This window comes from uncultured Piscinibacter sp. (assembly GCF_937952055.1).
GTDB lineage: Bacteria > Pseudomonadota > Gammaproteobacteria > Burkholderiales > Burkholderiaceae_C > Piscinibacter.
In genome coordinates, this window is sequence record NZ_CALFYO010000009.1 from 1 (window position 1) to 56,528 (window position 56,528).

At 68.8% G+C, this 56,528-nt stretch carries 50 protein-coding genes and 1 tRNA gene; 23 read left to right on the forward strand and 28 right to left on the reverse strand.

What is annotated here, in order from left to right:
* Positions 1-433: 433 nt before the first annotated feature.
* Genes Q0599_RS02450 through Q0599_RS02480 form a run of 7 tightly spaced genes read right to left on the reverse strand, consistent with a single transcriptional unit; the run spans position 434 to position 7,638 of the window.
* Positions 434-1,663 (reverse strand): pyridoxal-dependent decarboxylase, exosortase A system-associated, encoded by a 1,230-nt coding sequence (locus tag Q0599_RS02450; RefSeq protein WP_298825139.1) that lies wholly within the window; start codon positions 1,661-1,663, stop codon positions 434-436.
* Entirely contained in the window at positions 1,660-3,252 is a 1,593-nt protein-coding gene (locus tag Q0599_RS02455; protein ID WP_298825141.1) for an acyl-CoA ligase (AMP-forming), exosortase A system-associated, read from the reverse strand. The genes Q0599_RS02450 and Q0599_RS02455 overlap by 4 nt, the downstream gene beginning before the upstream one ends.
* Before the next feature lie 11 nt (positions 3,253-3,263).
* On the reverse strand, positions 3,264-4,355 hold the full coding sequence (locus Q0599_RS02460) for a GNAT family N-acetyltransferase (protein WP_298825143.1): 1,092 nt from the start codon (positions 4,353-4,355) through the stop codon (positions 3,264-3,266).
* Positions 4,352-5,662 (reverse strand): glycosyltransferase, encoded by a 1,311-nt coding sequence (locus Q0599_RS02465; RefSeq protein ID WP_298825145.1) that lies wholly within the window; start codon positions 5,660-5,662, stop codon positions 4,352-4,354. The genes Q0599_RS02460 and Q0599_RS02465 overlap by 4 nt, the downstream gene beginning before the upstream one ends.
* On the reverse strand, positions 5,650-6,549 hold the full coding sequence (locus tag Q0599_RS02470; RefSeq protein WP_298825148.1) for a hydrolase 1, exosortase A system-associated: 900 nt from the start codon (positions 6,547-6,549) through the stop codon (positions 5,650-5,652). The genes Q0599_RS02465 and Q0599_RS02470 overlap by 13 nt, the downstream gene beginning before the upstream one ends.
* On the reverse strand, positions 6,524-7,390 hold the full coding sequence (locus tag Q0599_RS02475) for a hydrolase 2, exosortase A system-associated (protein ID WP_298825150.1): 867 nt from the start codon (positions 7,388-7,390) through the stop codon (positions 6,524-6,526). The genes Q0599_RS02470 and Q0599_RS02475 overlap by 26 nt, the downstream gene beginning before the upstream one ends.
* Entirely contained in the window at positions 7,387-7,638 is a 252-nt protein-coding gene (locus tag Q0599_RS02480) for an acyl carrier protein (protein ID WP_298825152.1), read from the reverse strand. Before Q0599_RS02480 ends, Q0599_RS02475 begins: the two co-directional genes overlap by 4 nt.
* Positions 7,639-7,864: 226 nt before the next feature.
* Here Q0599_RS02480 and Q0599_RS02485 point away from each other — a divergent pair, with 226 nt between their 5' ends.
* The 3 genes from Q0599_RS02485 to Q0599_RS02495 all read left to right on the forward strand — a co-directional run bounded on the left by Q0599_RS02485 (position 7,865) and on the right by Q0599_RS02495 (position 11,174).
* A complete protein-coding gene (locus Q0599_RS02485; protein ID WP_298825154.1) occupies positions 7,865-8,521 on the forward strand; it encodes a hypothetical protein in 657 nt (218 codons plus the stop codon).
* Between the two features lie 107 nt (positions 8,522-8,628).
* Positions 8,629-9,945 (forward strand): nucleotide sugar dehydrogenase, encoded by a 1,317-nt coding sequence (locus Q0599_RS02490; protein ID WP_298825157.1) that lies wholly within the window; start codon positions 8,629-8,631, stop codon positions 9,943-9,945.
* Positions 9,942-11,174 (forward strand): glycosyltransferase, encoded by a 1,233-nt coding sequence (locus Q0599_RS02495; protein WP_298825159.1) that lies wholly within the window; start codon positions 9,942-9,944, stop codon positions 11,172-11,174. The genes Q0599_RS02490 and Q0599_RS02495 overlap by 4 nt, the downstream gene beginning before the upstream one ends.
* A gap of 12 nt (positions 11,175-11,186) precedes the next feature.
* On the opposite strand, the gene nadE is transcribed toward Q0599_RS02495, so the two are convergent.
* The 10 genes from nadE to Q0599_RS02545 all read right to left on the reverse strand — a co-directional run bounded on the left by nadE (position 11,187) and on the right by Q0599_RS02545 (position 20,325).
* Positions 11,187-12,176, reverse strand: coding sequence for an NAD(+) synthase (nadE, locus tag Q0599_RS02500; RefSeq protein WP_298825162.1), 990 nt, complete (start codon positions 12,174-12,176; stop codon positions 11,187-11,189).
* Positions 12,177-12,180: 4 nt separating this feature from the next.
* Positions 12,181-12,432, reverse strand: coding sequence for an acyl carrier protein (locus tag Q0599_RS02505; protein ID WP_298825164.1), 252 nt, complete (start codon positions 12,430-12,432; stop codon positions 12,181-12,183).
* Between the two features lie 33 nt (positions 12,433-12,465).
* Complete coding sequence (locus Q0599_RS02510) at positions 12,466-13,986, reverse strand: class I adenylate-forming enzyme family protein (protein ID WP_298825166.1); 1,521 nt, start codon at positions 13,984-13,986, stop codon at positions 12,466-12,468.
* Between the two features lie 3 nt (positions 13,987-13,989).
* Entirely contained in the window at positions 13,990-15,927 is a 1,938-nt protein-coding gene (gene asnB / locus Q0599_RS02515; RefSeq protein ID WP_298825168.1) for an asparagine synthase (glutamine-hydrolyzing), read from the reverse strand.
* Between the two features lies 1 nt (position 15,928).
* Complete coding sequence (locus Q0599_RS02520) at positions 15,929-16,990, reverse strand: 3-oxoacyl-ACP synthase III family protein (RefSeq protein ID WP_298825170.1); 1,062 nt, start codon at positions 16,988-16,990, stop codon at positions 15,929-15,931.
* A gap of 61 nt (positions 16,991-17,051) precedes the next feature.
* The gene (locus Q0599_RS02525) at positions 17,052-17,816 is read right to left on the reverse strand and encodes an SDR family oxidoreductase (protein WP_298825173.1); all 765 of its coding nucleotides are present in this window, start codon (positions 17,814-17,816) and stop codon (positions 17,052-17,054) included.
* Entirely contained in the window at positions 17,813-18,259 is a 447-nt protein-coding gene (locus tag Q0599_RS02530; RefSeq protein ID WP_298825175.1) for a 3-hydroxyacyl-ACP dehydratase FabZ family protein, read from the reverse strand. The genes Q0599_RS02525 and Q0599_RS02530 overlap by 4 nt, the downstream gene beginning before the upstream one ends.
* A gap of 17 nt (positions 18,260-18,276) precedes the next feature.
* Positions 18,277-18,528, reverse strand: coding sequence for an acyl carrier protein (locus tag Q0599_RS02535; RefSeq protein WP_298825177.1), 252 nt, complete (start codon positions 18,526-18,528; stop codon positions 18,277-18,279).
* A gap of 22 nt (positions 18,529-18,550) precedes the next feature.
* A complete protein-coding gene (locus Q0599_RS02540; protein WP_298825179.1) occupies positions 18,551-19,318 on the reverse strand; it encodes an SDR family NAD(P)-dependent oxidoreductase in 768 nt (255 codons plus the stop codon).
* A gap of 98 nt (positions 19,319-19,416) precedes the next feature.
* Positions 19,417-20,325 carry an AAC(3) family N-acetyltransferase gene (locus tag Q0599_RS02545; protein WP_298825181.1) on the reverse strand — a complete coding sequence of 303 codons (909 nt, stop codon included), beginning with the start codon at positions 20,323-20,325 and terminating at the stop codon, positions 19,417-19,419.
* Here Q0599_RS02545 and Q0599_RS02550 point away from each other — a divergent pair.
* Positions 20,318-21,661 (forward strand): prenyltransferase/squalene oxidase repeat-containing protein, encoded by a 1,344-nt coding sequence (locus Q0599_RS02550; protein ID WP_298825183.1) that lies wholly within the window; start codon positions 20,318-20,320, stop codon positions 21,659-21,661. The two genes, Q0599_RS02545 and Q0599_RS02550, sit on opposite strands and share 8 nt — an antisense overlap.
* A gap of 27 nt (positions 21,662-21,688) precedes the next feature.
* Here the strand turns inward: Q0599_RS02550 and Q0599_RS02555 are convergent, their stop codons facing one another.
* A complete protein-coding gene (locus Q0599_RS02555; protein WP_298825187.1) occupies positions 21,689-22,759 on the reverse strand; it encodes a substrate-binding domain-containing protein in 1,071 nt (356 codons plus the stop codon).
* 53 nt (positions 22,760-22,812) lie between these two features.
* Between Q0599_RS02555 and Q0599_RS02560 the strand changes: the two genes are divergently transcribed.
* The 3 genes from Q0599_RS02560 to Q0599_RS02570 are packed head-to-tail and all read left to right on the forward strand — an operon-like array spanning position 22,813 to position 29,585.
* Entirely contained in the window at positions 22,813-24,543 is a 1,731-nt protein-coding gene (locus tag Q0599_RS02560; protein WP_298825190.1) for an NADH-ubiquinone oxidoreductase-F iron-sulfur binding region domain-containing protein, read from the forward strand.
* Positions 24,540-27,356, forward strand: coding sequence for a formate dehydrogenase subunit alpha (gene fdhF, locus Q0599_RS02565; RefSeq protein WP_298825193.1), 2,817 nt, complete (start codon positions 24,540-24,542; stop codon positions 27,354-27,356). The genes Q0599_RS02560 and fdhF overlap by 4 nt, the downstream gene beginning before the upstream one ends.
* Positions 27,357-27,401: 45 nt before the next feature.
* Positions 27,402-29,585, forward strand: a complete 2,184-nt coding sequence (locus Q0599_RS02570) for a UDP-N-acetylglucosamine 2-epimerase (protein WP_298825198.1) — start codon at positions 27,402-27,404, stop codon at positions 29,583-29,585.
* Here Q0599_RS02570 and Q0599_RS02575 read toward each other — a convergent pair.
* From Q0599_RS02575 to Q0599_RS02585, 3 genes are read right to left on the reverse strand one after another with little or no spacing between them, the layout of a single operon-like run.
* Entirely contained in the window at positions 29,575-30,462 is an 888-nt protein-coding gene (locus Q0599_RS02575; RefSeq protein ID WP_298825201.1) for a DMT family transporter, read from the reverse strand. The two genes, Q0599_RS02570 and Q0599_RS02575, sit on opposite strands and share 11 nt — an antisense overlap.
* Positions 30,459-30,968 carry a methylated-DNA--[protein]-cysteine S-methyltransferase gene (locus Q0599_RS02580; protein ID WP_298825204.1) on the reverse strand — a complete coding sequence of 170 codons (510 nt, stop codon included), beginning with the start codon at positions 30,966-30,968 and terminating at the stop codon, positions 30,459-30,461. Before Q0599_RS02580 ends, Q0599_RS02575 begins: the two co-directional genes overlap by 4 nt.
* A complete protein-coding gene (locus Q0599_RS02585; protein WP_298825207.1) occupies positions 30,965-32,443 on the reverse strand; it encodes an Ada metal-binding domain-containing protein in 1,479 nt (492 codons plus the stop codon). Before Q0599_RS02585 ends, Q0599_RS02580 begins: the two co-directional genes overlap by 4 nt.
* Before the next feature lie 229 nt (positions 32,444-32,672).
* Here Q0599_RS02585 and Q0599_RS02590 point away from each other — a divergent pair, with 229 nt between their 5' ends.
* Genes Q0599_RS02590 through Q0599_RS02615 form a run of 6 tightly spaced genes read left to right on the forward strand, consistent with a single transcriptional unit; the run spans position 32,673 to position 39,254 of the window.
* Positions 32,673-33,548 (forward strand): branched-chain amino acid ABC transporter permease, encoded by an 876-nt coding sequence (locus Q0599_RS02590; protein WP_298825210.1) that lies wholly within the window; start codon positions 32,673-32,675, stop codon positions 33,546-33,548.
* Positions 33,549-33,554: 6 nt separating this feature from the next.
* Positions 33,555-34,631 (forward strand): branched-chain amino acid ABC transporter permease, encoded by a 1,077-nt coding sequence (locus Q0599_RS02595; protein WP_298825213.1) that lies wholly within the window; start codon positions 33,555-33,557, stop codon positions 34,629-34,631.
* A complete protein-coding gene (locus Q0599_RS02600) occupies positions 34,628-35,431 on the forward strand; it encodes an ABC transporter ATP-binding protein (protein ID WP_298825216.1) in 804 nt (267 codons plus the stop codon). The genes Q0599_RS02595 and Q0599_RS02600 overlap by 4 nt, the downstream gene beginning before the upstream one ends.
* Positions 35,428-36,198, forward strand: coding sequence for an ABC transporter ATP-binding protein (locus Q0599_RS02605; RefSeq protein WP_298825218.1), 771 nt, complete (start codon positions 35,428-35,430; stop codon positions 36,196-36,198). The genes Q0599_RS02600 and Q0599_RS02605 overlap by 4 nt, the downstream gene beginning before the upstream one ends.
* A gap of 4 nt (positions 36,199-36,202) precedes the next feature.
* Positions 36,203-38,059, forward strand: a complete 1,857-nt coding sequence (locus tag Q0599_RS02610) for a long-chain fatty acid--CoA ligase (RefSeq protein WP_298825220.1) — start codon at positions 36,203-36,205, stop codon at positions 38,057-38,059.
* Positions 38,060-38,084: 25 nt separating this feature from the next.
* Positions 38,085-39,254 (forward strand): ABC transporter substrate-binding protein, encoded by a 1,170-nt coding sequence (locus tag Q0599_RS02615; protein ID WP_298825222.1) that lies wholly within the window; start codon positions 38,085-38,087, stop codon positions 39,252-39,254.
* Between the two features lie 480 nt (positions 39,255-39,734).
* Here the strand turns inward: Q0599_RS02615 and Q0599_RS02620 are convergent, their stop codons facing one another.
* Entirely contained in the window at positions 39,735-40,205 is a 471-nt protein-coding gene (locus tag Q0599_RS02620) for a thioesterase family protein (RefSeq protein ID WP_298825224.1), read from the reverse strand.
* Between the two features lie 77 nt (positions 40,206-40,282).
* Between Q0599_RS02620 and Q0599_RS02625 the strand changes: the two genes are divergently transcribed.
* Both Q0599_RS02625 and Q0599_RS02630 read left to right on the forward strand, forming a co-directional pair.
* Positions 40,283-41,488 carry an acetyl-CoA C-acetyltransferase gene (locus tag Q0599_RS02625; RefSeq protein ID WP_298825227.1) on the forward strand — a complete coding sequence of 402 codons (1,206 nt, stop codon included), beginning with the start codon at positions 40,283-40,285 and terminating at the stop codon, positions 41,486-41,488.
* 2 nt (positions 41,489-41,490) lie between these two features.
* The gene (locus tag Q0599_RS02630) at positions 41,491-43,638 is read left to right on the forward strand and encodes a 3-hydroxyacyl-CoA dehydrogenase NAD-binding domain-containing protein (protein ID WP_298825230.1); all 2,148 of its coding nucleotides are present in this window, start codon (positions 41,491-41,493) and stop codon (positions 43,636-43,638) included.
* Positions 43,639-43,691: 53 nt separating this feature from the next.
* Here Q0599_RS02630 and Q0599_RS02635 read toward each other — a convergent pair whose 3' ends face one another.
* Positions 43,692-44,003, reverse strand: coding sequence for a c-type cytochrome (locus Q0599_RS02635; RefSeq protein ID WP_298825233.1), 312 nt, complete (start codon positions 44,001-44,003; stop codon positions 43,692-43,694).
* Positions 44,004-44,151: 148 nt separating this feature from the next.
* Between Q0599_RS02635 and Q0599_RS02640 the strand changes: the two genes are divergently transcribed.
* A complete protein-coding gene (locus tag Q0599_RS02640; RefSeq protein ID WP_298825236.1) occupies positions 44,152-44,433 on the forward strand; it encodes a TIGR04438 family Trp-rich protein in 282 nt (93 codons plus the stop codon).
* 21 nt (positions 44,434-44,454) lie between these two features.
* Here the strand turns inward: Q0599_RS02640 and ilvD are convergent, their stop codons facing one another.
* A complete protein-coding gene (gene ilvD / locus Q0599_RS02645; RefSeq protein ID WP_298825239.1) occupies positions 44,455-46,134 on the reverse strand; it encodes a dihydroxy-acid dehydratase in 1,680 nt (559 codons plus the stop codon).
* A gap of 90 nt (positions 46,135-46,224) precedes the next feature.
* Between ilvD and Q0599_RS02650 the strand changes: the two genes are divergently transcribed.
* The 5 genes from Q0599_RS02650 (at position 46,225) to Q0599_RS02670 (ending at position 49,993) form a co-directional block, all read left to right on the forward strand.
* Positions 46,225-47,139, forward strand: coding sequence for a LysR family transcriptional regulator (locus Q0599_RS02650; protein WP_298825242.1), 915 nt, complete (start codon positions 46,225-46,227; stop codon positions 47,137-47,139).
* 33 nt (positions 47,140-47,172) lie between these two features.
* On the forward strand, positions 47,173-47,970 hold the full coding sequence (gene lgt, locus Q0599_RS02655; protein ID WP_298825245.1) for a prolipoprotein diacylglyceryl transferase: 798 nt from the start codon (positions 47,173-47,175) through the stop codon (positions 47,968-47,970).
* A 5-nt stretch (positions 47,971-47,975) separates the two neighbouring features.
* Complete coding sequence (gene dnaQ / locus Q0599_RS02660) at positions 47,976-48,689, forward strand: DNA polymerase III subunit epsilon (protein ID WP_298825246.1); 714 nt, start codon at positions 47,976-47,978, stop codon at positions 48,687-48,689.
* Between the two features lie 22 nt (positions 48,690-48,711).
* A tRNA-Val gene (locus Q0599_RS02665) sits at positions 48,712-48,786 on the forward strand.
* A 76-nt stretch (positions 48,787-48,862) separates the two neighbouring features.
* Positions 48,863-49,993: an NAD(P)/FAD-dependent oxidoreductase gene (locus Q0599_RS02670; protein ID WP_298825249.1), complete on the forward strand. Its 1,131-nt coding sequence runs from the start codon at positions 48,863-48,865 to the stop codon at positions 49,991-49,993.
* On the opposite strand, the gene Q0599_RS02675 is transcribed toward Q0599_RS02670, so the two are convergent.
* Genes Q0599_RS02675 through Q0599_RS02685 form a run of 3 tightly spaced genes read right to left on the reverse strand, consistent with a single transcriptional unit; the run spans position 49,982 to position 52,681 of the window.
* A complete protein-coding gene (locus tag Q0599_RS02675; RefSeq protein WP_298825253.1) occupies positions 49,982-50,731 on the reverse strand; it encodes an arginyltransferase in 750 nt (249 codons plus the stop codon). The two genes, Q0599_RS02670 and Q0599_RS02675, sit on opposite strands and share 12 nt — an antisense overlap.
* Positions 50,728-51,492, reverse strand: a complete 765-nt coding sequence (gene aat / locus Q0599_RS02680; protein ID WP_298825256.1) for a leucyl/phenylalanyl-tRNA--protein transferase — start codon at positions 51,490-51,492, stop codon at positions 50,728-50,730. Before aat ends, Q0599_RS02675 begins: the two co-directional genes overlap by 4 nt.
* 1 nt (position 51,493) lies before the next feature.
* Positions 51,494-52,681, reverse strand: a complete 1,188-nt coding sequence (locus tag Q0599_RS02685) for an acyl-CoA dehydrogenase (RefSeq protein ID WP_298825259.1) — start codon at positions 52,679-52,681, stop codon at positions 51,494-51,496.
* A 94-nt stretch (positions 52,682-52,775) separates the two neighbouring features.
* Between Q0599_RS02685 and Q0599_RS02690 the strand changes: the two genes are divergently transcribed.
* Positions 52,776-54,320, forward strand: a complete 1,545-nt coding sequence (locus tag Q0599_RS02690) for a class I adenylate-forming enzyme family protein (protein ID WP_298825261.1) — start codon at positions 52,776-52,778, stop codon at positions 54,318-54,320.
* The gene (locus tag Q0599_RS02695; protein WP_298825263.1) at positions 54,317-55,645 is read left to right on the forward strand and encodes an NAD(P)/FAD-dependent oxidoreductase; all 1,329 of its coding nucleotides are present in this window, start codon (positions 54,317-54,319) and stop codon (positions 55,643-55,645) included. Before Q0599_RS02690 ends, Q0599_RS02695 begins: the two co-directional genes overlap by 4 nt.
* 88 nt (positions 55,646-55,733) lie before the next feature.
* Here the strand turns inward: Q0599_RS02695 and Q0599_RS02700 are convergent, their stop codons facing one another.
* A complete protein-coding gene (locus tag Q0599_RS02700; protein WP_298825266.1) occupies positions 55,734-56,423 on the reverse strand; it encodes a mobilization protein in 690 nt (229 codons plus the stop codon).
* Between the last annotated feature and the right edge of the window lie 105 nt (positions 56,424-56,528).

Here is a 56,528-nt window from a genome sequence, read left to right on the forward strand (position 1 = left end):
TGCGCCACGATCGAGGTGGATTGCTTCAGCTGAAAGTTCATTCCCAACGTTCCTTGTCAATGCTCTGGATGCCGCGCCTGAATGCGATCTCTCGTCACCGCGCGACGATCCAAATCGGTCGTGGTCGCCAAGGGGCATTCACGGAGCCAGCGAGCCGACTGTTCTCGATGAGGGAGAGCAGCCATCCACTCTTGTCCCCCTGATATGTCATTCGGACGATCAGGGTTGACGGTAAGGGGCGGCCTATGTCGCCGAGTAACGGAACAGCAACGCTGTAACGCGCCGGTTGGGAAGGCTGCGGGGCTCGGGAACGAGTTGCGCGCTGCGCGTGCGTGGCCCTACAGCCGCTCTGCCGAGGGCCGGGCCATGCAGCGAAACCTAGGGGCGTTCTTACAGATCATCACGATCCATAAGCGAGCGCCGATACTCGTGCTTACACGAGCATCTCGAGCGATCGGGGATGGCTGAGAAAGGCCGAAGGGCTTGCACTCGGTCCGTACGCGCCCGACTGAAAGACGGCGACGAGATCGCCCGCGTCGGCAGTGGCCAGCTCCGCTCGATCGGCCAGCAGGTCGAGCGGCGTGCACAGCGGGCCGACCACCGACGACCGCTGGCGAGGTGCATCCAGAGGGCGCGTCGCGATCTCGACGGGGTAGTTCTTGCGGATGACTTGGCCAAAGTTGCCAGAGGCAGCCAAGTGGTGGTGAAGCCCACCGTCCGTGACGAGAAAGACCTCGCCGCGTGAGATCTTCCGGTCGACGACGCGACAGACGTAGACGCCCGCTTCGCCGACGAGATAGCGCCCGAGTTCGATCACCAGTCGGGCGCCGGGCAGTCGCTCGGTCGCGTCTTGAACCACGCTGTGGAGGTGCGCGCCTACTGCCTGCACGTCCAGCGGCTTCTCGCCGGGGAAGTAGGGAATGCCGAATCCGCCGCCCAAGTTGAGAAGACGCACCGGCGCCGGCGCGTCACCGGCTAAGCGCACGGCAAGATCCAGCACCTTGCGCTGCGCTTCGCAGATTGAATCGGCACGCAGGTTCTGCGAGCCCGAGTAGATGTGGAAGCCCTCGAACGACAAGCCCAGTCGGCCGATGTCACGCAGCACCCTCGGCACCTGCTCGGCATCGATGCCGAATTGCTTCGGCCCGCCCCCCATCTTCATGCCAGAGGACTTCAACTCGAAGTCAGGGTTCACGCGCACGGCGACGCGCGCCGGCATCCCGAGCCGCTGCGAGCAATCCGCAAGCACGGCAATCTCGCGCGTTGACTCGGCGTTGACCAGCACCCCGCTGGCCACGGCCTGGGACAGCTCGCCATCGCTCTTGCCGGGGCCGGCAAAACTGATCTCGGCCGGCGCCAATCCTGTGTCCATGGCGACGCGCAGCTCGCCGCTGGAGGCGACGTCCAGACCGTCGACCAGGCGGGCCATGTGCTGTACGACGGCCGGCATCGGATTCGCCTTCATCGCGTAGTGCAGGCTGATGCCCTCTGGGAGCACGCGACGCAGTTCAGCCACCCGCGCCGAGAGCAACTGCCGGTCGTAGGCGTAGAACGGCGTGCCACCCACGCGAGCCGCCAGCACCGAGACGCGCACGCCGCCAATGGTCAATTCACCATCGACGACGGGGAAGCGCGCGGCCGCGCTGTGTCGTTCGGCGCTCATGCGGGCGCTCCCTGCAGGCGGGAAAGGTGCTCCTCGGCGATGCGCTTGCGATCGATCTTGCCATTCGCGTTGCGCGGAAGCGGACCCGGCCTCGGCAGGATCTCCGCCGGCACCATGTAGGCCGGCAGCCGAGTGCGGCACTCCGCCAGCAGCGCCGCGGGGTCAAGCGCGACACCGTTTCGCGCAGTCACCGCGAGGCAAACCGCCTCGCCGAGCGTGTCGCTCGGCACGCCGAAGGCGGCGCACTCACCAACCATCTGCGTCGCGTACACCACTTCTTCAATCTCGGTGGGGCTGATGCGGTAGCCCGACGACTTGATCATCTCGTCGCGCCGACCGATGAAGTACAGGAAGCCCTCGGCGTCGCGCCGAACCATGTCGCCGGAAAACACGGCGATCTCGGGCATCACCAGGCCGGCCTCGCGTCCGGGCAGCGGCTTGAAGCGCTCGGCAGTCTTCTCTGCATCGTTCCAGTAGCCCTGCGCCACCAGCGCGCCGCGCTGTACCAGTTCGCCCGGCTCCCCGGCTTCACATTGACTCCCGTCGGGGCGCAGAACGAGGATCTCGCTGTTGGGGATCGCCTTGCCGATCGAGTCTGGTCGACGGTCGACCTCCTCGGGGGGCAGGTAAGTGGCGCGGAACGCCTCGGTGAGGCCGTACATCAGGAAAGGCCTGGCCTGCGGCAGCGTCGCGCGCAGGCGGGCGAGTATGTCCTCCGGCATGCGTCCGCCGGTGTTCGCGAAGTAGCGCAGCGAACGGCCTGCGTCACCATCCCACGCCACCTGAGTGAGTTGGATCCACAGCGGCGGCACGGCGGTCATGCCGGTGACACTGTACCGCGCCACGCAGCGGACGACGTCCTTCGGCAGCAGGTAGTTCAGCAGCACCACCTGCGCACCAGCATGGAAAGCAGTCGTCAACTGGCTGAAGCCAGCATCGAAGGACAGCGGAAGCGCCGCGAGCAGTACATCGTCGCTGTGATTGCCAAGGTAGGACGCTACGCTCTTCGCACCGGCGACCATGTTGCGATGGGATAGCACGACGCCCTTGGGTTTGCCGGTGCTACCCGAGGTGTAGAGGATTCCGACCATGTCCTGGTCGACCACCCGCCAGCTTGGTCGCTCCGGCGATGCCAACAACTCGCGCCAGCCGATGGTTTGCAGACCGTCGATGCCGGTAGCCTGCTCGCCGGTCGTGACGACCGCACGTAGGTCGGGGCATTGCTGCAACACGGGCGCCAGCGCGCGCAACCGCTCCAAGGACGTGACGAGTACACGTACGTTGCAGTCACGCAGGATGTAGGCAACCTGTTCGGCTTTGAGCAGCGGATTGACGGGGACGAAGACGGCTCCGAGCGCCGGCGCGCCGAACGAGGCGACCACCGTCTCGAAACGCTTGTCCAGGTAGATGGCGATGCGCTCACCGCGCTGCACGCCCAGGCCGCTCAGGCCAGCGGCGAAGTTCCGCACCTGTGTGGCCAGATCGCCGTAGCTGATCGCGGCATCACCCTCGCGCAGCGCGACCGCCTGCGGCGCTCGCTCGGCGGACACGTAGAGAAGTTCGTGCAGCAGCGTCGACTCAGCGCTCATTTGGGTACCTTTCAACGTTGCGCCGTGGCCGTATTCGAAGGCCGTGCGAAGCGGCGAATGAACGTCGTCGCAGTCTCTCGTGCGGCGTGGGCCAGACCGCACGCCGAGCGCAAGTTGCAGGCGAGCAGCCCGATGCGCTCCCTCCGGTGCGACATCCACGACTTCTTATAGGGATCGTCGCCAGTGAGGTAGTCCACTTCGACGACGCGGTCCTCGTCGAGGGCCTGTCGCATCAGGTGCGCGGTCAACACGGTGCCGGCCGAGAACTTATTGAATGCCTCATCGTAGGCCAGCTTGAAGATGTAGGCGCGGCGGTCAATCGTGAACCAGAACTGGGCCGCGATTGGCACGTCACCGATCCAGGCCACGCCCAGCCGCAGCCAGCCTTCTTGCGCGCAGGCACGCGCCCAGCCGCGCACGAAGTCGGGGTAGGGTTCCGGCTTCTTCCAACTCTTCGCGTAGACGGTCTCGTAGGCATCCATTGCCGCGTCGACTTCGTCGGGCAGCGTGACGACCTGTAGGCGTGCCTCGCCAGTGCCATCCGCTTTGAACTTTTTTGACTTGCGTGTCCACGTGTTGTAGAGCTGCGAGTCGCGCCCCTTCATGTAGGTGTCGAAGCTCATGCCTTCGCAGGGCAAGTACCAATTGCCGAACACGAAGAACTGCTTGATATACCAGCCGCTGCGCGCGAGTGCGGCACGCACCAGTGCCGTGTCCCGGTCCTCGGCCGACAGCGGCGACAACTGCAACACCGCGCAGCCCGGGTGATCGTGCCTGAGCTGGCGCGCCAGCGCGTTGGCCGCATCGGCACGATCGCTGCGCATCGTGTACAAGAGGCTGTGCAGCGACGAGTAGTAGTTGCACAGGCCGCGCAGCAGCCAGGGCTTGGCGGGATCACGCGAGAGTGGCATCAGGGACAGTTCCGCGCCGCTGCCATGCTGCACCACGATGGCCTCCATCAGGCTGTCGTCGACGATCTGATCGGCAAAGTGACGCAGCCAGACCGAGCTGCCGAATGGGTTGTACGGATGCATGCCCGTGTCGAGCAGTTGGCAGTGTTCAGTCAGCAGCGAGAGGGTTCGTTCGCGCGAGGTCGCGGTCATCGGTGGTTGATCCGAGGTTGGCGTTCGGGACCTTGCGCCGACTCGGCGACGGTTCGATCGAGCAGATTGGCCAGGGAGCGAGCCCGCTCGGCACGCGACATTGCGCGAACGCGAGGGTTGGTGCGGTCGGCGAACGAACCCGGCAGAGTGTCGTCCAGGAACGCGGCCAGCGCGGCAGCCACGCTCGTCACGGACTCGAGCTTCGCGACATGCGTCACGCCCGCGTCCGCCATCACCTGGGCAGTGTCGCCCGCCGGATCGGCCAGGCCGAGTATGGGGCGCCCCGCGCGCAGGTACTCGTACAGCTTGGCCGGCACCTGCTCGTTGCAGTTGGTCCCCTGCATCACCAGCAGTCCATCGGCGCGCAGCATCTCGTGCAGAGCCTGCCGGTATGGCACAGCAGGCTGGATGTCAATCAGGTCGGCCACGCCGCGTTCGCCAGCCAGCCGGCGTAACAGATCATCATGCACAGCCGCTCGGAAGCGGATGCGCAGACTCTCCAGTCGGGGGTGACCGGCGTTCCTGAGCAGGCTCAGAGCGTCCATCAGTGCGGTCGGATCGCGCTCGCTCGGATAGACGATGCCGCTGTGCAGCAGGGTGAAGTGCCCCGAAATCAACGCACGGCGGTCGTCCAGTTCCTCCGCGGCAAGGAAGGACTCTTCGTCGTAGCCGTTCTCGATCAGTGCGAATCGCTCGGCTGGCAATTCGGCGAATCGTTCTCGGTACATGCGAAGCGCGCTGGGCGTGACGAAGACCATGCGTGCTGTGCTGGCAGCGATGTCTCGTTCAATGCGGGCAAACGAACGCCACACTTTCGGATCCTCAGGGTAGCCATGTTGGGCCATGGGGTCGCGGAAGTCGGCGATCCACGGCAGGCCGCTGAGCCGGTGCAGCGTGTGCCCGATGCGATGCGCGGTGGCGATCGGGTAGGTTGACCAGATCGCATCGGGTCGGTGCTGCCGGATCAGGCGGAGCCCGGCCGGCACGGCACCCCACCACCACGACATCCATCGGTCCGGGCGAGCGAGGAACCCGGGATAGCGGCCACCGAACGCCAGATGTCGGCTCGAATCGAGCGCAAACGCCGCTTGCACCGGCACGCTCGGGGGTACCTCGGCGAGCAGATCCGGCGAGGTCGTCGGGTAGACGCGCGGATGGGCGGTGAGCACGATCGGATCCCAGCCGTGCGCGGGCAGGTGCTGCACGAAGCGCAGCGTGCGCTGGATGCCGCTGGAGCCTGCAAGCGGCGGGAAGTGGTAGGCGATCATCAGCAGGCGCCGCCGCGGCGCCGTCGTCAGGCTGGACATAGCGCCTCGTGCAGCCAACGGCTGGTTTCGCGCTCGACCTGCGCCTTCCACTCTCGCCGCGAGAAGGTGTGGTCAGCGTCCGGCAGTTCCACACGACGCACGTCCGTTCGCGCGAGCAATTTCTGCCAACTCGGCTGGGCTGACGTGTACTCGGTGAATTCTCGCGCCGTGAGGTCGTCGCCACTGAGGATCAGCAGGCTCGGTCCACGTAGGCAACTCCAGCCGCGGGCCATGGTGTCTCGATAGTCGCCACCCGTTGCGGCGGGCGTCGAAATCGCGCCTCGCGTGGCGCGGAGGTTGGCACCAAACGAACGCAGCGATGCGCGCCAATCGAAGCGTCCGCTGACCATCTTGAGCCAAAACTCGCGTTGCATGAGGCGCCCGCGATAGTAGTGCTTGACGGTGGCCGCTGCCAGCGTCGCCTCACTGCGCACCCAAGGATTGACCAGCACGACACCAACGACGTCCGCGTGGTCCGTGCCGTGCATCAGCGCCGCCGACGCGGCGTCGCAGAGGCCCCAGAGCACCACCCTGCGAACGCTCGGTACGCTTCGGCGCAGCGCGTCGACGGCAGCGCGCACGTCTTCGCGTGCTGCGTCGAATGCTAGGACTTCGCCCGGCGCGTCGCCCATGCCCCGGTAGTCGAAGCGCAGCGTTGCGAAACCTTCCCTGGCCAAGTGTCGCGCCAGTTGCACGAACTGCCGGTGACTGCCGACGCGATACTGCGGGCCGCCGACGATTACGACCACGCCAAGGTCCTGTTCACTCTGCACCGGCAGGCTCACGATGGCCGGCAGCAGCGCGCCCTGGCAGCGCAGTTCGATCACCGACTCGCGCGGTTCGGGTCGCAGAATCGGCTCGTCAGGCTGCATGTCGAACCTGGACAAGCGCGGCCGTCCTTTCGCCGCGCAGGGCCGCGATGGATGCCTGCAGCAGCACCTCGTTCTCGACGGTCTCGGTGGACTGCCAAAACGCCGAGCCTGCCACCAGTTGCACGTCGACCTCGCGGCCGCTCTCGCGCAAGGCGTCAACCACGCGCTTGGTGGCCGGTGCGATGCCGCTTTCGGCCCGCGCAGCGAGCTCGAACCACGCCACCTTGCCGGTCCCGGCCGTGGGCAGCCGCAATAGCGATGACTGCAGTCCGCGCGCAATGTCAGCGGGAAGTTCGTATCCGGCCACTTCCACCACGTCGCCGCGCTCCCACGACTGCGCGGGCGAAGGCTCGTCTGCGGGGGCACTTGCACTGGCCAGCATGCGCGATGCCGTGCGCAGACGCAGAAACTGCTGCAGGAACAGGCCGCCGCTGAGTACCGGTTGCCACAGCAGAAGATGGGCCGAGAGGTGCTCGGAGAGCAACTCGTCGGCAAACAAGGATCCGCTTCGCACGGCCCATAGCCACAGCGGCCCTGGCTGCGCACGATGCAGCGCGAGTTCGCGGCGCAGGTCGTCCAGCCAGATCGTCCAGGTGGCATCACGCAGCTCGCCGGCGCTGTCGCCACAGCCAAACAAATCGAGGCGCACCACGCGCCAGCCGTCGCTCGCCAGCCCCCGCGCGAGCTGCGCGCACATGCGACGTGTCTTGTTCATTTCCTCTGCGAAGGGTGGCAATAGCATGACCGTGCCGCGTGGCTCGGACGCAATTGGCTCGCTGACGCAACGCAGCCGCGGCCCCCCGATGAAGCCTTCAGCCAGACACAGAGATTCGCGAATCTTCGTGGACAAAGTCACGCAGCCAGCTTGGCTCGCACGAATTCGACCAGACTATCGACGCTGGCAAAGGTCGCCCCCTCGACTTCGTCGTCCTGAATCGCGAAGCCGAACCGCTCCTCGATGGCGGTGAGGATTGCCACCACGGCCATCGAATCGAGCTCGGGCACGCTGCCGAGCAGCGCTACCCCAGGCCCGAGCGAGGCAGCGGCTGCAGGGCCCAGTACTTCACGCAGGACACCGATCACCTCGGTCTCGAGTTCAGTCATCGTGATGCGTTTCCGCGACGGGCGACGCCTCGGCGCCCGCGCTGGATTCAATGTGGATTGGCTTGGCATTCTAGGGAACTTGACCTGTCCGGTGCCCCCCTAAGCGGGCGGGCGTGTCGAGTCAATGCTGTGCATTTGGCACGCTGCCGAGCGGCACAATCGACATTCGCGCCGCGAGGCATGGCGGGTCTCCAAGACTTGCCACGGCACAACGGAGGCAGGTTCCATGAACGGGTTGTATCGACGTCTGGTGTTGAGCACCGCCTTGGCCTTGCTTGCCCTTGCCGGGCAAGCTCAGGAAATCCCAGGCTATCCGGCTATTGAGGCTTTCGATGCCCGGGAGGTTGCCATGCTCCCGCCATACTGCAAGTACACGATCTACTTCAGGGACAAGGTGCCCGGCGGTGCAGACCCCGATTCCAGGGCCCGCTGGCTGGGTACGCTGGGGCCGACCTTCGAGCACCTGCATCACTACTGCTTTGGTCTCATGAAGACCAATCGTGCCGTGCTGCTTTCGCGCGACTCGCAGACCACCCAGTTCTACCTGCGAGAGTCGCTTCGCGAGTATGACTATGTTTTGGACCGCGCAAGACCCGACTTCGTTCTGCTCCCCGAAGTGCTTTCAAAGAAGGGAGAGAACCTGATCCGCCTCAAACGCGAGCCGCTGGCAATCCTCGAGTTCGAACGCGCTGCCAGTCTGAGGCCGGACTACTGGCCGCCCTTTGCGCACATGGGTGACTACTACGCCAGCATCGGCGATCGCGCGAAGGCCCGCGAGGTGTTGCAGCGCGGGCTGCAGGGTTCGCCGGACGCGCAGGCACTGAAGCGCCGGATCAATGAGCTTGACGATGCCGAAGCAAAGGGGTCAACGCGGAAGAAGTAGCGTCCATCCCTCGCCTTGGTGGCGCTACAACGCTGTCGGGGTGGAAGCTAGCGCCTATCATCCCTGCCTCTACTCAAGTGTCGGGGCCTGCGGGCGGAGGGGGTTCGGTGAAGGTATCGGTTTTCGGTTTGGGCTATGTCGGTGCGGTGTCCTGTGCGTGCCTGCCGGAACTCGGGCACGAGGTCGTCGGCGTCGACACCAGTCCGGCGAAGATCCGCATGATCAATGATGGTCAGTCGCCGGTCGTCGAGGAAGGCATCAACGAGTTGATCAGCGCGGCGGTCCGCGGCGGCCGGCTGCGCGCGACGGACAGCGTCGAGGATGCCATTGCGAACTCGGAGCTCTCGCTCATCTCGGTGGCGACGCCGGCGAACCCCAACTACACGCCCAATCTGAGCTCAGTAGACGCCGTGATCCGTTCCATCGGTGCGGCCATCCGTCAGAAGAGCGGCCACCACACCATCGCGCTGCGCAGCACCGTGCCGCCTGGCACCACTGAAGACCGCATCCTGCCCATCCTGGAGGAGGCCGCGGGCCGGAAGGTGGGCGATCGGCTCTCGCTGGTCTTCAACCCTGAATTCCTTCGCGAAGGGTCCTCGGTGAAGGACTTCCACCAGCCGCCTCAAACCGTCATAGGTAGTCTCGATGATATCGGCTACGAGGTGATCGAGCGCCTGTACCAGGGGCTTCCCGGCCCCATGGTGCGCACCTCGTGCCGCGTGGCGGAGTCGGTAAAGTACCTCTGCAACGTCTTCCATGCGATGAAGATCGTCTTCGCCAACGAGGCCGGATCGGTGCTGAAGGCCTGCGGCCTGGATGGCCGGGAGGTGATGAAGATCTTCTGCCAGGACACGCAACTCAACATCTCACCGGCTTACCTGCGCCCCGGTTTCGCCTTCGGCGGGTCGTGCCTGCCGAAGGAGGTCAAGGGCTTTCTTACGCTGGCGCGTGAACGGGACGTGCCGATCCCGGTGCTGGCGCGGCTTCTCGACAGCAATGGCGCGCATATCGACCGTGCCTACGACATGATTGCGCGTGACGGCCGGCGCAAGGTGGCGCTATTCGGGCTGGCTTTCAAACCGGGAACCGACGACATGCGCGACTCGCCACTGGTCACGCTGGCCGAGCGGCTGATCGGCAAGGGATTCGATCTCGTCATCTACGACGGCTTCGTGAAGATCAGCCGACTGCTCGGCAAGAACAAGGAATTCATCGATCGCGAGATCCCGCACCTCGACCGGCTGCTGCAGGAGAGTCCCGAAGCGGCGCTGGCCGATGCCGAGGTGATCGTCGTCGGCCATGCTGATGCTGCAGCGCGTCGGGCAATCGTCGCGCAGGCAGCCGGCCGCCGCATCGTCGACCTGTCGGGCTATGCCGAACTGGGCGGCGCACCTGCCGCCGAGTACGAGGGAATCTGCTGGTGACCGGTACCAGACCGCGCCTCGCATTCGTCTCGCCGGTCTTCCTGTTTCCCAATGATGCTGGCGGGAAGATCCGTACCACCAATATCCTGCGCGGCCTGAAGGGCGGTGCGTTCGAGATCACGCTGCTCAGTCCCGCCAGTCAAACGCAGCAGCTCGACTGGGCTCGTGAACTACGCAGCGTTTGTGACCGTTTCGTCGGCTGGACTCCGTCTGCGCTGCGGCCGCGCTGGGCGCGGGCGGGCGACCTGTTGCGCACGCTGCCGGTGAATGTCGTCGCCGATCGAACGCCGGCCGCGCTGCGTTCGGTCGCCAAGGTCGTGGCCGAGCAGCCGGACCTGGTGGTGTTCGACTTCGTTCACTCAGCCGTGCTGCGGCCTGCTGTGATGAACAGCGCCAGCGTGTGCTTCACGCACAACGTCGAGGCGGAGATATTCGCACGCCATGCGAGAACCGCCGGACAGTCTCTGATGCGCCGGGTGTGGGTCTCGCAGGCGAGCAAGATGGAACGCTACGAACGTGAGTCGCTGCGCCACTTCACTTCCGTGGTGGCCGTATCCGACCGGGACGCGAAGCAGTTCCGCGATCGCTATGGGCTTCGCGCCGTACACGCCATCCCGACCGGCGTTGACCTCGACTTCTTCTCCTGGAGGCTGCCGCCCCGCGTGACGCCGCAGGCCCCGCCCACCGTGGTCTTCACTGGTTCGATGGACTGGGAGGCGAATGTCGACGGCGTGCGCCACTTCCTCTCTGAAGTCTGGCCGTTGGTGCAGCATCGGGTGCCCGGAGCGCGCTTTGTGGTGGTAGGGCGCCATCCACCGGCGGCGCTGACCGAATTGGCCCGTGAGCGGCCGGAAGTGAGTTTCACTGGCTTCGTCGACGACGTGCGGCCCTACGTGCATGCAGCGCATGCGTTTGCGATCCCATTGCGTGTCGGCGGTGGCACCCGCATCAAGGCATTCGAGGCGATGGCGATGGGCTGCCCAGTGGTGTCGACGCGCATTGGCATCGAGGGCCTCGACGTGACCGATGGCGAGCACTTCCTGTGCCGGGATTCAGCCGAGGCGCAGGCCGATGCCGTGGTCGAACTGCTGACTGATGCAGCGCTGCGCGAGGCGATCTCGCGCCAGGCGCGACATTGCGTGGAAGAACGCTTCGGGCACCGTGTTGCCGCAGGCGTCTTCGAGGGAATCTGCCTCGACGCGCTGGCGAAGCATCGCGCCAGCACCTGAAACCGCGCGCGCTCAGGGTGCCGTGATCGGCTCGATGGTCTCCGCTGCCGCATGCAGGTAGCGCGCGGCGCGCCGCTTCGCCTCGATGTCGGCATAGACGCGCGCGGCGCGCGACTCGTCGAGTCCGAGCGCCTTCGCGAGCGCGGCCGCCGGCACGCCGTGGTTCAGGGACCACAGCGCCACGTCCATCTGCGCGTAGGGCAGGGCGAAGTAGAACTCGTCCTGGCCTTGTGCCAGCGTGTAGGTGTCGGTGGTCGGCGTGGCGCTGCAGATCTCCTCGGGCAGGCCCAGCGCACGCGCCATCGCGTAGACCTGCGTCTTGTACAGGTGCGCGATCGGCTTCAGGTCGGCCGCGCCGTCGCCCACCTTGACGAAGAAGCCCTGGTCGTACTCCAGTCGGTTCGGCGTGCCGACGACGGCGTAGTTCAGGCGGTCGGCGTGGAAGTAGTCCATCGTCTTGCGCACGCGCTGCTTGAAGTTCGTCGCCGCGACGATCTGCAGGTACTCCTTCAGCGGCAGCCGCGCCTCGTGCTGCGCGCCGCCGGGCTCGGCGACGACGAGCTTGAAGTAATTGATGCCGCCCTCGGTGCCGCCGGCGATGACGATCTTGTTCTTCCAGCCGTCGCCGTAGTCCGGGAAGACGCGGCGGATGGCCTCGTCGCGCTGGCGGTAGCAGCCCAGCGCCTCGAGCGCGGGCGCGATGTCGAACATCTCGTGGGCGATGCCGAGGTGGGCGGCGAGCTGCAGGCCGCGCTGCGTGCTGAACGAGCTGGAATCGCGCTCGGGCATGAGCAGGCCGAACACCTTGCCGGCACCGACGGCGCGGACGGCCAGCGCGGCGCACACCGAGCTGTCGATGCCGCCGGAGATGGCCACGACCAGGCCCCGGCGGTGAAGCCGACGGGCCAGCGTGTCGACCATCCAGCGGGCGATGCGGTCGGCCTCGGCCAGCGCGTCGAGCTGCAGGGCCTGCGGGCCTGGAAGGGAGGTGGTGGAGTCCATCGCGTCAGGCGGCGCGCTTGCGCTCGATGAAGTCGGCCACGCTGGCCAGGCTGTCCAGGTTCTCCGGGACCATCTCGTCGTCGAGCACCTTGATGCCGTAGGTCTCCTCGAGATGGCCGATCAGCTCGAGGAAACCGGTCGAGTCGAGCACGTGGTGCTCGAGGAACGAGTCCTCGTCGGCCAGCGTCACGCCGCCGGCGCCCATGATGAAGTTGTCTTCGATGTAGCGCCTGACCTCGGCCTTGATGTCTTGCATGGTGTACGTGTTCTCGTTGTGGGCACGCCGTCGTCAGCGCAGGCTGGCGTGGCGGATCTTTCCAGATTCGGTGCGGGGCAGTTCGTCGACGATGGCGACGGTCTTCGGCGCCATGTGGCTCTCGAGGTGGGCCAGGCAGTGGCGGATGAGATCGCGCTCGCCCAGCTTGCTGCCCGCAGCGAGTGTGACATAGGCCTTCACCGCCTGGCCGAGCGTCTCGTCCGGCACGCCGACCACGGCGCAGCCGGTCACGCCGTCGAGCCGGTAGATGGCGTTCTCGACCTCGCGCGGTGCGACCTTCTCGCCGCGTGTCTTGATGATGTCGTCGCATCGTGCGACGAAGTAGAGGTAGCCGTCGGCATCGCTGCGGAACAGGTCGCCGGTGTGCAGCACCACCTGGCCCGGCAGTGGCCCGGGGCGCAGCCGCGCGGCGGTCTCCGCCGGGCGCTCCCAGTAGCCGAGCATGATGTGGCTGCCGCGCACGACGAGTTCGCCGGTGGCCCCGTTCGGCAGCCGCTGGCCGGTCTCGTCGACCAGCCAGTGCTCCTGGTTGGGCATGCCGCGGCCCACGCTGTCCGGGCGCGCGTCGATCTGCTCCGGCGGCAGGTAGCTGGCGCGCTTGCACTCAGTGAGGCCGTACATCGAGAACAGGCGCGCGTGCGGCCAGAGGAGGCGCACGCGCTCGAGGTGCGCCTGAGGCAGCGCCGCCGCTGCGTTGGTGAGCAGGCGCAGCGCGGCGAAGTCGAAGCGTTCGGGCTGCGCCAGCCCGAGCAGGGCGGCGAACAGCGTCGGCACCCCGGGAAACACCGTGACACGCTCGCGCTCGAGCGTCTGGGCCAGCTTGATGGGGAAGGCGGCGTGGCGCTCGATCACCACGGTGGCGCCAAGGCCCAGGCCCATCAGCAGGTTGTACAGGCCGTAGCTGAACACCGGCGGCAATGCGAGGCCGATGACGTCGTCCTCGCGCAGGCCGAGGTAGCTCTGCACCGACATCCAGGCGCTGCACATGTTGAGGTGCGTGAGCATCACCCCCTTGGGCACGCCGGTGCTTCCCGAGGTGTAGATGATCGCGGCAAGGTCCTGGTCGATGCGTGGCGTGATCGTCGCGGGTGCGGCCGCGTCGTCTCGCGGCCAGGCGCGTTCGAGCTCGCCCGCACCGTCGGCCGAGCCGGCCACGCGGCAACTGCGCAGATGGGACATGCGCAGCAGCGCTGGTCGCCATTGCGGCGCGAGCGGCGCCTGCGTGAGCAGCGCGGTGGCGCGCGTGTCCTGGGCGAGGAAGACCAGCTTGTCGGTCTTCGTCTGGGCACTGATCGGCACGAACACCGCGCCAGCCCGCAACACGGCATGCACCGCCACCGCGAACTCGACGCCGGCCTCGAGCATGACCAGCACGCGGTCGCCAGGGCTCACGCCGTCCTCGCGCAGCGCCTGGGCGAGCGCGCGCACCCGGTGGTGCAGCGTCGCATAGCTCACGCGCTTCTCGCCGGCCACGAGTGCGGTCTTCTCCGGCAGCCGCAGGCTGCTCTGTTCGAAGGCGTCGTGCAGCAGCATGGCTCAGGCCGACAGGGGAAACGCCGACCCCTCGATGTGCTGCCGTTGCAGCAGCATCGTCGAGAGGATGCCGACGAAGGCCATGTTGTCGCCGAAGCCGATGGCGCGTCCGGCGCGGCACTTCTCCACCAGCTTGGCGACGGCGGCGGGTTCGAACAGGCCGGCACGGTCCAGCGAGGAGGGCGCGAGCAGCTCGGCCACCCAGGGGCGCGCCGCGCCGTGCTCGAAGAAGCAGGCGCTGTCGGGCGCGCGGTAGGGCTGTTTGCTGCGCCGCGTGATGCTCGCCGGCAGTTCGCGGCCGAAGGCGCGCTTGAGCAGTACCTTCTCGTAGAGCCCGCGCAGCTTCAGCCGCGGCGGCAGCCGGCAGGCGAACTCGATGACGCGGTGGTCGAGGAACGGAAAGCGCGCCTCGATCGAGGCCGCCATCGCCATGCGGTCGCCTTGCGCGGCGAGCAGGTAGCCCGACATCAGCGTGTGTGCCTCGACGTACTGGTCGCGCTCGAGCGGCTGCCATTGAGCGAAGCCGTCCGGCAGAACGTGCGCCAGGGCTTCGGCGGGATCCCAGGCGAGCAGCTTCTCGCGCCACTCCGGACGGAAGAACTGGAACACGCGGCGCGTCGTCGCCAGCCGCATCGCGTGGGCGAATCCGGGCTCGTCGACATCCTCCAGGCCGCTGCCGAAGTAGCTCTGCGTCAGGCTGCGCGCCGCCGCCGGCGACGTGGACAGGTAGGGGTAGAGGCGGCCGAGCAGTGCCGCTCGCCAGCGCGAGCCCGGCCGCCGCGCCACGAAGCGGCGCAGCGCCGCCTCCTTGAACAGGTCGTAGCCGCCGAACGCCTCGTCGGCGCCCTCGCCGGTGAGCACCACCTTGTAGCCTGCGGCGCGCACGCTGTCGGCGAGCAGCATCATCGGCGTCGGTGCGGTGCGCACCAGCGGAACCTCGGCATGCCAGACCGTGCGCGGAAAGGCTGCAGCAATGGCATCGCGCGTCGCCCGCATCGAGGAGTGATCGGTGTTCAGGTGTCGCACCAGCACCTGCTGGTGCGTGCTCTCGTCGAATTCGGCGTCGTCGAAGGTGAGCGAGAAGCTGCGCAGGGGCGTGTCGGTGTGGCGCGCGATCAGCGTGGTGATGATCGAGGAATCCAGCCCGCCAGACAGGTAGGCGCCGACCGGCACGTCGGCGCGCAATTGCAGCCGCACGGCGTCGACCATCAGCGCGTGCAGGCGCTCGGCCAGCTCGTCGTCGCTGGCGCGCAGGCGCGGCGCATCGAAGCGCCAGTCCCAGTAGCAGCGCTGCTGCCGCCCCGCGGCGTCGAGCACGAGCAGGTGGCCGGGCGGCAGCTGTTCGACGCCCTCGAACACCGTGCCGGTGCCCATCGGCGCCCAGTAGCTGAAGGTGGCAGCCAGGCCGGATGCATCGAGCCGTCGTGCCAGGCCGGGCAGGGCGAACAGCCCCTTCACCTCGGAGGCGAAGGCAAAGCGGCCGTCGACCTCGGCGTGGAACAGCGGCCGGATGCCGACACGGTCGCGCGCGAGCACGAGTCGCCGGCGTACTCCGTCCCACAGTGCGATGGCGAACTGTCCGTTGAGCCGCTCGACGAACTCATCGCCGTGCTGCTCGTACAGGTGCACCAGCACCTCGGTGTCGGAGGCGGTGCGGAAGCGGTGGCCCTGGGCGATCAGCTCGGTGCGCAGCTCGGGGTAGTTGAAGATCTCGCCGTTGAAGCTGACCCAGATGCGCTCGTCTTCGTTGGCCAGCGGCTGCGCGCCGCCCTCGAGGTCGATGATGCTCAGGCGCGCATGGCCGAGCCCGACCGGCCCGTCGATGCGCAGGCCGTGGCCGTCGGGGCCGCGGTGATGCAGCGCGGCGACCATGGCGCGCACCTCTTCGGCGCGTGGCGGAGGCGCACCAGGCGGGCTCCACAGGCCGGCGATGCCGCACATCTCAGGCTGCGAGCTCCGGGCCGCTGCGGTGCTCGAAGCTCGACGCGTGCTCGCGGTGCAGCAGCGTGGCGGCGGCATCGAGCTCGACCACCGCCGCGCCCCAGGACAGGCCGACGCCGTAGCCGAGCATCATCAGGCGTTGTGTCGACTCGCGCTGCGCAGGCAGGCTGCGCGTCAGGGTCAACGCCACCGATGGGCCGCCGCAGTTGCCATGGTCCTCGATGGTCATCGGCACCTTGGCCTCGGGCAGCCCGGCCTTCTTCATCAGGTGCTTCATGATGAAGCGGTTGGACTGGTGGAACAGGTAAGCGTCGATCTCCTCCACGCTGCGACCGGACTGCGCCAGCGCGTCGCGGATCAGCGTCGGCACGCGCTTGATGGTGAAGTTGAAGATGCCGGCACCGTCCATGCGCAGCCAGAGGTCGCGCGGGTCGGCCGGCGTGCGGTCGCGGAAGGCGCCGCCGCGGATGATCAGTCCATCGTGGCCGCTGCCATCGGTGTGCAGGCAGAAGTGACTGGCTGCCGCGCCCGGCGCGATTTCCAGCGCCGTGGCCGAGCCGGCATCGCTGAACAGCAGCCGCGTCGCCTGGTCGTCGGGCGCGACGAAGCGGCTCGGCGTCTCGCCGTGCAGCATCAGCACGCGTCGGTGGCCACCGGCGTTGAGCATCGCCGCTGCCAGGTAGAGACCGTAGGGATAGCCCGAGCAGCCCAGCCCCATGTCGAAGGCGGCGCAATCGTCCGGCAGTCCCAGCCACTGGTGCAGCAAACAGGCCGTCGAGGGCAGGAAGTGATCGGGCGACTGGGTCACGAAGATCAGGCCGCTGACCGACCCGCGCGACCAGCCGAGCTCGCGCAACAACGACTCCGCGGCCTCGAAGCACAGGTCGGCAGCGGTCTCGCCCGGCGCGACAACGTGACGCTCGCGCACGCCGGCCATCTGCACGACCTTGCGCACCTCGTCGGGGTCGAAGCCGAGGTCGTCGGCGAGGTTGTTCTCGACGCGCGCCGGCACGCAGGTCGAGACGCCGGCGATGCGAAAGCCTTCGATGCTGTGGCGGCTCATGGACGCTCCTTGGGGCAGGGTGAGAGGGGGCTGCGCCGGACGGGCCGCCGGCAGGCCAGCGTCATTCGAGGATCCGGGTGCCGCCATCCACCACCAGCGTCTGCCCGGCCATGCCCGACGCCGCAGTGCTGCAGAGGAACTGCGCGGCGTGGGCCACTTCGTCGAGTCCGACGAGGCGGCCGCGCGGCGAGCGGCGCAGTGCATCGGCCAGGCGCTGCTCCCTGTCGGGGAAGGCGTCCCAGGCGTCGGTCTGCACGCTGCCCGGCGAGAGGATGTTGACGCGGATGCCGCGCGGCGCAAGCTCCACGGCGAGGTGCCGCGCCAGTGACTCGAGTGCCGCCTTCGAGGCGCCCACCGTCGCGTAGGCCGGCACGGCGCGCTCGGCGCCGGCACTGGACACCGCCACCAGCGCAGAGCCCTCGCCGAGGCGCGGCAGCAGCAGCTTGACCAGTTCGAAGAAGGCGCGCACGTTGAGCGACTGCGTCCAGTCCCAGTGCTTCACGCTGAGCTGCTCGAAGGGTCGGTGCACGCCGGTGGCGGCGCAGTGCACGATCGACAGGGGCATCGCGGGATCGAGCGCATCGATGCGTTCGTGCACCGCAGCCAGGCCCTTGGGCAGCGTGAGGTCGGCGCGCAGGGTCTCCAGCGCCAGGCCGGCCTCGCAGGCCTCGGCGGCCAGTGACTCGGCGCCGGCGTCGTTGCGCGCATAGTTCGCGATCACGGCCGCGCCCGCGCGGGCGAAGCGCAGCGAGATGGCGCGGCCGATGCCGCGCGTGCCGCCGGTGACGAGCACGCAGCGTCCGGCGAGGCCGAAGGCATCGTTCATGGCGTCTGCCCTGCGAGGAAGGCGTCGAGCAGCGGGTCGCTGAAGTCGGCCGACAGCGTGCCCGGCGGCACGAAGGTGAAGAAGAGTTGCGCCTGTGCGACCGTCTTCCCGCCGACATCGGCGCGGCAGTCGGCATTGGCGTAGCGGTCGGTGTTGGCGGTGATGGTGGCGTGCAGCATCACCTCGTCGTCGGGACGCACCCACTGGCGGAAGCTCGCCGAAAGGATCTTCGCCAGCATCGCCTTGCCACGAGCGCGCCGCTCGCCATCCAGCGCCTTGGCTGCGGCCTGCCCCATCATCTCGGTGAGCAGCACGCCGGGCACCACCGGAAAGCCGGGGAAATGGTCCTGGAAGTAGTCCTCGTCCGGCGGGATGTGCCGCGCGGCCTCGACGCGCACGCCGGGCTCCAGGCAGAGGATGCGGTCGACGAGAACGAAGCGCATGGAGCCGGCGGATCCGCTCAGGCGTCCTGGAGGGCGCCGCGCTGGCGCAGCACGTCGAGCAGGTCGGCCACGCTCTGCAGCCCCTCGATGGCGTCTTCCGCCAGGTGGATGTCGAAGCGCTCGTCGAGCGCGGCGATCAGCGACAGCGTTCCCAGCGAGTCCCAGCCGGGGATGTCGTTGCGCGGGGTGTCCTTGCCGATGCGGCCGGGGGATTCCTCGAACACCTCGGCAATCCAGTGCAATGCGTCTTCGGTCTTGATGGTCGACATGATCGGCCTGTGCGGCCCCTCCTCATTGGGCGGTGAACCCGCCGTCCACCGGCAGGTCGGCGCCGGTGATCCAGCGCGCGGCGGGTGACAGCATGAAGGCCGCGGCCTGCGCCACGTCCTCGGGCTGTCCGATGCCCAGCGGGTGGGCGGATTCGATCTTCTGCACGTGCTCGGGCGACAGCTTGCCGAGCGATTGGCGCGTCATCTCGGTGTAGACGAGTCCGGGCGAGAGACAGTTGGCGCGGATCTGGCGGCGTGCCAGTTCCACGGCCAGCGCGCGCACGGCAGCCGCCACTGCGCCCTTGCTGGCGCAGTAGCCGATCTGGCCCGGCATGCCCACGCGGCCGTACACCGAAGAAATGAACAACAGGCTGCCGCCTTCGGCCGTCATGACGTCACGACGGCAGAGCGAACGCGCGAGCTCGAGGCCGGCGATCAGATTGATGTCGAGCTGGGCGCGCACCACGTCCACCGTGTTGGTCGGCAGGGGCCGCGTTTCGACGACGCCGGCGGCGTGGCACAGCCCGTGCAAAGCCCCGACGTCCTGCCGCAGCGCCATCACCGCCGGCAGGATGCGCTCGTGCTGTGCGAGGTCGAGTTCGACGAGGCAATGCGCGGCACCTTCCAGTTGCGCCGCCGTGCGCTGCAGGCGCGCACGGTCGCGCCCGACCAGCGCAATGCTCGCGCCGCGTCGTGCCAGCTCGATCGCGATCGCGCGGCCCAGGCCCGACGAGGCCCCGGTGACGACGATCCAGCGGGCGTCGAAGGAGAGTGCAGGAGGGATGGACATGGAGAGACTCGACGCGAAGCCCGAGGCTACAGGGCGGGGCCGAGGATATCCCAGCGCCCGAGAGGCGACCGCCCCCTATCGCGCAGTATTTCGCGCTCTCACGCCCCCTCGATCGAGTGGTTGCGAGGCGCCTGCACCACACCTGACAGATCGTAGAAGAACTCACCGCGCCGGCTCATTTCGCTCACGCACGCTATCGCGTCGCGCACTCGAATCGCCTCGATCTGCGTGTTGCCCACGCGAACGCTGCGGATGGCGCCACGCGCTCGAAGGGCGCGCTCGAGCACCGGAAAGCGGCGGCGCTGGATGGCTTCGGGCGAGTAGACATGGGTGCGCACGGTGCCCGGCCGTCCGTCGCGGTCGATCACCGAGACCTCGAAGCAGTTCGCCGTGTAGAGGGGAAAGGGCAGCTGGGCGCTGACGAGGTGCTCGAGATGGTGGAAGAAGGTGAAGGTGCCGAACTCGACATTGAGGAACGCGACCATTCCGTCCGCCTCGGCCAGGCGCTCGAACGGCGTGCCCGGACCGCAGGGGTGGATGCAGTGCTCGTGGCCTTCGATGAAGGACTCGGCGCGCGGACCTCGCACCAGCACAGGGTGCGTGGGATGAAGGCTGCGCAGCACCTCCGGCCGGCGTCGGAAGAATTCGGAGACCAGCCCCATCATCGAGGGCGTGCGGCGCACGTCGAACTGTCTGAGCTTCTCGAGGTACTGCAACGACGAACTGCGATACGGCAGGGAGACCATCAGAAGGTGGCCGTTCGGACCGACCGCATCGATGAAGGTGTCGGTCAGCTCCTCGATCGAACCGCGGAAGCCGTGATGGGGCGCGAAAGCGCTGTGCAGCATCACGGCGTCGCCTTCGCGCACGCCGATTTCGCGCAGCGCCTGCAGCAGTTCGACGCGCCCGTAGGAGAGGAAGAGGCGGACAAACGAGGCCCGCAGTGCGAACCAGCGAGCCTTCAGCCACTTGCGCAGGTGGCGCGGCCGGAGAGAGATCGTGACCATGTTGGCATTCGGGGTGCCGCCTCCCAGCGTTGAGGGGGGAGCTGGCCGGACTGGCGGCCCCTACAATTTGAGTGAACACCACGACGCTGTCGTGGGCTTTCACGACACTGTGCCACATGGCGCCCGCGTACCGACCCTGAGCCTGCGCATGAAGAACGCGATCCTGCGGCGGGCCAGAGCCGCCCGTGAAGCGCTGACGTTGCCGCCCTTGGCGCGCGCCGAACTGAAACTCGATCGCGGCGGGCTGCCGGGCAGCGACCCGGGCGCCGAGCGTGTCCTGCCGGCGCTGATGGTGTGGATGAGCCTGGCCCAGGACCGCTCGCCGAGCGCCGACGGCGGTGTGGCGCGCAGCTACGACCTGCTGCGCGGCTGGGAAACCTCCTACCCCGAGACGACAGGCTACATCGTCCCGACGTTCATCGCGTACGGGCAGCGCACCGGGCGAGAGGACATGCTCGCCCGCGCGCGTCGCATGACCGACTGGCTGGTGAGGATCCAGTTGCCGGGCGGCGGCTTCCAAGGCGGGCGCATCGACTCCGTGCCGGTCGTGCCCGTGACCTTCAACACCGGCCAGATCCTCATCGGCCTGGCCGCGGCCGAGACGGCGTTCGGCGGTTACCGCGAGCCGATGCGCAGGGCCGCCGACTGGCTTGCACGGACGCAGGACGCGGACGGCTGCTGGCGCAGCCATCCCACGCCCTTTGCGGCGCCCGGGGAGAAGGAATACGAGACCCATGTCGCGTGGGGCCTGTTCGAGGCGGCACGCGTCGAACCCGACCGCGGTTATGGCGAAGCCGGTCTGCGCAACGTGGCCTGGGCGCTGAGCTCCCAGGCGGAGGACGGCTGGCTGCCCAAGTGCTGTCTGGTCGATCCGGCGCGGCCGCTGACACACACCATCGGCTACGCGCTGCGCGGCGTGCTGGAGGCCCATCGCTATCGGCCCGACGCCGCCCTGCTCGAAGCTGCCCGGCGCATTGCCGACGGGTTGTTGCTCGCGTCCCGACCGGATGGCCATCTCGCGGGGCGTCTGTCGCGCGGCTGGCGTCCCGCCGTGCCCTGGGTCTGTCTGACCGGCGCGGCGCAGGTGGCCATCTGCTGGTTCATGCTGTTCCGCATCACCGGCGAGCGGCGCTATCTCGAGGCAGGCTTGCGCGCCAACGCCTACGTGCGCCGCACCGTCCGTCTGGACGGACCGGAGGAAGTCCGCGGCGGAGTCAAGGGCGCCTTTCCCGTCGACGGAGACTACGGTCGCTTCCAGCTGCTCAACTGGGCGGCGAAGTTCCTCGCCGACAGCCTGATGCTGGAAGCCGATCTGAAACGCGAAGGCCTGGCCTGAGGGCCGTGGACGATCGATCGCGAGCGCTCAGGCGAGGTTGAAGGCCTCGCCGAGCCGCTGGACCCTGCCGGTCTCGGCGGCGTGGTAACCCATCAACGAGGAAATCGCCGCGCGCGACGCTGGCGATGCGAGCAACTCCAGCACCGGTTTCACGTGCAGCTGCTCCAGGCTCGCAATGCGCAGCGCAAAGAAGTAGCGCTCGCGCAGCAGCGGGATGAAGTGCAGCCCGAAGCGCTGTGCCGCGGTCTGCACGCCGATGCCGACGTCGGCCATGCCGCTGGCGATGTAGGCCGCCACCGCGGCATGGGTCAGCTCGGTGTCGTCGAATCCGAGCACCTCGCCCGGTGCGATGCCTTCGCGTTCGAGCAGCAGTTCGGTGAGCACCCGCGTGCCGGAACCTTCCGGGCGGTTGACGAAGCGCAGGTCCGCTCGTCTCAGGTCTGCCACGCCAGCCACCTTCTTCGGGTTGTCGCGCGCGACGAACAGGCCCTGCGTGCGCACTGCGACGTGCACCAGGCAATGCGTGTCGGCACGCAGCCAGCGCAGGTAGCGGCGCAGGGCATGGCCTTCGAACTCGCCGACCGGCACGTGCAGGCCGGCGAGATCGCAGTCGCCGCGCGCGAGCGCCGCCACCGACTCCAGGCTGTTGCGGTAGCGCAGTTCCACGGGCAGCTCCGCGGCGTGCATCAGTTCCCGCAGCCGCGCCACCGCGAAGCCGTGGCTCGCGTCGATGCGCACGGCCGCACGTGTGGGCACCAGGCTGCGGTCGAGGTCGCGCTCCAGCTCGGAGGCGAGCGACTCCAGCAGCGGCGACAGACGCGCGGCAATGCGCCGGTCGGCCCAGATCAGCTTGTGCGCCAGTTCGGTGAGCACGGAGCCGCGTCCGCGGCCGGACTCGATCAGCGCCGCACCGAACAAGGCCTCGGCGTGCTTGATCAGTCCCCAGGCGTGCCGGTAGGACTGGCCGACGCCGCGCGCGGCCTCGGCCAGCGAGCCGCTTTCCTGCACGCCGGCCAGCAGCGCCAGCAAGGCCGTGCTGTCGATGCGCGGTCCGCCGGGCGGGCCGACGTCCCACTGGGGGCGCAGGATGATGTCCATATAGGAAGTTCAGAACATATTGTGCCCGCCCGCCGGCCGTACCCTGCCAGGCCATGAACACGACCGCCATCTCGCTGCAGTCCGTCAGCGAACAGTTGCCGCGCCGCAAGACGGCGCGCCACCAGGGGCGCACGGCTGATGCCGCCACGCTGAACGAGGTGCGCCGCACGCTGGGTGAGTTGCCGCTGCGCCGCGATCTGCTGATCGAGCACCTGCACGCGCTGAACGACCGCTTCGGCCAGCTGCGCACCGACCACATGGCCGCCCTCGCGCAGCTGCTCAAGCTGGCGCAGGTCGAGGTGTTCGAGGTGGCGAGCTTCTATCATCACTTCGACGTGGTGCGCGAGAACGAGGAGGGTCGATTCCAGTCGCCGCCCAGGCTGACGGTGCGCGTCTGCAACGGGCTGTCCTGCGAACTGGCTGGAGCGCAGGCATTGCTGGCGAAGCTGCCGGCGCTGCTCGGCGGCGAGGTGCGCGTCGTGGAGGCGCCCTGCGTCGGCCGCTGCGAGCAGGCGCCGGTGGCGGTGGTGCATCAGCGCGCGGTGCCCGAGGCGGACGCGGACGCGGTGCAGGCGCTGGTGAAGGCGGACCGACGCCACGACGACCTCCCTGCGGCCGTGGACCTGACAGCTTACCTCGCCCAGGGCGGCTATCGGCTGCTGCGCGACTGCCAGGCCGGCGTCCGCGACGTCGAGGCGGTCATCAAGGCGATGGAGGACTCCGGCCTGCGCGGCCTCGGCGGCGCCGGCTTCCCGGCCGGGCGCAAGTGGCGCATCGTGCGCGCCGAGGCAGCCCCGCGGCTGATGGCGGTGAACATCGACGAAGGCGAACCCGGCACCTTCAAGGACCGCCACTACCTCGAGCGCGACCCGCACCGCTTCCTCGAAGGGCTGCTCGTGGCCGCCTGGGCGGTCGGCATCGCCAAGGTCTACGTCTACCTGCGCGACGAGTACCACGGCTGCCGTGCGCTGCTCGAGCGCGAGCTGGCGGCGCTTCGCGCGAACCCGCCCGCGGGTGGCCTGCCCGAGATCGAGCTGCGCCGCGGCGCCGGCGCCTACATCTGCGGCGAGGAGTCCGCGATGATCGAGTCGATCGAGGGCAAGCGAGGCATGCCGCGGCTGCGCCCGCCCTACGTGGCACAGGTCGGCCTGTTCGGTCGGCCGACGCTGGAGCACAACTTCGAGACCCTGTTCTGGGTGCGCGACATCGTCGAGCGCGGCCCGCAGTGGTTCGCGGCGAACGGCCGCCACGGCCGCCAGGGTCTGCGCTCGTTCTCGGTGTCGGGCCGCGTGCGCGAACCCGGCGTGAAGCTGGCGCCGGCCGGCATCACGCTGCGCGAGCTGGTCGACGAATACTGCGGCGGACTGCCCGAGGGACACGAGCTGTACGGCTATCTGCCCGGGGGTGCCTCGGGCGGCATCCTGCCCGCCTCGATGGCCGACATTCCCCTGGACTTCGACACCTTGCAGCCCCACGGCTGCTTCATCGGCTCGGCGGCAGTGGTCGTGCTGACCAGGAGCGCCACCCACGTCGACCGCGCGGTCGACGCCGCGCGCAACCTGATGCGCTTCTTCGAGGACGAGTCGTGCGGCCAGTGCACGCCGTGCCGCGCCGGGACGGCGAAGACGCGCGCGCTGATCGAGCGCGAGAGCTGGGACATCGTGCTGCTCGCCGAGCTGTCGCAGGTGATGCGCGACGCGTCGATCTGCGGCCTCGGTCAGGCTGCACCGAACCCGGTGGACTGCGTGGTCCGCTACTTCCCGCACGAGCTGGAGCGCTCATGAACAAGCCCGTCGACTTCATCGAGTTTTCGCTCAACGGCAAGACGGTCGCCGCCGCTCCGGGCGAGACCATCCTGCAGACCGCCAAGCGCTCCGGGGTGCGCATTCCGCACCTGTGCGCGAAGGAGGGACTGGAGCCGGCGGGCAACTGCCGTGCCTGCGTGGTGGAAGTGAAGGGCGAGCGCACGCTGGCCCCGTCGTGCTGCCGCACGCCGACACCGGGCATGGCGGTGGACAGCGCCAGCCCGCGAGCGGTGGCGGCGCAGACCATGGTGCTGGAGCTGCTGGTCAGCGATGCCGGCCGAGCCAGCGCCGAGCACTCGCACGATTCCGAGCTGCTGTTCTGGGCCGACAAGTGGAAGGCGCCGCGCGGCCGCCTGCCCGAGCGCGAGACGATCGCGGCCGATGCCTCGCATCCCGCCTTTGAGGTCAACCTCGACGCCTGCATCCAGTGCACGCGCTGCATCCGCGCCTGCCGCGACATCCAGGTCAACGACGTGCTGGGGCTGTCGCATCGTGGCTCGCACGCGAAGATCGTGTTCGACCAGGACGACGCCGTCGTCGCCTCGAGCTGCGTGGCCTGCGGCGAATGCGTGCAGGCCTGCCCGACCGGCGCGCTGATGCCGGCGCGCGGCGCGGGCCTGGCGAAGATCGACCGCGAGGTCGAGTCCGTGTGTCCGTACTGCGGCGTCGGCTGCCAGCTGACGATGCACGTCGGACGCGACGAGAAGGGGGCCGAGAAGGTGCACTACGTCACCGGCCGCGACGGCCCGGCCAACCACGGCCGGCTGTGCGTCAAGGGCCGCTTCGGCTTCGACTACATCCACAACGAGCGACGCCTGACCGCGCCGCTGGTGCGCCGCGAGGGCGTGGCCAAGGACCCGGCCCACATCGAGCGCTTCAAGCGCGGCGAACTGCCCCTGTCGGCGTTGTTCCGCGAGACGAGCTGGGAGGATGCGCTGGACCTCGCCGCCGGCGGCCTGGCGCGCATCCGCGACGCCACGCCGGCCGGTCAGCCCAGCCGCCTGGCCGGCTTCGGCTCGGCCAAGGGCAGCAACGAGGAGGCCTACCTGTTCCAGAAGCTGGTGCGCACCGGCCTGCGCACGCACAACGTCGACCACTGCACCAGGCTGTGTCATGCCAGTTCGGTGGCGGCGCTGCTCGAAGGGCTGGGGTCGGGGGCCGTGTCCAACCCGGTGGAGGACGTCGCACAGGCGGATGTCATCCTGCTCATCGGTGCCAACCCGTCGTCCAACCACCCGGTGGCGGCGAGCTGGATGAAGAACGCCGTCCAGCGCGGCGCCCGGCTCATCCTGGCCGATCCCCGCGCAACACCGATGGCGCGCTTCGCCACCTGGCACCTGGCCTTCCGCCCGGACACCGACGTGGCGCTGCTCACCGGCCTGCTGCACGTGATCGTCGCAGAGGGCCTGGTCGACGAGGCTTTCGTCGCCGCGCGCGTCAACGGCTACGAGGCGGTGAAGGCAGCGGTGGCCGAGGCGACGCCGGAGCGCATGGCCGAGATCTGCGGCATCCCGGCCGAGACCCTGCGCGAGGTGGCGCGCGCCTTTGCCACCTCGAAGGCGTCGATCATCCTGTGGGGCATGGGTGTCAGCCAGCACGTGCACGGCACCGACAACGCGCGCTGCCTGATCGCGCTGTCGCTGCTCACCGGCCAAATCGGCCGTCCCGGCACGGGACTGCACCCGCTGCGCGGCCAGAACAACGTGCAGGGCGCCAGCGACGCCGGCCTGATTCCGATGATGTATCCGAACTACCAGCACGTGGCGCGCGACGGCGCGCAGGCGCAGTTCAAGGCGCTGTGGGGCACCCCGCTGGGTGGGCAGCCCGGCCTCACGGTGGTGGAGATCATGAGGGAGGCCGCCGCCGGCCGCATCACCGGCATGTACGTCGAGGGCGAGAACCCGGCGATGAGCGACCCCGACCTCGACCATGCGCGCGCCGCGATGGCCAGGCTCGAGCACCTCGTCGTGCAGGACATCTTCGCCACCGAGACGGCGATCCTCGCCGACGTGGTGCTGCCCGCATCGGCCTTCGCCGAGAAGTGGGGCAGCGTCACCAACACCGACCGGTTGATCCAGATCGGCCGCCCGGCGCTGAACCCGCCGGGCCAGGCGCGCCAGGACCTGTGGGCGATCGAGCGGATCGGCCGCCGGCTCGGCCTGCCCTGGGACTACTGGCGTGACGAGGATGGCGACGGCCACGCCGCCGCCGAGGCGCCGGTCGCACGCGTGTACGAGGAAATGCGCACGGTGATGGAGCCGCTGGCCGGCGTGCCCTGGAGCCGCCTGGTGCGCGAGGACGCGGTGGTCACCCCCGCCGAGCGCGAGGACCAACCTGGCCATGCGGTGGTCTTCATCGACCGCTTCCCGACACCGGACGGCCGGGCGACCCTGGTGCCGGCACGCTTCGTCGCCGGCCCCGAGCAGCCCGACGCCGAGTTTCCCTTCGTGATCTCCACCGGCCGCGTGCTCGAACACTGGCACACCGGCGCGATGACGCGTCACGCCGGCGTGCTCGACGCGCTGGCGCCGGTGGCCACGATCAGCATCCATCCCGACGACGCGCAGCGCGTCGGCGTGGCGCATGGCGGGGCGCTTCGCGTCGAATCGCACCACGGTGCGATCGAGGGAGTGGCCGAGGTGACGCGCGCCGTCAATCCAGGCCACCTGTTCGTGCCGTTTGCGTACTGGGAGGCGGCGGCCAACCGGCTCACGGGGTCGGCGCTCGATCCGTTCGGCAAGATTCCCGGCTTCAAAGTCACGGCGGTGCGGGCGTTCGCGGTGTCCGGCTGAGTTGGGGGGATCGGGGCGCGCCACTCTCCGGGGCATACTCGCCGGATGTACGAAGCGCACTTCGGGATCAGCGGTCCGCCGTTCCAACTCAGCCCCGACCCGAGTTTCTACTTCGACAGCCAGGGCCACCACGAAGCCCTGACCATCCTGCGTCGGGGCCTCGATCAGCCCTCGGGCTTCGTCGTCGTCAGCGGCGAGATCGGGGCCGGCAAGACCACGCTGGTGCGCACGCTGCTCGCCGAGCTGGACTCGGTGGGCCTTGCCGTGGGGCAGGTGTTGACCACGCAGCTCGACGACACCGAGCTGCTGCGCGCGATCTCGCTGGCCTTCGGCATCACGGCCGATGCGACGACGCCGGACGGCCTGTACGAGGCGCTGCAGGCCTTCCTCATCGCGCTGGCCAGGGAAGGCCGGCGTGCGGTGCTGATCATCGACGAGGCGCAGAACCTGCATACCAGCGCCCTCCAGTGGCTGGTGCAGCTGGAGAAGGGGCACTCGCCGACCCGCGTGCCGCTGAAGATCTGCCTCGTCGGGCAGCCCGAGCTGCGCGAGCGGGTCGCGTCGGGCGAACTGATCGCGCTGCGCGAGCGCATCAGCGCGCAGTGCCACCTCGGGCCGCTGGGCGCCGGCGAGACCGGCGCCTACATCCGCCACCGGCTGGCCAAGGTCGGCTGGACGGGCACCCCGAGCTTCGAAGCCGGCGCGTTCGAGGAAATCCACCGGTGGACCGGCGGCATTCCGCGACGCATCAACCTGCTGTGCAACCGGCTGATGCTGTCACGCTTCCTCGCTGCGCAGACGTCGATCGATGCGGCAGCGGTGTCCGAGACCGCGCGCGACCTGCGCGCCGAGATCGGCGACACCTCGCCGCCACCGCCGCCGGTGGCGGCGCTGCCCGTCCTGCAGGATGCCGTGGAGGCCGTTCCCGAGGCAACGAGCGCGCCTGCGGAGCCGGCACCGGCGCTGCCGCCCGACCCTCCCGTGGCATCGGCCGCGGAGGTCGATGTCGATGTCGAACTGCTGGGCGCCGCCGAGGCGCCGCCGCCGACGCTGCCCACGCTTCGCGGCGGGAACGAGTCGCGCCCGCTGCTGTGCGTGGTGGGCGGGCAGGGCGAGCATGTCAAGGCCGCGGCACTGATGCACGCGATGGCAGGCCGGCCCGAGCTGCCGGTCACGCTGCTGGTGCGCTGCTACGCCAACAGTGCCTTCGAGCGCCACCGCGACATGTTTTCCGGTCTCGACGTTGCCGGCCGCCTGGTCAGCCTGGGCATCGCCGGCGGCACCTATGCCGGCCGTGCCGCCGAACTGATGAAGCGATTCGAGTTCGTCGTCGATCATTGCCAGCCGGCCGCCGTGATCGTCTTCGACGGCAGCGACGCCGCGCTGTCCTGCGGCCTGGTCGCCAGTCGCAAGGGCCTGCCGGTGCTGCACGTCGGCGCGGGGCTGCGCAGTGGCACCTCCTCGGACGCCGCCGACATCACGCGGCGGCTGGCCGACCAGCTCTCCGACGTGCTCTACACCACCGAGGCGCAGGCCGACCAGCAACTGGCGCAAGAAGGCGTGACCTCCGACCGCATCCGTTTCGTCGGCAACACGCTGGCCGACGCGCTGCAGATCGCGCTGCGCTCCCGGCTTGCCGAGCCGAACCCGCGCGAGCGCCTCGGCCTGCCCGCGAACCTGCTGTCCGACCGCAACGGCTACGGCGTGGTCGTGCTCGACGGCATGCCCAATGTCGGCGACCGGCAGGTGCTGTCGGAACTGATCTCCATCCTGCGCGCGGTGGCGCACGACGTGCCGCTGGTCTGGCCGATGCACACGCGCACCCGCGAGCAGCTCGCGCGCTTCAAGCTCGATGCCATCGTCGCCAGCGAGCGCATCGCCACCTTGCCCTCGCAGGGCTACCCCTCGCTGGTGCAGCTGATGTCCAACGCGACCTGCGTGCTCACCGATTCGTGGAACGTGCAGGAAGAGGCGACGATGCTCTCGATTCCCTGCCTGACCATCGGCATGGGTCAGGAGCGCGCCCTGACCGCCACGGTGGGCTCCAACCTGGTGGTCGGGCGAAACAAGGCACTGGCGACGCGCGCGGTGTGGGACTGCATCTTCAACGGTGGCAGGCGAGGTCGCGTGCCCGAGCTCTGGGACGGCCATGCGGCGGACCGCATCGCCGATCACATGGTCGGCTTCCTCGCGGCGCGCCGCAAGTCGCGCGCCGGCGTCACGGCCTGAGCGTCGCCGCCGCCCGCGGTGCGAGCACACCGGTGGCCAGCGCCGTGCCGAGCAGGATCACGCCGCACCCGACCGCCATCGCCGCCGTCAACGGCTCGGCGAGGAACAGCCAGCCCCACAGCACGGCGAACGCCGGAATCAGGAAGGTGACGGCAATGGCGTTCGCCGGGCCCACATGGGCGATGAGCCGGAAGTACATCAGGTAGGCCAGGCCGGTGCACAGCAATGCCAGCAGCGCCACCATCGTCCAGGCGCGCGCCGAGGGCATTTCGGCCGGCCACCACCACAGTGCCGGGAGTGCCAGCAGCAGTGCGGCCGAGAGCTGGCTGCCGGCGGCCACCGCCATCGGCGCGACGCCCTGCAGTCGCTTCTTCGTGTAGTTCGCCGACAGGCCATAGAGCAGCGCGGCTGCCAGGCAGGCGACGATCGCCCAGCCCGAGCCGCCCGGCCTGAACGAGGCCTTTTCCCACGCCAGCCCGATCACGCCGGCGAAGCCGATCGCCAGGCCCAGCACGCGTGCCGGCGTCGGCCGGTCGCGCAGCCACAGCCAGCCGATCATCGCGCCGAACAGCGGTGAGGAGGCATTGAAGATCGACGACAGGCCGGCGCTGATCGACAGCGCAGCGTAGCTGAAGCACAGGAAGGGCAGCGCCGAGTTGGTGACGCCGACGACGAAGATGCTGCGCCAGTGGCGGCGCAGCTCGCCGACCTGGCCGTGCCAGTGCAGCAGCGGCAGCAGCACCAGCGCCGCGCCGGCGACGCGCACGGCGGACAGTGCCACCGGACCGAACTCGCCCGCGCCCAGGCGCATGAAGAGGAACGAGGCGCCCCAGATCGCCGCGAGCGCGACCAGTTCGCCGAGGTCGGTGCCCTTCATGCGCGCGACTCCAGCGCGAGCAACGAGCGCTTGCGCGGCAGGCCGCCAGCGTAGCCGGTCAGCGAGCCGTCGCCGCCGATCACCCGGTGGCAGGGCACGACCAGCGAGGCCGGGTTGCGCCCGATGGCGGCGCCCACGGCGCGCACGGCCCGCGGGGCGCCGATCGTGCGCGCCAGTTCGGCGTAACTGCAGGTACGGCCGGCGGGGATGCGCCTCAGCGCCTGCCACACGGAGCACTGGAAGGGCGTGCCCTGCAGGTCCAGCGGCAGGTCGAAGGACGAGGCCTCGCCCGCGAAGTAGCGCCTCAGCTGCTGCGCCGCTTCGTGCAGCAGCGTGTCGTCGGGGCGCAGCGGCGCGTGCAACTCGCCCGGATGGTGCTTCTGGCCCTCGAACCACAGACCGGCCAGACCCTTCGCCGTGCGCGCCAGGCGCATGGCGCCGAGCGGGGTGTCGACGAGGGCCTGCGCCGTGCAGACGGCGTTCAAGGTGGCGTTCAGCGTGCTCATCGGGGGATCTCCAGGCTGTTCCACAGTCGCAGCACCGCGTAGGCCCGCCAGGGCCGCCAGGCCTGCGCCTGCGCGTGCGCGTCGCGCTGGCTGGCGGTCCCGAAGCGCGCGTGCATCGCCTTCAGCACCGCCACGTCGTTCGGTGGGAAGGCGTCGGGCCAGCCGAACGCGCGCATCGCGATGTAGTGCGCCGTCCACGGACCGATGCCGGGCAGCTCGCACAGTGCGGCGATGAAGTCGTCCGGGTCGGTGGCCGGCGACATCAGCGTCTCCAGGCCCGGCCAGGCATCGGCCAGCGCGATCAGCGCGCCGGCCCGCTGGCGGACGATGCCGAGCGCCGCGATTTCGGCCAGAGGGGCGGCCGCCAGCACCTCGGGTTGAGGAAACTGCCGCGCCAGCGACGGCCAGGGCGTGGCCAGCGGCGTGCCGAAGCGCTCGACGACACGCCGTGCCAGCGTGCGAGCTGCTGCCACGCTGACTTGCTGTCCGAGCACGGCGCGCACGGCGAGCTCGAGCGCATCCAGGCTGCCGGGCAGGCGGATGCCCGCAGCGCCCGGCAAGGAGATCAACGCGGCGTCGATGCTCGCCGGCGAGGCGTCGAGGTCGAGCCAATGCCGCGCGGCGGCGACCATGCGCGCGCTGCTTGCGGCCAGCGCAGGCGCGAAGCGCAGCTGCACGCGGTCGCGCTCGAGCTCGAAGCGGGCCTCCACCCAGCCGGGCGCCTCGGCGAGGCAGCCGGCGCGCAGCGTGCGCCGGATCGACACGCCGTCGACCTCCTCGATGCCGGGAATCGCCCGCTGCGCCACGAAGCGCAGCAGCGCGGCGTGGTCGAACGGCGCGCGGTAGGCGAGCGTGAGCGTCACGGCGTCGGGCGCCTCGCCGCTGCGCGGCGCCTCGTCGGCCGCGCCACGCAGCCGGCTCGGGCTCATGCGGTACTGCTCGGCGAACGCCGCGTTGAACCGGCGCAAGCTGCGAAAACCGCTGGCCAGTGCGACCTGCGCGACCGGCATCGTGGTGTCGGTGAGCAACTGCTTGGCGAGCAGCAGGCGGCGCGTCTGCAGGTACTGCATCGGCGTCACCCCCTGCTCGGCGGCGAAGATGCGCCGCAGGTGCCGGTCGCTGACGCCGAGCCGGCCCGCCAGCGCGGCGAGCGACGCCGCCTCGCCGCTGGCGGCCTGCATGTTCAGCTCCAGCGCGGCCTGGCGCGCGAGCGTGCGCGACGCATCCATCACGCTCCACGGCATGCCGGCGCCCGGCGCGATCTCGGGCCGGCACTTCAGGCAGGGGCGGAAGGACGCCGCTTCCGCCTGTGCCGGCGTCTCGAAGAAGCGGCAGTTGCGCCGCTGCGGCGTGCGCACGCGGCAGATCGGGCGGCAGTAGACGCCGGTGGAGGTCACGCCGACGAACAGGCGCCCGTCGAAGCGCGCATCGCGCGCCGCAAGGGCCTGGTAAGCGGCATCGGGGTCGAGCGTCATGACGGCCATTATGGTCAGCGGCCGGCGTCGCGCTCGCCGTTTTCGGACATGCCGTTCGCCCGGCTCTGCCGCGCTGTCACCGAGGTGACGGATGCCGGGTTTCCACGCTGACCTGCGGATTTGCCCTTCGCATACAACCCAACTGCTCGTCGGGAAAGCACCGGCACCGGGAACGATCGTGCTGTCCCCTTCGCGACAAGCGTCCGGACACCCCTTGCGGAGACAGGGCTTGCAGCTACTGCAGATCATCATCAGCGGCATCGCGCAGGGCTGCATCTACGGCCTGATCGCGCTGGGCTTCGTGCTGATCTACAAGGCGACCGAGACGGTGAATTTCGCGCAGGGCGAGCTGATGATGCTCGGTGCGTTCTGCGGCCTCGGCCTGATGACGATGCTCGACTTCCCGTTCTGGCTGGCCGTGCTCAGCGCCATTGCCGCGATGGCGCTGTTCGGCATCGCGCTCGAGCGCGTCGTCGTGCGGCCCATCCTCGGCCAGCCGGCGTTCTCGATCGTCATGCTGACCATCGGCATCGGCTACGTGGCGCGCGGGCTGATCACGATGATCCCGACCATCGGCACCGAGACGCACACGCTGCCCGTGCCCTACAAGGACCAGGCCTGGAAGCTCGGCGAACTGGTGCTCAACGTCGAGCAGCTCGTCGTCATCGCCGCCACCGCCATGCTCAGCGCGCTGCTGTACCTGATGTTCCGCTACAGCAAGCTCGGCATCGCGATGCAGGCCGCGTCGCAGAACCAGCTCGCGGCGTACTACATGGGCATCCCGGTGAAGCGCCTCAACGGGCTCGTGTGGGGCCTCGCCGCCGCGGTGGCGGCAGTCGCCGGCCTGCTGCTCGCGCCGATCACCTTCGTGCACGCGAACATGGGCTTCATCGGGTTGAAGGCCTTTCCGGCCGCGGTGGTCGGCGGCTTCGGCAGCCTGCCCGGTGCGATCGTCGGCGGGCTCGTGATCGGCCTGGTCGAGGCGCTGTCGGGCTTCTACCTGCCCGAAGGATTCAAGGACATCGCCGCCTACGTGGTCGTGCTGGTGATGCTGGTCGTGCGGCCCAACGGGTTGTTCGGCGAGAAGCTGCGCAAGAAGGTGTAGGACGGCATGCGCTTCATCTTCAAGACGAGTTACGAGCAGGACATCCGCCTCGCCAAACACGGCGGGCAGGTGTTCTGGTACGGAGCGTTGCTGCTCGTCTTGCTGGTCGCGCCTTGGCTGTTCCCGGAGTACTGGCTGGCGCAACTCACCTTCGTGCTCATCTACGCCGTCGTCGGCCTCGGGCTGATGCTGCTGTCGGGCTTCACCGGCCAGTTCTCGCTCGGCCACGCGGCGTTCCTCGGCGTCGGCGCCTACACGCAGGCGGCTCTGACCGGCGCCGGCATGCCGTTCCCGCTGGCCATGCTCGCGGCGGCGGCTGTGTCGGCGCTGGTCGGCGTGATCGTCGGCCTGCCGGCGCTGCGCCTGAAGGGCATCTATCTCGGCATCGCCACGCTCGCCTTCGGCTTCATCGTCGAAGAGGTGTTCGCGCGCTGGGAGAGCGTGACCGGCGGCAACGCGGGAAAGCACGTCAAGTCTCCCGAGCTGTTCGGCTGGACGCTCGACTCCGGCGAGTCCTTCTACTACCTGTGCCTGCTGGTCGCCGTGATCGCCACGCTGGCCATCCTCAACCTGCTGCGCTCGCCCACCGGCCGCGCCTTCGTCGCCATCCGCGATTCCGAGATCTCGGCGCAGAGCATGGGCATCCACCTGGCGCGCTTCAAGACGATGTCGTTCGCCATCTCCGCAGCCCTGGCGGGCGTGGGCGGCGCGCTGTATGCGCACAAGCTGAAGTTCATCTCGCCCGACCAGTTCGGCGTGCTGCAGTCGATCGACCTGATCCTGATGATCGTCATCGGCGGGCTCGGCTCGGTACACGGCGCGTTCCTCGGCGCGATCTTCCTCATCACCATGCCGCAGGCCATCGCGCTGGCGAAGGACCACCTGCCCGACGCGATCGCGCTCGCGCCGGGCCTGCAGGGTGTGGTCTACGGCGCGGTGCTGATCGCCTTCGTGCTGTTCGAGCCGCTCGGCCTGTACGGCCGCTGGCTCAAGTTCCGCACCTGGTTCCAGATCTTCCCCTTCTACCGGCGCGGTATGTTCAGGCGGCAGAAGAGCTTCCAGAAGTCGGAGCGGCTGAAATGAGCGGCAACGTCCTGCTCTGCGCCAGGGACCTGAGCGTGCGCTTCGGCGGCGTGCTTGCCGTCAACAAGGTCGGCTTCGACGTCAAGCGTGGCGAGGTGTTCACGCTGATCGGCCCGAACGGCGCCGGCAAGACGACGGTCTTCAATCTGATCAGCCGCATCTACACGCCGACCTCCGGCAGCATCGAGTACGAGGGCGAATCGCTGCTCGCGCACGCGCCGCACGAGATCGCGCAGCTCGGCATCGCGCGCACCTTCCAGAACATCGAGCTGTTCGAGCACGCCACCGTGCTGCAGAACCTGCTGATCGGCCGGCACACGCACCGCGAGACGGGTTTCTGGAGCCAGCTCTTCTTCACGCCCGCGACGCGTGCCGCCGAGGTACGTGCTCGGCACAAGGCGGAAGAGGTGATCGAACTGCTCGAACTGCAGCACCACCGCGAATCGCTCGTGGCCGGGCTGCCCTACGGCGTGCGCAAGGTGGTGGAGCTGGCGCGCGCGCTGTGCACCGAGCCGAAGCTGCTGCTGCTGGACGAGCCTTCGTCGGGCCTGAACGTCGAGGAGACCGACGACATGGCGTTCTGGATCGGCGACATCCGCGACGAGCTCGGCGTCACCGTGCTGATGGTCGAGCACGACATGTCGCTCGTCTCCAAGGTGTCCGACCGCGTGCTCGCGATGAACCAGGGCGAGGTGCTCGCGCTGGGGTCGCCTGCCGAGGTGCAGGGCCACCCGGGGGTCGTCGAGGCCTACCTCGGCGCTGCCGGCGACGTCGAGAGCCTGCGCAGGAGGGCGGCATGAGCGACGTCCTGCGGCTGGCCAACGTCGAGAGCAGCTACGGGCCGATCCGCGCCATCCGCGGCGTCAGCCTGAAGGTCGAGAAGGGGCAGATCGCCACCGTGCTCGGCTCCAACGGCGCCGGCAAGACGACCATCCTCAAGACCATCTCCGGCATCCTCGATCCGACCAAGGGGTCGATCGAGTTCAACGGCGAGGACATCACCGCGCGCGACCCGGCGCAGATCGTGCAGCGCGGCCTCAGCCACGTGCCCGAGGGGCGCGAGGTGTTTCCACTGCTGTCGGTGCACGACAACCTGATGATGGGCGCCTACACACGCCGCGACCGCGACGGCGTGGCGCGCGACCTCGAGACGGTGTACGGCTACTTCCCCATCCTGCGCGAGCGATCGAAGCAGGATGCCGGGCTGCTGTCCGGCGGCCAGCAGCAGATGCTGGCGATCTCTCGCGCGCTGATGGCCGCGCCCGAGCTGATGCTGCTCGACGAACCCAGCCTGGGCCTGTCGCCACGGCTGACGCGCGAGATCTTCGAGATCGTCATCCGCATCAACCGCGAGCGCGGCACCACGCTGCTGCTCGTCGAGCAGAATGCCAACATGGCGCTCAACGTCGCCGACCAGGGCTACGTGCTGGAGAACGGCCGCATCGTCATGGAGGACAGCTGCGAGCGGCTGCGCGAGAAGGAGGACATCAAGGAGTTCTACCTCGGCATGAAGGAGTCCGGCGTGCGCGGAGAGCGGCGCTGGAAGAAGAAGAAGACGTGGAGGTGATGCCGTGCCGAACATCTGGGACCTGAGCGAACTCAAGCCGCGCACCGACGTCGTCGTCCCCGGGGAGACGATGTCCGCGATGTTCTGGAACGCGGTGGCGCAGCGCGGCGACCGCGTCTTCATGCGCCAGAAGGAACTCGGGCTGTGGCGCGAGTGGACCTGGACGCAGACCGGCGAGGCGGTGCGCGAGATCGCCCACGGGCTGATGAGCCTGGGCTTCCGCAGCGGCGACTGTGCCTCCATCCTCTCCAATACTGTGGTCGAGTGGATGCTCGCCGACATGGCCATCCTCTCGTGCGGCGGCGTCAGCAACGGCATCTACCCGACCGACGCGGCCGAGCAGGCGCAGTACCTCTGCGAGGACTCGCGCACCTCCGTGCTGTTCGTGGAGGACGAGGAGCAACTGGACAAGGCGCTCGAGGTGCGCGCTCGCCTGCCGCTGCTGCGCAAGATCGTGGTCTTCGACACCAAGGGCCTGCGCGACTTCAAGGATCCCGGCGTGATCGACCTGGCGGCGCTGCGCGACCTCGGCCGCGTGCACGAAAAGGACCACCCGGGCGAACTCGACGCACGCGTTGCCGCCTGCCGGCCGGGCGACCTGGCCATACTCGTCTACACCTCGGGCACCACCGGCAAGCCCAAGGGTGCGATGCACTCGCATGCCGGCCTCGTCTACACCGTGCGCGGCTACAACCTGATCGTGGCGCAGTACGAGACCGACGAGCGCATGTGCTTCCTGCCGCTGTGCCACATCGCGGAGCGCATCGGCGGTGCCTTCTTCGCCGTCTACACCGGCTCGGTGCTCAACTTCGTCGAGCGACCGGAGACCGTGCCGGAGAACGTGCGCGAGATCGCGCCGACGGTGTTCACCGCCGTGCCGCGCGTGTGGGAAAAGTTCTATTCGGCGGTGACGATCGCGCTGCGCGAATCGAGCGCGCTGCAGCAGGCCGCCTACGGCTGGGGCATTTCGGTCGGCATGCGCATCGCCGACCGGGTGCTCGCCGGCCAGCCCGTGAGCGCGTGGCTGAAGCTGCAGTTCCGCGTCGCGCGCCTGATCGCGCTGGACAACGTGCGCAAGCTGATCGGCGTGCACCGGGCGCGCTTCTGCGTCACCGGCGCGGCGCCGATCTCGCCCGAACTGATCAAGTGGTACCTCGCGCTGGGCGTGCCGCTCGGCGAGGTGTGGGGCATGACCGAGACCTGCGGCGCCGCCACCTCCACCCCGATCGGCCGCATCAAGCCCGGCATGGTCGGCCCGGCCTGCCCGTTCAACGAGGTGCGGCTCGATCCGGTGACGAACGAGATCCAGGTGAAGGGCCCGAACGTCTTCATGGGCTACCTCAACCTGCCGGAGAAGACCGCCGAGACCTTCACGCCCGACGGATGGCTGCGCACCGGCGACGTCGGCGAGATGGACGAGGACGGCTACTTCCGCATCACCGACCGGATGAAGGACATCATCATCACGGCCGGCGGCAAGAACGTCACGCCCAGCGAGCTCGAGAACGACCTGAAGTTCTCCCCCTACATCACCGACGCGGTGGTGATCGGCGACAAGCGGCCCTACCTGACCGTGATCGTGATGATCGACCAGGAGAACGTCGAGAAGTTCGCGCAGGATCGCGACATCCCGTTCAGCAACTACACCAGCCTCACGCGCGCCCAGGAAGTCCAGGCGCTGATCTGGGACGAGATCGAGCGCGTGAACAGGAAGTTCGCCCGTGTCGAGCAGATCAAGAGGTTCTTCCTGCTCGAGACGCAACTCAGCGCCGAGGACGAGGAGCTCACGCCGACGATGAAGCTCAAGCGCAAGCTCGTCGAGAAGAAGTACGCCGAGCGCATCGATGCGATGTACCGTTGACCCCGCCACCCCAAGGAGACAGACGATGAAACCGGTTCTCAGTCTCGCCGCCGCGCTGCTCGCGCTGGCCGGTGCCGCCGCCCACGCGCAAGCCCCGCAAGGCATCAGCAAGAACGAGATCGTGCTCGGCTCGATCCAGGATCTCTCCGGCCCGATCGCCGGATTCGGCAAGCAGGTGCGCCAGGGCATGCTGCTGCGCGTGGACGAGCTCAACGAGCAAGGCGGCATCCACGGCCGCAAGATCAAGCTGCTCATCGAGGACTCGGCCTACGATCCGAAGAAGGCGGTGCTGGCGGCGCAGAAGCTGGTCAACCAGGACAAGATCTTCGCCATGGTCGCGCACATCGGCACGCCGACGAACAATGCCGCGATGCCGGTGCAGTTCGAGAAGAACGTCATCAACTTCTTCCCGGTCACCGCGGCGCGCGAGATGACCGAGCCGGTGCACAAGCTGAAGTTCGCCGGCGGCTCGAGCTACTACGACCAGATGCGCGTGGCGCTGCCCCGGCTGATCAAGGACAAGGGAGTGCAGAAGGTCTGCACGATCTACCAGGACGACGAGTTCGGCCTGGAGGTGTTCCGCGGTGCGGAGGCGGGCCTGAAGGCGCTGAACATGGACTTCGCCGAGAAGACCACCTACAAGCGCGGTGCGACCGATTTCTCGTCGCAGGTGGCGCGCATGAAGGCGGCCGGCTGCGAGCTGGTGGTGCTGGGCACGATCATCCGCGAGACCATCGGCACGATCGCCGAAGGCCGCAAGACGGGCTTCAATCCGGTCTACCTGGGATCGAGCGCGACCTACACCGACCTGATCCACAAGCTCGGCAAGAAGGCGATGGACGGCCTGTACGCCACGCACACCGTGCAGCATCCGTACATGGACGAGGTCTCGCCGAAGATCGCCTTCTGGGCGAAGAAGTACCAGACCAAGTTCGGCGACGACCCGACGGTGTTCTCCGTCTACGGCTACTCGGCGATCGACACCTTCATCCAGGCGGCACAGAAGGCCGGGCCGAACCTGACCACCGACAGCTTCATCAAGGCGATGGAGTCGATGACTTTCCCTCCGGACATGTTCGGTTCGGCCGAGCTGACCTTCAGCTCGACCAAGCGAGCGGGCAGCAACATGACACGCATGTCTCAGCTGCAGGACGAACGCTGGAAGCCTGTGACCGACTACGTGAAGCCGCAGTGACGCGCTGATGGAACGACACCGGGCCGCCGCGAGGCGGCCCTTTTCTTTGGGGGATCGACAGCGTGACGGGCCGCATGTCCGGCCGGGAATGGCAGGCGATTGCCGTCCATCTTGCGGGATCGACGAGCGCTCGCCTGAACACAATGGCCGTGACGGGCGAGCCCGTGGATGCGGCCTGCGGCAGGCTCCTGATGGCGAGGGGGAATCCGAACGATGTTGTCGCCTGCACGCCAGTGGCGTTCCGGTGTCGTTGCACCCCTGGCCGTGCTGTTGCTCGGGCTGGCCGCTGCCGCGACCGCAGGCCTGTGGCTGCAACGCAGCATCGACGCGCAGGCGCAGGCCGAGTTCGGACGAGCATGCGGACTGGGCCGGCTCCGCCGAGATGCTGCTGCGCGAGGCCGACGCACAACTGTATGCGGCCAAGTCGCGCGGGCGAAATCAGGCCTGCGGTGTCGCGCTGGGATCGCCCCTGGGTTCGACTCAGGACACGATGTAGGCGCCGGCACCCGTCGACAGCAGCTTGCCTTCGGCGCCGAAGAACTCCATGCGCGTGGAGGCCACCCGCGACCCCAGCCGCAGGACCTGTGCGCGCAACACGAAGCTCTCGCCGACGGCCGGGCGAAGATAGTCGATGCGCAGGTCGATGGTGCCGAGCTTGCCGAAGCGATGGAGGCGCTGCAGCGGCGCCTCGTCCATGTGGCGCGCACCGATCGCCGCCATCACCGCCAGTCCGCCCATCGCGTCCAGCCCGGCGCTGACCACGCCGCCGTGAAGACGGCGGTGGCCGTAGTGGCCGATCAGGTCTTCGCGCATGGCGATGCGGCCGCTCACGCCATCGCCCGAGACCTCGTCGATGCGCAGGCCGAGCAGGCGGTTGAAGACGATGCGTTGCTCGAAGATCTCCTTCAAGCCGTTGACGAACGAAGTTTCGAAGGCGGGACTCGGGCTCATGGGTTGTCGATGATGGCGGGGCAGTGTGTCGACCTCGATAATGCACTGTGAATGCAGGCAACCCGGAGGATGCGGCTGTGAGTCATGCAATGATCTTCGACGCCGTGCGCACGCCGCGCGGCAAGGGCAAGAGGGACGGCAGCCTGCACGAGGTCAAGCCGGTCGACCTGCTGGCGGGGCTGCTGGTGAAGCTGCAGAAGCGCCTGGACTTCGACCCCGCTGCGCTCGACGACGTGGTGATGGGCGTGGTCTCGCCGATCGGCGAGCAGGGCTCGGTGATCGCCAAGACGGCGGCGCTGAAGGCTGGTTGGGACTTCCGCGTCGCCGGCATGCAGATCAACCGCTTCTGCGCCTCCGGCCTGGAGGCGGTGAACCTGGCGGCGCAGAAGGTCGCCAGCGGCTGGGAAGATCTCGTCATCGCCGGCGGCGTGGAAAGCATGTCGCGCGTGCCGATCGGCAGCGACGGCGGCGCCTGGGCGCAGGATCCGGCGACCAACTTCGCCACCGGCTTCGTGCCTCAGGGCATCGGCGCCGACCTCATCGCCACGCTGGCCGGGTGGGGCCGCGAGGACGTGGATCGCTTCGCGCTCGTCTCGCAGCAGCGTGCCGCCGCCGCGCAAGCCGAAGGGCGCTTCGACCGCTCGGTGATCCCGGTGGACGACGAGATCGGCCTGCCGGTGCTGGAGCGTGACGAGTTCATCAAGCCGCGCACCACGCTCGAGGGGCTGTCGCAACTCAAACCGGCATTCGCCGAGCTCGGCGCGCTGGGCTTCGACGCGGTGGCGCTGGCGCGCTATCCGCAGGTCGAGCGCATCGAGCACGTGCACACGGCGGGCAATTCCTCGGGCATCGTCGACGGTGCGGCGGCGGTGCTGATCGGCAGCGAAGCGAAGGGCCGCGAGCTCGGCCTGGTGCCGCGCGGGCGCATCGTTGCCACCGCGCTGTCGGGCGCCGATCCGACCATCATGCTCACCGGCCCGATGCCGGCCACACGCAAGGCGCTCGCCAAGGCGCGCTTGACGGTGGACGACATCGACCTGTTCGAGGTCAACGAGGCGTTCGCAGCCGTGCCGATGCGCTTCATGAAGGAGATGAACGTGCCGCACGACAAGGTCAACGTCAACGGCGGCGCGATCGCGCTCGGTCACCCACTCGGCGCCACCGGCGCGATGCTGCTGGGCACGCTGCTGGACGAGCTGGAGCGGCGCCACCTGAAGCGTGGCCTGATCACGCTGTGCGTCGGCGGCGGCATGGGCATCGCGACGATCATCGAGAGGGTGTGAGCGTGCAGACGATCCGCTACGCGCTGGATGCCGAGGGCATCGCCACCATCACCCACGACGCGCCAGGCGCAGCGGTCAACACGATGACCGTGCAGTGGCAGGCCGACCTCGCCGAGGCGGTGGCGCGCGTCGAAGCCGACAAGGATCGCATCAAGGGCGTGCTGGTGATGTCCGGGAAGAAGACCTTCTTCGCCGGCGCGCAGCTCGACAGCGTGCTGAAGCTGAAGGCCGAGGATGCCGCCGCGGGCTTCCAGGGCATCGAGGCGATGAAGGCCTGCTTCCGCCGCCTCGAGACCATGGGCCGCCCGGTGGTGGCGTTGCTTGGCGGCGCGGCGCTCGGCGGCGGCTGGGAGCTGGCGCTGGCCGCGCACGCGCGCTTCGCGCTCGATGACCGCAAGATCCAGTTCGGCACGCCGGAGGTGTCGCTCGGGCTCATTCCCGGCGCCACCGGCATCACCAAGACGGTTCGCCTGCTTGGCCTGATGGCGGCGCAGCCCTACCTGATGGAAGGCAAGCTGTTCGGGCCACGCGAGGCGCTCGAACTGGGCCTCGTTGACGGCATCGGCTCGACGATGGAAGACCTTCACGAGATGGCGCTGGCCTGGATCGCCGAGCATCCGAACGCGATCCAGCCCTGGGACCGCAAGGATTACCGCATGCCCGGCGGCACGCCTGCGAATCCGAAGATCGCCGCGGGGCTGACGGTGGCGCCGGCGATGCTGGCGGCCAAGACGCATGGTCTCTACCCGGCCGCACAGGCCATCCTCGAGACCATGGTCGAAGGCGCGCTGGTCGACTACGACACTGCCACGCGCATCGAGAGCCGCAAGCTCGCGAAGATCATGGTCGGGCAGAACGCCAAGAACATGATCACGGCGTTCTTCTTCAACCTCAATGCCATCAAGGCCGGCAAGTCGCGTCCGCAGGGCTTCGCGCCGTGGCGGCCGGCGCAGGTCGGCGTGCTGGGCGCCGGCATGATGGGCGCCGGCATCGCGCACGCGAATGCCTCGCGCGGCATCCCCTGCGTGCTGAAGGACGTGACGCTCGAGAAGGCACGCGCCGGCCACGAGGCGGTGCGCAGGATCACCGCGCCGCTGGTCGCCAAGGGACGCATGGACGAGGCGGCCCAGGCTGCGCTGCTCGCTCGGGTCACGCCGACCGCCGAGGTCTCTGACCTGAATGGCTGCGACCTGATCATCGAGGCGGTGTTCGAGCAGCGCGAACTGAAGGCGCAGGTCACGCGCGAGGCCGAGCCCATGCTCGCGCGAGGGGGCGTGTTCGCGTCCAACACCTCCACGTTGCCGATCGGCGGCCTGGCGAAGGCGAGCGCCGCGCCGCAGCGCTTCATCGGCCTGCACTTCTTCTCGCCGGTGCACAGGATGAAGCTGGTCGAAATCATCCGCGGTGCGGCCACCGACGACGAGACGGTGGCGCGCGCCTACGACTACGTGCTGGCACTGGGCAAGACGCCGATCGTCGTCAACGACTCGCGCGGCTTCTTCACCAGCCGCGTGTTCGGCACCTTCGTGATGGAGGGTGCGGCGATGCTCGGCGAGGGCATGCCTGCGCCGCTGATCGAGCATGCCGCGGAGGCGGCCGGCATGCCGGTCGGGCCGCTCGCGGTGATCGACGAGACCTCGTTGTCGCTGTCGGTGCACGTGCTGGAGCAGACGCGCGCCGACCTCGCGGCGGCGGGGCAGCGCTACGAGCCGGGTGCCGGCGAGTTGCTGGTCGAGCGCATGGTCAAGGAGTTCAGGCGGACCGGCCGCGCCGGAGGCGGCGGCTTCTACGACTATCCCGAGGGCCAACCCAAGCGCCTGTGGCCGGGGTTGAAGCGGCACTTCGAGAGGCCAGGCGCCACCGCCGACCTGACGGCACTGAAGCAGCGGCTGCTGTACCGGCAGTCCATCGAAACGGCTCGCTGCCTGGCCGAGAACGTGCTCGCCAGCGTGCACGAGGCGAACATCGGCTCGATCTTCGGCATCGGCTTCCCGGCCTGGACGGGCGGTGCGATCCAGTTCGTTGCCTCCGAAGGCCTCGACACCTTTCTGCGCAACGCCGATGCGCTGGCGGCACACCACGGCGAGCGTTTTGCCGTCTCGCCGACGGTGCGCGAGGCGCTGCGGCGTGCGCTCGCCGGCTCGACCTGAACCGGAAATGAAGAAGCCCCGCAAGCGGGGCTTCGTTCAGGCGCTGGAGCGGATCACTTCAGGCCGAGGATCCAGGTCACCAGCTTCTTCGACTCGGCCTCGTTGACCTGGGCGTTGGCGGGCATCGGGATCTGGCCCCACACGCCCACGCCGCCCTTGATGACCTTGGCGGACAGCGTGTCCACCGCGTCCTTCTGGCCGGCGTACTTGGCGGCGATGTCCTTGTAGGACGGGCCGACCAGCTTCTTGTCGATGGCGTGGCAGGCCAGGCAGTTCTTGGCCTTGGCCAGCGCCTCGTCGGCCATGGCGGGGGCAGAGACGGTGGCGGCAGCCGCGACGAGAGCGAGAGCGGGGAACAGCTTCATGATTTCCTTTCGAGGTCAAACGGGAAATTCTGCGGATGTTTGCGCACCCGCCCAGCCGATCGGTCGGCTACAGTGTCAACAACGGATTGTAGGGGTGTCGGTTGACGCCTATCTTGCGGACGAATTCCGCACCCCGGGAGCGCGAGTCATGTATTTCATTGCCATCGGCGTGGTCATCATCCTGATGAACCTGCTGGGCATCGGCCCCCCCGCCGACTGGACCTGGAACATCAGCGGCGACCTGTGGAAGTTCTGCGTGCCTTTCGGCCTGGCGGCCGTGTGGTGGGCCTGGGCGGATGCCACGGGCTACAACAAGCGACGCGAGATGGAGAAGATGGAGCAGCGCCGCCAGGCACGCCGCCAGCAGAACCTCGAGGCGCTGGGCATGGACAAGGCCGCGCGCCGCGCCAAGAAGTCCGGCGGGCGCTGAGCCCCCCCGGGACCGCCCGACTCACTCGAACTTGTCGAGCACCGCCCCCGAACTGGCGCTGGACGCGTTCTTCGCGAACTTGGCCAGCACGCCGCGGGTGTAACGCGGCGCCGGGCGCGACCACGCCGCGCGGCGCTGGGCCAGCTCCGCGTCCGACACATTCAGTTGCAACGTCAGCGTGCGGGCGTCGATGGTGATCGAGTCGCCTTCCCGCACCAGTGCGATGTTGCCGCCCTCGAAGGCCTCCGGCGCCACGTGGCCGACCACCATGCCCCAGGTGCCACCCGAGAAGCGACCGTCCGTGATCAGGCCGACCGATTCGCCCAGGCCCTGGCCGATCAGCGCGCCGGTGGGCGCCAGCATCTCGGGCATGCCCGGCCCACCCTTGGGGCCCAGGTAGCGCAGCACCATCACGTCGCCGGCCTTGATCTGCCCCGCCATGATCGCCGCCAGTGCCGACTGTTCGTCGTCAAATACGCGCGCCGGTCCGGTGATGGCCGGGTTCTTCAGGCCGGTGATCTTGGCCACGCAGCCTTCCGGGCTCAGGTTGCCCTTCAGGATGGCCAGATGGCCCTGGGCATAGATCGGGTTGCCGATCGGCCGGATGACCTTCTGTTCGCTCGACAACTCGGGCACATCGGCCAGGCTCTCGGCCACCGTCTTGCCGGTGATGGTCATGCAGTCGCCGTGCAGCAGGCCGGCCTTGAGCAGTTCTTTCATCACCGCCGGGATGCCGCCGGCGCGGTGCAGGTCCACCGCCAGGTACTGGCCGCTGGGCTTGAGGTCGCACAGCACCGGCGTGCGCTGGCGCACGCGCTCGAAGTCGTCGATGGTCCAGTCCACGCCGGCGGCGTGCGCGATGGCGAGGAAGTGCAGCACCGCGTTGGTGGAGCCGCCCGTGGCCATGATCACCGCGACGGCGTTCTCGATGGCCTTCTTCGTGACGATGTCGCGCGGCTTGATGTCGTTCTTCACCGCCTCGACCAGCACCAGGGCGGCGCGCTCGACCATCGAGACGATCTCGCCCTCGACGTTGGCCATCGTCGACGCGTAGGGCAGCGACAGGCCCAGTGCCTCGAACGCCGAGCTCATCGTGTTCGCGGTGTACATGCCGCCGCAGCTGCCGCTGCCCGGGATGGCGTGGCGCTCGATCTGGCAGAAGTCCTCCTCGCTCATCTTGCCTGCGGAGTACTGGCCTACCGCCTCGAACACGCTGACGATGTTCAGGTCCTGTCCCTTGTAGCGGCCGGGCAGGATGGTGCCGCCGTAGATGTAGATCGCCGGTACGTTGGCGCGCAGCATGCCCATCATGCCGCCGGGCATGTTCTTGTCGCAGCCGCCGATCACCATCACGCCGTCCATCCACTGGCCGCCGACGCAGGTCTCGACGCAGTCGGCGATCACCTCCCGCGAGACCAGCGAGTACTTCATGCCCTCGGTACCCATCGCCATGCCGTCGCTGATGGTCGGCGTGCCGAAGATCTGCGGGTTGGCGCCGGCCTCCTTCAGGCCGATGACGGCGGCGTCGGCCAGCCGCTGCAGGCCGGAGTTGCAGGGGGTGATGGTCGAGTGGCCGTTGGCCACGCCGATCATCGGCTTCCTGAAATCGCCTTCCTGGTATCCCAGCGCGTAGTACATGGAGCGGTTCGGCGCACGGGCCACGCCTTCGGTGATGTTTGCGGAACGGCGGTTGATCTTCATCGGTCACTCCTTCAGCGGGGAGACGCATTGTCGTCCGCGGCCAAGCATGCGTCCAATCGATCTCGACGGACGAATTGATATGCTTGGTGTATGAGACACGGCGGGGCAGCGGCAACGGAGATCGAACTGCGCGTCTGGCGGCAGTTCCTCGCGCTGTCCGAGACGCTGCACTTCGGCCGCGCGGCACAGCGGCTGCACATGACGCAGCCGCCGCTGACGCAGGCCATCCAGCAGCTCGAGCGCCGCCTGGGCACCGTGCTGTTCGAACGCACCCGGCGCAGCGTGGCGCTCACACCCGCCGGCACGGCGTTGGTGGAGCCCGTACGTCAACTGCTGCAGCAGGCCGCGGCACTGGCCGCGCGCGCGCACGATGCCGCCGGTGGCGAACTTGGCCGCATCCGGCTCGGTTTCGTGTCCACGGTCGGCTTCGGACCGCTCCCACTGTGGCTGCGCACCTTCCGCGAGGCCCATCCCGGCATCGCCATCGAGCTGCGCGAGGCCACCGGCGACGTCCAGTTCGAGGCCTTCGCGCAACGTGAACTGGACGCCGGCTTCGTGCTGCACGCGCCGGGCATCGCGCCGCCGCCGCCGCTGCAACGGCTGTCGCTGGGCATCGAGTCACTCGTGCTGGCGCTGCCTGAAGCGGCGCCGAAGCGACTCACGGCGGCGCAGATCCTGCGCGAGCCGCTGGTGATCTTTCCGCGAGGCATTGCGCCTTCGCTGTACGACGCCGTGCTCGCCTTCTACCACCGCCATGGCGTGACGCCGGTGATCGCGCAGGAGGCGATCCAGATGCAGACCATCGTCAATCTGGTGTCCGCCGGTCTCGGCCTGGCCCTCGTGCCGCGATCGATGACGTTGCTGCAGCGTCCCGGCACGGTGTACCGCGCCTTGCCCGCATCGCTGGCGGATGCGGCGCCCCGCTGCGAGACCAGCCTGGTCTGGCGTCCCGACGCGCCACCGGCCGTGACGCGCTTCGTTGGGTTCGTGCGGGAACGCCTCTAGGGTATCGTTCGCGCTGCTCTCGAAGAGACTTCCATGCTCGTCCACCCACAATTCAGTCCGATCGCCCTGCAACTCGGTCCGGTGGCCATCCACTGGTACGGCATCACCTACCTCGTCGCCTTCGGCCTGTTCCTATGGCTGGCGGCGCGGCGCGCTGCATTGCCGCAGTTCGCGCAGGCCGGCTGGACGCGCCGCGACGTCGAGGATCTGCTCTTCTACGGTGTGCTCGGTGTGGTGATTGGCGGGCGGCTCGGCTATGTGCTCTTCTACAAGCCCGGCTACTACGCTGCGCACCCGTTCGAGGTGTTCGCCGTGTGGAAGGGCGGCATGGCCTTCCACGGCGGACTGCTCGGTGTGATTGCCGCGGTGGCGCTGTTCGGGCGCATGAGAGGCCGGCCGTTCCTGCAGGTCATGGACCTGATCGCGCCGGCCGTGCCCACCGGGCTGGCATCGGGGCGCATCGGCAACTTCATCAACGGCGAGCTTTGGGGCCGCCAGGCCGATGCGAGTCTGCCCTGGGCGATGGTCTTCCCGCAGTCGGGCAGCATGGTCCCGCGGCATCCGTCGCCGCTGTACCAGTTCCTCCTGGAAGGCTTGCTGCTGTTCGTGATCCTGTGGGTGTACGGCCGCAAGCCGCGCGGGCCGGGGCAGGTGGCGGGGCTGTTCCTGTTCGGCTACGGCGTGTTCCGCTTCATCGCCGAGTTCTTCCGCGAGCCGGATGCCTTCCTCGGTCTGCTGGCGCTCAACATGAGCATGGGCCAGTGGCTGTGCGTGCCGATGCTGATCGTCGGCGCGTGGTTGTGGCTGCGCGGTGCGCGCAAGGCGGCCTGAACGACATGCGACAGATCTTCCTCGACACCGAAACCACGGGCCTGAACGCCGAGTCCGGAGACCGCATCATCGAGATCGGCTGCGTGGAGATGCTCAACCGGCGCCTGTCCGGCCGCAACCTGCACTTCTACCTGAACCCCGAGCGTGCCAGCCACGAGGACGCAGTCAAGGTGCACGGGCTGACCGACGAGTTCCTCGCCGACAAGCCACTGTTCTCGGCCATCGTCGACGAGCTCATGGAATACCTCGCCGGCGCCGAGATCCTGATCCACAACGCAGCCTTCGACGTGGGCTTTCTCGACGCGGAACTGCGCCGGCTCGGCCGGCCCGCGTTCGAATCGCAGGTGGACACCGTCACCGACACGCTGCTGATGGCACGCGAGATGTTCCCGGGGAAGTCGAACTCGCTCGACGCGCTGTGCAAGCGGCTCGAGGTCGACAACGCCAGCCGCAGCCTGCATGGGGCGCTGCTCGACGCCGGTTTGCTGGCCGAGGTCTACATCCGCATGACGCGCGGCCAGGACTCGCTGGTCATCGACGAGGTCGAGGCCGCGTCGTCCGAGGTGGCGCTGGAGGCGGTGGATCTCTCGAGCTTCGTGCTGCCGGTGCTCGCGGCCGACGAGACCGAAATGCAGGCGCATGCCGCGTTGATCGCCGAGCTCGGCAAGGCCAGCGGCGGCAAGACCGTGTGGCAGCCGGCGGAGCCGGCTGTGGTATAATGCAAGGCTCTGCGGATCGCGAGGGCGGCTAGCTCAGGGGTAGAGCATCGCATTCACACTGCGGGGGTCGGGGGTTCGAAACCCTCGCCGCCCACCACCGATCCAGCAAACACAGCATCCGCGGCCGGGCTCCCTCCCGGCCGTTCGCTTTTGCGGGAGGCGGGTCTGCGGTCATGGACAGTGTCGATGCCCTGGTGATCGGAGCCGGCGTGGTCGGTCTCGCGGTGGGACGCGCACTCGCCTGCAGCGGACTGGAAACGGTGGTGCTCGAACGCGCCGATGCGATCGGCACCGGCACCAGTTCGCGCAACAGCGAGGTCATCCACGCCGGCCTGTACTACCCGGCCGGATCGCTGAAGGCGCGCCTCTGCGTGCAGGGGCGGCAGCAGCTTTACGCATTTTGTGCGTCGCACGGCGTGTCGCACCGGCGTTGCGGCAAGCTCGTCGTGGCCACGTCGACGGATCAGCATGCCGCGCTGGAGGCCACACGCATCCGGGCCGCCGCGAATGGTGTGGCGCTGCAGCGGCTCGAAGGCGAGGCCGCCCGCGCACTGGAACCCGCACTGCGCTGCACTGCCGCGTTGCTCTCGCCGGAGACCGGCATCGTCGACAGCCATGGCCTGATGCTCGCGCTGCTGGGCGACATGGAGCGCGCCGGCGGCGCGCTGGCGTTGCGCTCGCCGGTGCTCGGCGTGCATTGCGGCCAGGCCGAGCATGTCGTGGAGGTCGGTGGCGACGCTGCGATGGCGCTGTCGGCGCGGATCGTCGTCAATGCCGCCGGCCTGTGGGCGCCGGCCGTGGCCGCCTCGATGAGCGGCCTGCCGGCGCGGCACGTGCCGCGCGGCTTTCATGCCAAGGGCAACTACTTCTCGCTCGCCGGCCGCGCGCCGTTCACCCGGCTGATCTACCCTGTGCCTGAACAGGCGGGGCTGGGCGTGCACCTGACGCTGGACCTCGGCGGACAGGCACGCTTCGGGCCCGACGTGCAATGGCTCGCCGAAGGCTCGCCGGACGACATCGACTACCGCGTCGACGCTTCGCGTGCCGACGGCTTCTACGCCGAGATCCGGCGCTATTGGCCCGATCTGCGCGATGGCGCGCTGCAACCGGCCTACAGCGGCGTGCGCCCCAAGCTGGGCGGACCCGGCACGGCGGCCGCAGACTTCGTGCTGCAGGGGCCCGTCGAGCACGGCATCGCGGGGCTCGTGAACCTGTTCGGCATCGAGTCGCCCGGCCTCACCGCCAGCCTCGCCATCGCCGACGAGGTGCTGCGCCGTCTGGGGCGCGAGGGCTCAGGCGCCTGAGGGGGCGGGGCGCTGCCAGCGCCCCTCGATCAGCAGTTCGTGCGGGGCGAACTGCGCCTTGTAATCCATCTTCTCGCTCTGCGCGATCCAGTAGCCGAGGTAGACATGCGGCAGCTTCAGCGCGCGCGTCTGCTCGATCTGCCACAGCACGTTGTAGGTGCCGTAGCTGCTGCGCGGCTCGGGCTCGAAGAAGGTGTAGACCGCCGACAGCCCGTCGTTGAGGATGTCGAGGATGGAGACCATCTTCAATGCGCCCAGGCTGCCGTCGGCGGCCGGCTCGCGGAACTCGACCAGCCGCGAGTTGACGCGGCTCTGCAGCAGGAACTGGGTGTACTGGTCGATCGAGTCGTGGTCCATGCCGCCGCCGCTGTGGCGGCCCGCCTGGTAGCGCAGGTAGAGCTGGTAGTGCTCGGGCACGAAGCACAGCCGAAGCACGCGCGCCTGCAGGTGCCGGTGGGCCCGCCAGGCGCGGCGCTGGCTGCGCGTCGGCTCGAACGTGGCCACCGGCACGCGCAACGGCACGCAGGAGCGGCAGCCGTCGCAATAGGGTCGGTAGGTGAACATGCCGCTGCGCCGGAAGCCGTTGGCAACCAGGCCCGAGTAGGCGTCGGCATGGATCAGGTGGCTGGGCGTGGCGACCTGCGAGCGTGCCATGCGGCCGGCCACATAGCTGCACGGGTACGGTGCGGTGGCGTAGAACTGCAGCGAAGCGAGCGGTAGTTCTTTCGGGTGCGTCACGGGCCGGGGTCCTGCTCGGCATCGGCGCCGAAACCAAGGTGGCGCCACAGCGCCGCATCATAGGTCCAATCGCGAATCGGATCGGCCCCCAGGGCAAGGGACAGCCGCCGCTCGAACTCGGCGCGCGGCAGTTCGCGGCCGCCCAGCGAGGCGAGGTGGCCGGTGCGCTGCTGGCAGTCGATCATCGCCACGCCGTGCTCGCGGCAGAAGCACACCAGCGCCGCCAGCGCGATCTTCGAAGCATCGGTGCGGTGCGAGAACATCGACTCTCCGAAGAACATGCGACCGAGTCCGACGCCATAGAGTCCACCGGCCAGTTCGCCGTCGACCCAGGTCTCGACGCTGTGCACCATTCCGAGTCGGTGCCAGTCGGCGTAGGCCTCCACCATCTCCGGCACGATCCAGGTGCCATCCTGGCCCTCGCGTGGCGTACTGGCGCAGGCGCCGATGACGCGGCGGAATGCCGTGTCGATGCGCACCGCGCAGCCCGGTGTGCGGACGAACCTGGCGATCGTCTTGCGCAGCGAGCGCTTCAGGCGGAACTCGTCGACGAGCAGCACCATGCGCGGGTCGGGCGACCACCACAGCACCGGCTGGCCTTCGCTGTACCAGGGGAACACTCCCTTCGAGTAGGCCTCGGTGAGGCGCTTGGGGGTCAGCTCGCCTCCGGCGGCGAGCAGGCCGGGCGCTTCCGAGCCCGGTGGCAGCGCGCGCCGCGTGTCCGGCAGCGCGTCTTGCGGGCCGCGCAGCCAGGGGATCACGTCAGTTGCTGAACGCAGCAATGCCGGTGATCGCGCGGCCGAGGATCAGCGCGTGCACGTCATGCGTGCCCTCGTAGGTATTGACCACCTCGAGGTTGACGAGGTGGCGGGCCACGCCGAACTCGTCGCTGATGCCGTTGCCGCCCATCATGTCGCGCGCCATGCGGGCGATGTCCAGCGCCTTGCCGCAGCTGTTGCGCTTCATGATCGAGGTCACCTCGACCGATGCGGTGCCCTCGTCCTTCATGCGGCCCAGGCGCAGGCAGCCCTGCAGGCCCAGCGTGATCTCGGTTTCCATGTCGGCCAGCTTCTTCTGGATGAGCTGGTTGGCGGCCAGCGGGCGGCCGAACTGCTGGCGGTCGAGCACGTACTGCCGCGCGCGGGTGAAGCAGTCTTCCGCGGCGCCGAGCGCACCCCAGGCGATGCCGAAGCGTGCACTGTTCAGGCAGGTGAACGGGCCCTTCAGGCCGCGCACCTCGGGGAAGGCATTCTCCTCGGGGCAGAACACGCGGTCCATGACGATCTCGCCGGTGATCGAGGCGCGCAGGCCCACCTTGCCGTGCACGGCGGGCGCGCTCAGCCCTTTCCACCCCTTCTCGAGCACGAAGCCGCGGATCTGGCCGCCGTCGTCCTTGGCCCAGACGACGAACACGTCGGCGATCGGGCTGTTGCTGATCCACATCTTCGAGCCGGACAATTCGTAGCCGCCGTCGACCTTCTTCGCGCGGGTGATCATGCTGCCCGGGTCGGAGCCGTGGTTCGGCTCGGTCAGGCCGAAGCAACCGATCCACTGGCCGCTGGCGAGCTTGGGCAGGTACTTCTGCTTCTGCGCCTCGGTGCCGAACGTGTGGATCGGCACCATCACCAGCGAGCTCTGCACGCTCATCATCGAGCGGTAGCCGGAATCGACGCGCTCCACCTCGCGGGCGATCAGCCCGTAGCAGACATAGTTCAGGCCGGCGCCGCCGTAGGCCTCCGGGATGGTGGGGCCGAGCAGGCCGAGCTCGCCCATCTCGCGGAAGATCGCCGGATCGGTCTTCTCGTGGCGGAAGGCGTCGAGCACGCGCGGCGCGAGCCGGCCCTGGCAGTAGTCGCGTGCGGCGTTGCGCACGGCACGTTCGTCGTCGCTGAGCTGCTGCTCGAGCAGCAGCGGGTCGTCCCACTGGAAAACGGCGGCTTGGCTGGCCATGATCACACTCCTTCGCGAGGCGTCGAGTATGGCAGCGCGGGCGTGTCGCCGGCGTGCCAGGCGGCGCAAGGCGAGCATGGTATACGCAGCCCCCATGACGCAAGAAACCGCCTTCGGCATCGCCGACCGTGCCTTCGACACCATCGCCGAATGCATCCGCCGCCAAGCCCGGCAGCGGCCCGCCGCGCCGGCGCTGTCGGACGGCGAGACGGCGCTGAGCTACGGGGCGCTGGACGCACGCATGGACCGCGTCGCCGCCGCGCTGCAGCGCGACGGCCTGGCGCCGGGCGAGGCCATTGCCCTGTGTGCCGCGCCCTCGGTGGCGCAGGCGACGCTGTTCCTCGGCGCGCTGCGCGCCGGCGCGGTGGTCGCGCCGCTGGCCCCCGGCAGCACTCCGGCCAGCCTGGCGCGCATGCTGGCCGATGCGCAGGCGACGCGGCTGTTCGTCGACGCCGGCAGCGAGGCCGAGTTCGCCGGCAACGCGCTGCCGCGCACGCGGCTCGACGCCGACCTCGAAGCCTGGCTCGCGCCCGAGGGCACGTCGCCGCGGCCGGTGGAGATTCACCCCGAGTCGCCGTTCAACATCATCTACTCGTCGGGCACCACCGGAGAGCCCAAGGGCATCGTGCAGCCGCACGGCATGCGCTGGGCCCATGTGCGGCGCGGACTGCCCTATGGCTACGGGCCGGGCGCGGTGACGCTGCTGGCCACGCCGCTGTACTCGAACACCACGCTGGTGGTGTTCTTCCCTTCGCTGGCCTTCGGCGGCGAGGTCGTGCTGACGAGGAAGTTCGATGCGCTGGCCTACCTGCAGCTCGCGCAGCGCGTGCATGCCACGCACACCATGCTGGTGCCGGTGCAATACCAGCGCCTGATGGCCCACGAGCAGTTCGACCGCTTCGACCTGTCGGCCTTCCGCTTGAAGTTCTGCACCAGCGCGCCGTTTCCCGCGGCGCTGAAGGCCGAGGTGCTCAGGCGCTGGCCGGGCGGCCTGGTCGAGTTCTACGGCATGACCGAAGGCGGAGGCACCTGCATCCTGGAGGCCCATCTTCACCGCGACAAGCTGCACACCGTCGGCAAGCCGGCGCCCGGCACCGACACGCGCCTGATCGACGACGCCGGCCACGAGCTGGCGGCCGGCGCCACCGGCGAGGTGGTCGGTCATTCGCCCGGCATGATGGTCGGCTACCACCGCCGCCCCGATGCCACGCGCGAGGCCGAGTGGTTCGATGCGACCGGCAAGCGCTTCATCCGCACGGGCGACATCGGACGATTCGATGCCGACGGCTTCCTCGTCCTGCTGGACCGCCGCAAGGACATGATCATCTCCGGCGGCTTCAACATCTACCCGAGCGACCTGGAGGCGCAACTGCGCGAACATCCTGCCGTGACCGATGCCGCCGTGGTCGGCGTGCCCTCGGCGCAATGGGGCGAGACGCCGGTGGCCTTCGTCGTGTGCCGGCCGGGTCACGCCGCGGAGGCGCGGGCGCTGCGCGATTGGCTCAATGCGCGCGTCGGCAAGACGCAGCGGCTGGCCGCCCTGCACCTCGTCGACGAACTGCCGCGCAGCGCCATCGGCAAGGTGCTCAAGCGCGAGTTGCGCGAACGGCATGCCGCCATGGCACCATGTCGGCCATGAACCCCGCCGAAGAAGCGCCCGTACACCGCATTGTCGTGGTCGGCGGCGGTGCCGGCGGGCTCGAGCTCGTCACGCAGCTGGGCGACAGGCTCGGCAAGAAGGGTCGGGCGCACGTCACGCTGATCGAGAAGGCGCGTACCCATTTCTGGAAGCCGCACCTGCACGAGATCGCTGCCGGCAGCACCGACCTGCACGAGCATGCCACCGACTATCTGGCGCAATCGCACTGGCATGGCTTCCGCTACCGCGTCGGCGAGATGGTGGGCCTGGACCGCGACAAGCGCGAGGTGATCGTCGCTCCGGCGATCGACGAGGAGGGGGCGCCGATCACGCCACCCTACACGCGCGGCTACGACACGCTGGTGATGGCGGTGGGCAGCCTGACCAACGACTTCGGCACCCCGGGCGTCGCCGAGCACGCGATCGCGCTGGAGACGCCGGCGCAGGCCGAGCGCTTTCACCGTCGCCTGGTCAACGCCTGCATCCGTGCGCACATGCAGAGCGAGCCGCTGTCGCCGCGGCAGCTGCAGGTGGCCATCATCGGCGCGGGCGCCACCGGCGTGGAGCTGGCGGCCGAGCTGCACAAGGCGACGCGTGCGCTCGTCTCCTACAACCTCGAGCGCATCGACCCCGAGCGCGACATCCGGCTCAACCTGATCGAGGCCGGTCCGCGCATCCTGCCAGCGCTGCCGGAGCGCATCTCGGGCGCGGCGCATGGTCTGCTGGCCAGCCTGGGCGTGCGCGTGCGCACCAACTCGCGCGTGACCGAGGTGAGCGCCGAGGGCGTCCACCTTGCCGGCGGCGAGACCATTCCGGCCGAGTTGGTGGTGTGGGCGGCCGGCGTGAAGGCGCCGGACTTCCTGCGCGAGCTCGGTGGTCTGGAGAGCAACCGCCTCAATCAGCTGGTGGTGGAAAGCACGCTGCAGACCACGCGCGACCCGGCCGTCTTCGCGCTCGGCGACTGCGCGGCGGCGCCCTGGCTCGGGCACGAGGGCAACGTGCCGCCGCGCGCGCAAGCGGCGCATCAGCAGGCCTCGCACCTGGTCGAGCAACTGCAGCGGCGCATCGAGGGCAAGCCGCTGCAGCCCTGGCGCTACCGCGACTTCGGCTCGCTCGTCTCGCTGGGCGAGTACAGCACGGTGGGCAACCTGATGGGCAACCTGGTCGGCGGCAACCTGTGGGTCGAGGGACTGTTCGCGCGCACCATGTACCTGTCCTTGTACAAGATGCACGAGGTGGCGCTGCACGGCTTCTGGCGCACCGCGCTCGGCTCGCTGAGCCGGCTGATGACGCGCAGCACGGAACCGCGCGTCAAGCTGCACTAGCCAACCAGCGGACGCCAGATTGGCGCAGGGCGCGGGGGTCCCGCGGGTGCAGCCCCCCGCGCCCTGAGCCCCCTTGGCTCCGACGTCGCTAAACCCCGACGTCGTCGAGATCGCGGTACACGTCGCGCAGCCACATCTTCACGCGCTGGCGGTCCATCAGGCCGAGCGCGATCGGACTCTCGCTGGCAGTGGCATGCCAGAAGCTGCTGCTGTTGATGTCGATCTTGCGGATCGCGCTGTCGTGCAGCTTCTTCACCGAGACGATCTTCGCGCCCAGGCCGAGCGCGCGGGCCTGCTCGCCCGACTGCTCGAGCGCCGTGAAGTCGCCGCCGCGCACCTGGTTGCGCACCAGCACGTACTTCAGGCTCGTGCCGAATCGGTCGAGCAGCTTGCGCAGCAGGTCGACGGAATCCTTGCCCGTGTCCATCACGTGCCAGTAGTGGATGGTGATGCCGGTCTCGTCGGCGAGGTTGAGCACGCCGGAGTCGTCCATCCAGCGCACCAGCGGCTCGTGCGTCTGGGCGGCGAGGTCCACGAGGATGCGCCGTTCGGGCTGCTCGACGGCGGCCTCCATGATGGCGTCCAGCGCCTCGTAGCGGTCGACCACCACCGGCGAGGCGTAGCCTGCGTAGAAGCGCATCAGCGCCCCATGCGAGCGGTCCGTGTCGAAGCCGAGGAAGGGCATCTGGTGGTCGATCAGGTATTGCGCCAGGACGCGCGCCAGCAGCGACTTGCCCACGCCGCCCTTCTCGCCACCGATGAAATGGATCTTCGCCATCCGCTCCGTCCTCCCACGTTCCTGATGCGCTGAAGCGGGCGATTCTGACCCGAATCCGCCGGGGCGCGCCAGCGGGGCTTCACGCGGCGGTCATCAGCTGTTCAC

Excerpts from the sequence above, each read along its gene's own strand:
- Q0599_RS02450 (WP_298825139.1), bottom strand. The coding sequence starts at position 1,663 with ATGAGCGCCGAACGACACAGCGCGGCCGCGCGCTTCCCCGTCGTCGAT.
- Q0599_RS02455 (WP_298825141.1), bottom strand. The coding sequence starts at position 3,252 with ATGAGCGCTGAGTCGACGCTGCTGCACGAACTTCTCTACGTGTCCGCC.
- Q0599_RS02460 (WP_298825143.1), bottom strand. The coding sequence starts at position 4,355 with ATGACCGCGACCTCGCGCGAACGAACCCTCTCGCTGCTGACTGAACAC.
- Q0599_RS02465 (WP_298825145.1), bottom strand. The coding sequence starts at position 5,662 with ATGTCCAGCCTGACGACGGCGCCGCGGCGGCGCCTGCTGATGATCGCC.
- Q0599_RS02480 (WP_298825152.1), bottom strand. The coding sequence starts at position 7,638 with ATGACTGAACTCGAGACCGAGGTGATCGGTGTCCTGCGTGAAGTACTG.
- Q0599_RS02485 (WP_298825154.1), top strand. The coding sequence starts at position 7,865 with ATGAACGGGTTGTATCGACGTCTGGTGTTGAGCACCGCCTTGGCCTTG.
- nadE (WP_298825162.1), bottom strand. The coding sequence starts at position 12,176 with ATGGACTCCACCACCTCCCTTCCAGGCCCGCAGGCCCTGCAGCTCGAC.
- Q0599_RS02505 (WP_298825164.1), bottom strand. The coding sequence starts at position 12,432 with ATGCAAGACATCAAGGCCGAGGTCAGGCGCTACATCGAAGACAACTTC.
- Q0599_RS02510 (WP_298825166.1), bottom strand. The coding sequence starts at position 13,986 with ATGCTGCTGCACGACGCCTTCGAACAGAGCAGCCTGCGGCTGCCGGAG.
- asnB (WP_298825168.1), bottom strand. The coding sequence starts at position 15,927 with ATGTGCGGCATCGCCGGCCTGTGGAGCCCGCCTGGTGCGCCTCCGCCA.
- Q0599_RS02520 (WP_298825170.1), bottom strand. The coding sequence starts at position 16,990 with ATGAGCCGCCACAGCATCGAAGGCTTTCGCATCGCCGGCGTCTCGACC.
- Q0599_RS02525 (WP_298825173.1), bottom strand. The coding sequence starts at position 17,816 with ATGAACGATGCCTTCGGCCTCGCCGGACGCTGCGTGCTCGTCACCGGC.
- Q0599_RS02530 (WP_298825175.1), bottom strand. The coding sequence starts at position 18,259 with ATGCGCTTCGTTCTCGTCGACCGCATCCTCTGCCTGGAGCCCGGCGTG.
- Q0599_RS02535 (WP_298825177.1), bottom strand. The coding sequence starts at position 18,528 with ATGTCGACCATCAAGACCGAAGACGCATTGCACTGGATTGCCGAGGTG.
- Q0599_RS02540 (WP_298825179.1), bottom strand. The coding sequence starts at position 19,318 with ATGTCCATCCCTCCTGCACTCTCCTTCGACGCCCGCTGGATCGTCGTC.
- Q0599_RS02545 (WP_298825181.1), bottom strand. The coding sequence starts at position 20,325 with ATGGTCACGATCTCTCTCCGGCCGCGCCACCTGCGCAAGTGGCTGAAG.
- Q0599_RS02555 (WP_298825187.1), bottom strand. The coding sequence starts at position 22,759 with ATGGACATCATCCTGCGCCCCCAGTGGGACGTCGGCCCGCCCGGCGGA.
- Q0599_RS02560 (WP_298825190.1), top strand. The coding sequence starts at position 22,813 with ATGAACACGACCGCCATCTCGCTGCAGTCCGTCAGCGAACAGTTGCCG.
- fdhF (WP_298825193.1), top strand. The coding sequence starts at position 24,540 with ATGAACAAGCCCGTCGACTTCATCGAGTTTTCGCTCAACGGCAAGACG.
- Q0599_RS02570 (WP_298825198.1), top strand. The coding sequence starts at position 27,402 with ATGTACGAAGCGCACTTCGGGATCAGCGGTCCGCCGTTCCAACTCAGC.
- Q0599_RS02575 (WP_298825201.1), bottom strand. The coding sequence starts at position 30,462 with ATGAAGGGCACCGACCTCGGCGAACTGGTCGCGCTCGCGGCGATCTGG.
- Q0599_RS02580 (WP_298825204.1), bottom strand. The coding sequence starts at position 30,968 with ATGAGCACGCTGAACGCCACCTTGAACGCCGTCTGCACGGCGCAGGCC.
- Q0599_RS02585 (WP_298825207.1), bottom strand. The coding sequence starts at position 32,443 with ATGACGCTCGACCCCGATGCCGCTTACCAGGCCCTTGCGGCGCGCGAT.
- Q0599_RS02595 (WP_298825213.1), top strand. The coding sequence starts at position 33,555 with ATGCGCTTCATCTTCAAGACGAGTTACGAGCAGGACATCCGCCTCGCC.
- Q0599_RS02600 (WP_298825216.1), top strand. The coding sequence starts at position 34,628 with ATGAGCGGCAACGTCCTGCTCTGCGCCAGGGACCTGAGCGTGCGCTTC.
- Q0599_RS02605 (WP_298825218.1), top strand. The coding sequence starts at position 35,428 with ATGAGCGACGTCCTGCGGCTGGCCAACGTCGAGAGCAGCTACGGGCCG.
- Q0599_RS02615 (WP_298825222.1), top strand. The coding sequence starts at position 38,085 with ATGAAACCGGTTCTCAGTCTCGCCGCCGCGCTGCTCGCGCTGGCCGGT.
- Q0599_RS02620 (WP_298825224.1), bottom strand. The coding sequence starts at position 40,205 with ATGAGCCCGAGTCCCGCCTTCGAAACTTCGTTCGTCAACGGCTTGAAG.
- Q0599_RS02635 (WP_298825233.1), bottom strand. The coding sequence starts at position 44,003 with ATGAAGCTGTTCCCCGCTCTCGCTCTCGTCGCGGCTGCCGCCACCGTC.
- Q0599_RS02640 (WP_298825236.1), top strand. The coding sequence starts at position 44,152 with ATGTATTTCATTGCCATCGGCGTGGTCATCATCCTGATGAACCTGCTG.
- ilvD (WP_298825239.1), bottom strand. The coding sequence starts at position 46,134 with ATGAAGATCAACCGCCGTTCCGCAAACATCACCGAAGGCGTGGCCCGT.
- Q0599_RS02650 (WP_298825242.1), top strand. The coding sequence starts at position 46,225 with ATGAGACACGGCGGGGCAGCGGCAACGGAGATCGAACTGCGCGTCTGG.
- lgt (WP_298825245.1), top strand. The coding sequence starts at position 47,173 with ATGCTCGTCCACCCACAATTCAGTCCGATCGCCCTGCAACTCGGTCCG.
- dnaQ (WP_298825246.1), top strand. The coding sequence starts at position 47,976 with ATGCGACAGATCTTCCTCGACACCGAAACCACGGGCCTGAACGCCGAG.
- Q0599_RS02670 (WP_298825249.1), top strand. The coding sequence starts at position 48,863 with ATGGACAGTGTCGATGCCCTGGTGATCGGAGCCGGCGTGGTCGGTCTC.
- Q0599_RS02685 (WP_298825259.1), bottom strand. The coding sequence starts at position 52,681 with ATGGCCAGCCAAGCCGCCGTTTTCCAGTGGGACGACCCGCTGCTGCTC.
- Q0599_RS02690 (WP_298825261.1), top strand. The coding sequence starts at position 52,776 with ATGACGCAAGAAACCGCCTTCGGCATCGCCGACCGTGCCTTCGACACC.
- Q0599_RS02695 (WP_298825263.1), top strand. The coding sequence starts at position 54,317 with ATGAACCCCGCCGAAGAAGCGCCCGTACACCGCATTGTCGTGGTCGGC.
- Q0599_RS02700 (WP_298825266.1), bottom strand. The coding sequence starts at position 56,423 with ATGGCGAAGATCCATTTCATCGGTGGCGAGAAGGGCGGCGTGGGCAAG.